The following is a 55,638-nucleotide window of genomic DNA, read 5'->3' on the forward strand; positions in this document are numbered from 1 at the left end:
ACCGCGCGCAGGCAGACATCGTCCATGTATTCGATGGCGACCGGCAGCACGCCCGAGCGGATGATCCGCGCCACGCATTCCCCCGCCACCTCGGCGCCGTCGAAGCCGATCAGCACCGGGCGCGCGCCCTCGGGCCGCGGCAGGATACGCAAGGTGGCCTCGGTCACGATGCCGAGCTGGCCTTCCGAACCACACAGAAGCCCCATCAGGTCCAGGCCCGTCGGCCCCATTTCCGGCCCGCCCAGCTCGACCACCTCGCCGGTCGGCAGCACCACCGTGGCGCCCATCAGGTTGTTGGTGGTGACGCCGTATTTCAGGCAATGCGCCCCGCCCGAGTTCATCGCGATATTGCCCGCAATGGTGCAGGCCAGCTGCGAGGACGGGTCGGGCGCATAGAAGAAGCCCTGCGGCTCCAGCTCGGCGCTGACCGACAGGTTGGTCACGCCGGTCTGCACGCGGATGAAGCGGTTCGCGGTGTCGATCTCCAGCACCTCGCGCAGGCGCAGAGTGGCGATGATGACCGAATCCGCCGTGGGCAGCGCCCCCCCGGCCAGCGAGGTTCCCGCGCCGCGCGGCACCACCGGCACGCGCATTTCGTGGCAGATGCGCATGGCGGCAGCGACCTCTTCGGTCGTGCGCGGCAGCACCACCGCCAAAGGCGGACAGCGATAGGCGGTCAGCGCGTCGCATTCATAGGCGCGCGTCTCCTCGGGGTCCCAGATCACGGCATCCGCGGGCAGCACCTCGCGCAGGGCCGCGACGATCTGCGGCGCGCGCGCAATGATGCCCGCATCGGGCTGGGGCATGGCGATACCGGACAAGCTCTCCTCCCTTGGTCAGGCGGCAGGCGCGGGGCCTGCCTCTTCTTCTTGGTATAATTTTCAGACCATATTCGTCAATCGGTATTTTTCTGGACCGACAGCCTGCCCTATGCTTACATGGCGCAAGTCCGACAACCGCATGAGCGCCCATGACCGACGCTTCCGTGAAATCCCAACGCGCCGCCGAGGCCGTGGCCCAGCATATCGAATCGCTGATCCTCGAAGGGTCGCTGCGTCCCGAGGAGCGGCTCTTGCCCGAGCGCGAGCTGGCCGAGCGGCTGAACGTCTCGCGCTCGACCCTGCGCGACGGGCTGAAGATCCTGGAGGAACGCGGGCTTCTGACCAGCGCCGGCGGGCGTGGCACCAAGGTGGCACAGCTTGGCGCGGTGGCGATCGCCGATCCGCTGATCGCCATGCTGGCCCGCCATGCCGAGACCGCCGACGATTACCTTGAGTTCCGCGGCATCGTCGAAAGCGCCGCCGCGGCACTGGCGGCAGGGCGCGCCACCGAGGTGGAGCTGGCGCGCATCCGCGACTGCCTCGACCGCATGGACCACGCCCATGCCCGCGCCGATGCCGAGGAAGAGGCCGAGGCGGATGCCGAGCTGCATCTGCTGATCTACGAGGCCAGCCACAACCTGACGCTGCTCCAGATCATGCAGGCGCTGGCGGGGGTGCTGCGTTCGGACGTGATGCAGAACCGCAGCCGGCTGTTCGCGGTGCCGGCCATCCGCGAGCTGCTGCGCCGGCAGCACCGCGCCATTGCCGAAGCCATCATCGCCCGGGATGCCGGCGCGGCGCGGCGGGCAGCCGAGGAGCATATCGGCTATCTGCGCCAGGCCAGCCGCGAGATCCGCGAGGCCGAGGCGCGGCTGGACCTGTCGCTGCGCCGGCTGAACGGCGGCGGCGCCGGCACGCGGGCGGCCGGCGCGGCGGGCGTACGGAAATCCGCACCCGCAGCGGGCAGCTAGGCCGCGCGAAAAAGGCCGGGTCGCGGCCCGGCCTTTTGATCCCCTTTTCGATGGTCCGTCAGTCCAGGGTTACATTGGCATCGCGCACCACCGGCTCCCATTTCGCCATCTCGGCCGTGACGTGCTCGGCCAGTTCCTCGGGCGTCGAGGCGACGATGGTGGCGGAAAACTCCTTCATCCGCTCGGCCACGGCCGGGTCGGCCATGGCGGCCAGCGCGGCCTTGTTCAGCGCCTCGATGGCCTCGGGCGGCGTGCCGGCAGGGGCGAAAAGCGCGTTCCAGGTATAGGTCTCGTATCCCGGCAGGGTCTCGGCAATGGCCGGGATGTCGGGGAAGCTGGGCGCGCGTTCCGCCGTGGTCACGCCAAGCGCCCGCAGCTTGCCGCTGGCGATATGGCCGGAGGCCGAGGGCAGGTTGTCGAAGATGATCGGCACCTGGTTGCCCAGCACGTCGGTCAGCGCCGGACCCGAGCCCTTGTAGGGGATATGCGTCAGCTCGATCCCGGCCATGGCCTTGAACAGTTCGCCCGACAGGTGCAGCGGCGTGCCGTTGCCGGACGAGGCATAGGCCAGCGGCTCGGTCTTGGACAGGTCGATCAGCTCCTGCACGGTATTGACCGGCAGTTCGGGGTTCACCGCCAGCACGTTCGGCACCAGCACCAGCAGCGAGACCGGCGCGAAGTCCGCGACCGGGTCATAGGGTTTCTGCTTCAGGATCAGCGGGTTCAGCGCATGGGTGGCGACCGTCGCCATCAGGATCGTATAGCCGTCCGGGTCGGCCTTGGCGACCTGGGCGGCGCCCAGGCTGCCGCCGGCGCCGCCGACGTTCTGCACGATGACCTGCTGGCCCAGTTCCTGGCTCATGCGGTCGGCGACGATGCGGCCGACCACGTCGGTCGAGCCGCCGGCGGCGAAGGGGATCACCAGGGTGATCGGCCGCTCGGGGTATTCGGCGGCGGCGGCACCTGCGAGGCCAAGCGCCATGGCGGCGCCCAGCAGCAGGCGGCGGGTGATGGATGCGGTCATGGTTTCCTCTCTGTTGAATGTCTTACGCATCGCTTTCGGTAAAGACCTCGTCCCGGCGCTTGCGGATCTGCGGCAGGAAGACCAGCACCAGCACGACCAGCGACAGGCCAAGCAGGGTGGCGCTGATCGGACGGGTCAGGAAGGTCATGGGATCGCCCCGCGACAGGATCATCGCCCGGCGCAGGTTCTCTTCCAGCAGCGGACCCAGGACGAAGCCCAGCAGCAGGGGCGCCGGCTCGCAGCGCAGCTTGGACATGACATAGCCCAGAAGCCCGAAGAAGGCGACGGCATAGAGGTCATAGGTGTTCGAGGCCACCGAATAGACCCCGATCGAGCACATTGCCATGATGATCGGGAACAGCACATAGTAAGGCACGGTCAGCAGCCTGACCCACAGCCCGATCAGCGGCAGGTTCAGGATCACCAGCATCAGGTTGCCGATCCACATGCTGGCGATGATGCCCCAGAACAGCGCCGGCTGTTCGCTGACCACGTTCGGCCCCGGCACGATGCCCTGGATGATCATCGCGCCGATCATCAGCGCCATGACCGGGTTCGCCGGAATGCCCAGCGTCAGCAGCGGGATGAACGAGGTCTGCGCCCCGGCATTGTTGGCGCTTTCCGGGCCGGCGACGCCGGCCAGCGCGCCCTTGCCGAACTCCTGCGGGCGGGCCGAGACCTTCTTCTCGATCGTGTATGAGGCGAAGCTGGCCAGGATCGCGCCGCCGCCCGGCAGGATGCCCAGGACCGAGCCGACGCCGGTGCCGCGCAGGACCGGGCCGATCATCTGCCTGAACTCCTCGCGGGTGGGAAACAGGCGGCTGATGTTTTTGGTCATCACCTCTCGGTCATGCTCGTCCTCGAGGTTGCGCAGGATCTCGGCGATGCCGAAGACGCCCACCGCGACGGCGACGAAGTTCAGCCCGTCGGCATATTGCGTGATGCCCAGGGTGAAGCGCGGCGCGCCGGTATAGATGTCGGTGCCGACGATGCCCAGAAGCAGACCCAGCACCACCATGGCCAGCGCCTTCAGGACCGAGCCATGCGCCAGCGCCACCGACATGACCAGGCCCATGACCATCAGGCTGAAATACTCGGCCGCGCCGAATTTCAGCGCCACCGCGGTCAGCGGCGGGGCGAAGATCGCGACCAGGAAGGTCGCGACGGTCCCGGCAAAGAACGACCCCAGCGCCGCCGTGGCCAGCGCCGTGCCGGCGCGGCCCTTGCGCGCCATCTGGTAGCCGTCGATGGCGGTCACGGCGGACGAGCTTTCGCCCGGCATGTTGATCAGGATCGCCGTGGTCGAGCCGCCGTATTGCGCGCCGTAATAGATCCCCGCCAGCATGATGAGCGAGCTGACCGGCTCAAGCTGGAAGGTGATCGGCAAAAGCATGGCGATGGTCGCCGTGGCGCCGATGCCCGGCAGCACGCCGATCAGCGTGCCCAGCAGCACGCCGATCAGGCAGAAGGCCAGGTTCGCCAGCGACGAGGCGACCGAGAAGCCGAGCGCGAGATTGCTGAGAAGATCCATGCCGCCCCCTTTCTAGAACTGGACCCAGGGGCCGAAGCGCCGGAACGGCAGGCCGAGCCCGTAGCTGAAGATGAGCGTGGACAGGAGCGTCACCGCCACCGCCAGGATCAGCGCCGCCAGCGGCCGCATCCGCACCGAGGCCTGCGAGGCGATCAGCGTGGTCAGGAACAGCGCCGGCACGAAGCCCAGGCCGCGCACGGTCAGGCCGAAGAAGATCGGCGCCGGCAGGATGAACAGGATGCCGCGCCAGGCGACCTTGCCGAAGGGCTCGTCATCCTCGCGGCCGAAGGCGCGCAGAAAGACGATCAGCCCCAAGAGGAACAGGATCCCCGACAGCACCATCGGGAAATAGCCGGGTCCCATGCGCAGCGATGTGCCGATCTCCAGCCCCGTCGTCTGCCAGCCGAAGAACCCCGCCGCCGCCATCAAGAGCAGCCCGGCGGCGATGTCGGTCCCGTCCTTGGGTTTCGTGGACATGTGTTTCCCCCCTGCTTGCAGCAGGCCCCGCCGCGCATCGCGGGCGGCGGGGCGCGCGCCGGTTCAGTCGGCGTAGACGCCCGCGGCCTCGATCACCGGCTTCCAGCGGGCGATCTCGGCCTCGAGCTTGGCCTGAAGCGCCGCGGGCGTCGCATCCTCGGCCGGCGAAGGCGACGTGCCCAGGTCGGCCATGGCCTTCACGACCCCCTCGTCGGCCAGCGCCGATTGCAGCGATTGCGACAGCCGCTCGTTCACCTCGGCCGGCGTCCCCTTTGGGGTATAGATGCCGTGCCAGATCGAGACGTCGAAGCCTTCGAGCCCGCTTTCCATCGCCGTGGGCAGGTCCGGGAACAGCTCCAGCCGCTCGGGCGTGGTCACGGCATAGGCCTTGATCGTGCCGCCCTTGATCTGCTGCGTGGTGTTGGTGGTCTGGTCGCACATGATGTCGGTCTGCCCGCCCAGCAGGTCGGTCATCGCCGGGCCGGTGCCCTTGTAGGGGACCGTCACCAGCGGCGCCTCCAGCGCCGACATCAGCATCATGCCGCACAGATGCGAGGCCGAGCCGATGCCGGCATTGGCCAGCGTCAGGTTGTCGGCATTGTCCTTGACGTAAGAGATGAAGGCGGTGAAGTCGTCCGGCTCGAAATCCTTGCGGGCGACGACGACCATCGGCACCTCGGTGACAAGGCCGACATAGTCGAAGGCGTTCAGCGTGTCATAGGCCAGGTTGCGGTAAAGCGTGGCCGAGGTCGCCATGCCGATATGGTGCAGCAGCACCGTATAGCCGTCCGGATCGGCCTTGGCGACGTTGCCGGCGCCCAGCGTGCCGCCGGCGCCGCCGATATTCTCGACGATGATCTGCTGGCCCAGGTCGGCCGACATGCGCTCGGCCACCATGCGCGCCACCGTATCGGTCGGCCCGCCGGCGGCGAAAGGCACCACCATGGTGATCTGGCGCTGCGGCCAGTCCTGCGCAAAGGCCGGCGCGATCAGCATCGTCGTGGCGCAAAGCGCGCCGAGAAGCTTTGGATAAGCCATATCCCCTCCCAAGAATTCTGACTTCGGCCGACGTCCTCCTCGACGCGGCCACTGGACAAAAGGTGCGATCGCTTGCGCCTCTGGCACAAATCAAAAACGAACCGCACCCCGCGATAATCGCACGGATGGGTCAAAAATGGGTGGAAAAGGTAACATGGCGCGCGAATGATGGGTGGATTTCCACCCATACGCCTGTTCAACCGGCATCGTCCTCGGCGGCGTCCAGGATCAGGCGGCGGTCCAGCCCGTATTTCTGCATCTTCTCGTAGAGCGTCTTGCGCGAGATGCCCAGCGTCTCGTAGACCGGGCGCAGCTTGCCGCCATGGGCGGCGATGGTGCCGGCGATCAGGCTGCGCTCGAACTCGGCCACCCGGTCGGACAGGCGCGCGCCCTGCGCGGGACCGATCTCGGCCCCTTCCAGCCCCAGCACGAAACGCTCGGCCAGGTTGCGCAGCTCGCGCACATTGCCCGGCCATTCCTTGGCGGCAAGGCCCGACAGGAAGGCGGCGGGCGCCTCGCGCTCGGGGATGTTGTGGCGCGCGGCCGCCTCGCGCAGCAATTGCAGGAACAGCAGCGGAATGTCCTCGCGCCGGGCCGAAAGCGGCGGGACATGCAGCACCGCGACGTTCAGCCGCCAGAACAGGTCCTCGCGGAAACGGCCCTGCGCGACCAGCTCCTCCAGATCCACCTTGCTGACGGCGACGAAGCGCACGTCAAGGGCCACCGGGTCGTTCGAGCCGAGCCGGGTGATCGTCCGCTCCTGCAGCACGCGCAGCAGCTTGGCCTGCAGATCCGGCGGCATCGAGCCGATCTCGTCCAGCAGCACGGTGCCGCCGCGCGCATGTTCGAACTTGCCGTATCGCGGCCGCAGCGCGCCGGGAAAGGCGCCCGGCTCATGGCCGAACAGCTCGGATTCGATCAGCGCCTCGGGCAGGGCGGCGCAGTTGATGGCGATGAAGGGCCGGCCGGCGCGGGCCGAAATGTCGTGCAGCGTGCGCGCCACCACCTCTTTCCCGGCGCCGGTCGGACCGATGATCAGCGTATCGGCATCCGAGGCGCCGATAGCACGCAGCCGATAGCGCAGGTCGACCATGACCTGGGTGCGGCCCGGCAGCCGCGCCTCGACATCGTCGCGCTTGCCGGCGACGGCGCGCAGCCGGCGGTTCTCCAGCACCAGCCCGCGGTGGTCGATGGCGCGGCGGATCACCGTGGCCAGTTCCTGCACGACGAAGGGCTTTTCGATGAAGTCATAGGCACCGCCGCGGATCGCCTCGACCGCCAGCGGCACCTCGGCATGGCCGGTGACCAGGATCACCGGGATCTCGGGATCGACCTCGTGCAGCCGGCCCAGAAGCGTCATCCCGTCCATGCCCGGCATGCGGATGTCGCTGACCACCGCGCCGGCAAAGCCCGAACCGGCCAGCGCCAGCGCCTCCTCGCCCGAGGCCAGCGCCTCGACGGTGAAACCCGCCAGTTCCAGCGCCTGCGCGGTCGAGCTGCGCATCTGCTCGTCATCCTCGACCAGAAGCACGCGCGGGGTCATGCGGCGGCCTCGGCGGCGCCGGCGGCGGGCAGGATCACGCGGAACTCGGCGCCGGGGTCCATGTTGCGGCAGGCGATCTCGCCGCCGAAATCGCGCACGATATTGGCGGTGATCGACAGGCCGAGCCCCAGCCCCGCCCCCATGCCCTTGGTGGTATAGAACGGGTCGAAGATGCGCGCGGCGATGGCATCGGGCACGCCCGGCCCGCGGTCGCGCACCCGGATGGCGATGCGCCCGCCCTCGGCCCGCGCCGAAAGCGTGATGCGGCGATCCGCGCCGCCCTCGACCGCGTCGGCGGCATTGGTGATCAGGTTCACCAGCACCTGCTGCAAGCGCGTCGGCCCCGCCCGCAGCGGCGGCAGGTCGGCGGGCACGTCCAGTTCGAGCGTCGCGCCGCTGCTGGCCAGCCGGGCGGCGACGATGGTGCGCGTCTCCTCCAGCAGCCCGGCCAGCGCCACCGCGCCCAGCACATCGTCGGGCTTTCTTGCCGCGTGCCGCAGATGCTTGCCGATGGCGGCCATCCGGTCCACCAGCAGCAGGATCTGGGCGATGTTCTCGCGCGCGCGGGCGTGTTCTCCGCGCTCGATCAGGATCGCCGCGCTGTCGGCATAGTTGCGCGCCGCCGCCAGCGGCTGGTTGATCTCATGCGAGAGCGAGGCGGACATCTGCCCCAGCGCCGCCAGCTTGCCGACCTGCACCAGGCTGGCCTGCGCGGCCCGCAGCTCGGCCTCGGTGGCGCGGCGCTCGGCGATTTCCTGTTCCAGCTGATCGTTCACCCGCGCCAGATCGGCGGTGCGCTCGACCACGCGGCGCTCCAGCTCGGCGGTGGCGAATTGCTGCATGGCCAGCCGCTCGGCCGCCTGCGCGCGACGCTGGCGCCACATCATCAGCCCGAAGCCCGCGACCGACAAGAGCAGCGCGAGGCTCAGCACCGCCAGCCGCGCCTCGGCCCGCAGCTCGGCGCTGTCCAGCAGCACATGCACGGTCCAGCCCGCGCCCGGCATCTCTTCCGAGGCGACGATATAATCGTGGCCGCCCCCGGCCTCGTCGCCAAGCGCCGGCGGCAGGCGAAAGACCGGCACGCCGTGCAGCTCCAGCCGCTGCATCGGAAACTCGGCCAGCGGCGTGCCGGCATAGCGGCGCGAGGATTCGGTCCGCGCCAGCCGTTCCGGCGTCAGCGGCCGGATGCTGTGGTAAAGCCAGCTCGGTTCCGAGGACAGGAAAGCCGCGCCCTCGGGGTCGGTCACCAGCACGCGATACTGGTTGCCGCGCCAGGAGGCCTCGATCCGGTCCACGCCGATCTTGACCGCGACGACGGCGGTGATGCGGCCCGCATCGTCCTGCACCGGGGCCGAGAAGAAATAACCCCGCACTCCCGAAGTGGTGCCGATGCCGTAGAACCGCCCCTGCCGGCCCGCCATGGCGTCGATGACATAGGGCCGATAGCTGAAATTCTGCCCGACAAAGCTGGAGGGACCAAGATAGCCGGAATGGGCGATGGTCTCGCCGTCCGGCAGGATCAGGTAGATGTCCGAGGCCTGCACCGCCTCGTTCTGCTCGGCCAGCCACTGGTTGGTTTCCTGCCGCAGGGCGGCGTTGCCGGGATCGGCGGCAAGCTGGTGGATCAGGTCCAGATCGCCGACCAGCTGCGGCACCACCTCGTAGCGCGCCAGATCGGCGTTGAGCGCGTTCACCGTCAGCCGCAGCGCGGTGGCAGCGCGGGCATGGCCCTCGCGGAAATAATGCTGATAGGCGAGTTGCGCGCCCAGCCACAGGACGGCCGCCACGCAGGCCAGACCGGCAGCCAGCCGCCAGCGATCCATCCCCGGCCGGTGCGCCGCCGGCTCTATCCGCATCTGGCCCCCCGCATCCCGCTGCCCCTTGCGCCATCCTCTGGTGCGGAATCTGACAGCAAGGCCGGCTGCGCGCAACCGGCCCGTGCCCCCGTCAGGACAGCGCCCGGCGCGCCGCCACCCGGCCGGCCAGCGCGCCATAGGCGGCGCCCGCGACCAGGAAGGTCGCCGGTGCGGAAAGCGAGGCCGCGGTGCCGCCGGCGAAATGCAGCGCCAGCCCCGCGCCCGAGGCCAGCAGCCAGGCCCCCAGCCCCGCCGGATTGACCGCCCGCGCCTGCGCCGGATCGGCGTCGCCCGCGCCGCGATCCGTCGCGATATGGACCAGCGCGATGCCGACCCAGGCCACGACGAAGATGCCCTGATAGGCCAGCGCCTGCAGGATATAGGCAAAGACATCGGCCAGCATCAGCGCATAGGCGATGGCGCCGACCACGCAGGCCCAGACCCATTTCGGCAGGTGCAGGCGGAAGGCGGTCTCGGCAAAGCTCTCCATGTTCACCGCGGCGAGGTAATAGTTCGCGGTGTTGATCCGGGTCTGCGAGATCCAGACGAAGGCGAGGCCCGCCACGCCCATCAGCTGCACCAGCGCGAAGACGACCGAGACCTCGGAGACCCCGCCCTCGGTCGGCAAGCTGGCAGCCAGAAAGATGCCGACAAGGCCGTTGAGCAGGAAGGCCACGGCATAGAAGGGCGCGCCGAAGTTGATAATGGCGTGGAAGCGCGCATCCTCGGGCCGGCCGAAGCGGGCATAGTCATAGGTGAACATCATCAGGATCCAGACGCCCATATAGGCGGTGAAGCAGTCCCACCAGCCGCCGGCGGGCGTGCCGCCCTCGGGGCCAAGGTTCAGCCAGGCGTCCGAATAGCCGTATTCCGCCACCGCCAGCACCACCGCGGCAACCAGCCCCAGCAGGTAGAAGGGCAGCAGCACGCCGTTGAACTTATCCAGCCAGTTCTGGATCGAGCCGAAGATCAGCGCCACCGAATAGACCGCCACCACCAGCGCCGCCAGCGGATAGGAGATGCCGGCATATTCCCGCAGGGCGACGGCGATGACCGAGCCCTCGAACACCGCGTAATAGATGGCGGTGGCAAAGAAGATCAGCGTCGCCACCGCCGCCCCGCTGCGGCCCAGAAGGAGGCGCGAGAACAGCGAGACGCTGAGCCCGGTGCGGATCGCGTGCCGCACCAGCACCGCGTTCACCGCCGCATAGGCAAGGACCGACAGCACCAGCCCGATGATGGCGTTCCTTGCGCCATAGGCCAGCGCCAGCGAGGCGGCGATGACCAGGTAGAACATGGCCGAGCAGACCGACCACCAGGCCATGGTCAGCGGCAGCCGGCCCATGCGCCGGTCGCGCGGCACCGGCCGGTCCGAGAATTCCAGGTCTTCCGAATTGTCCAAAGATCCAGCCATGGCTGAAGCTCCCTGTTTGGTTCTTGTGATTGGTTGGGATGGGCGGGGCCTCGCGCGGCCCCGCCGCGGCCTTAGTCAGGCCTTGGTCAGGCCTCGGTCAATGCCGCGGCCCTTTCGGGCGCAGCGCCGGCGGCGCTGGCCACGGTCACGACATAGACGCCGTTGCCGTCCAGTTCTGCGACCCAGCCCGGCTCGATGACGATGGTGGTCGTCACCTCCTGGATGACCGCCGGGCCGGTGACGACGTCGCCCGCGCCCAGCTTCGCGCCGTCATAGACCGGGGTCTCATGCTTGCGGCCCGAGGCGTCGAAGATCATCTCGCGCGTGCCGGACAGCGCCGCATGGGCGCCTGCGCCCTGCGCGATGCGCATCCGCGCCGGCCGCTCGACCGCGCCCGAAATGGCGCTTTCCACGTTCACCACCTCGACCGGGCTGTGCGGCTCGGCATAGGTGTAAAGCTCCTCGTGGCGGGCGTGGAAGGCGGCCTTGAGGCGTTCCAGCGCCGCCTCGTCGATCGGGAAGGGATCGACGCTGACCGTGCATTCATGCACCTGCCCGACATAGCGCATGTCCAGGCTGCGGCGGATGCCGATCCGGTCGGGCGCGAAATCGTCGGCCAGCAGGTCGGCGCGGCCCTTCTCCTCCAGCCGGGCGAAGGTCTCGTCCAGCCGCCTGGCCGCCTCGGCCCCTTCCAGCCGCGCGGCGATGGGGGCCATGTAGTTGTATTTCACGTCCGAGATGATCTGCCCGAAGGCGCAAAGCCCCGAGGCGAGCTTGGAGACCAGCACCTTGCCGATGCCCATCTCGCGCGCCAGCGCCGTGATATGCGCGCCCGTGGCGCCGCCGGCGCAGTTCAGCACGAAGTCGCGCGGATCGTAGCCCCGCTCGACTGAAACCCTGCGGATCGCATTCACCATGTTGTTGTTGACGATGGTGAACATGCCGTAGGCCGCGGTCTCGACGCTGATGCCCAGGGGCTCGGCCAGGTGCTTGCGGATCGCCTCGCGCGCCTTCTCGACGCTGAGCGGCAGGCGGCCGCCGACCAGGCCCTCGGGATTCAGGTAGCCCAGCACCAGGTTCGCGTCGGTCGTGGTCGGCCTTTCGCCGCCCTTGCCATAGCAGGCCGGACCGGGTTCCGAGCCCGCCGATTGCGGCCCCATCTGCATCAGCCCCATCGAGTCGATCCAGCCGATCGATCCGCCGCCCGCGCCCAGGGTTTCCACCTGAATCATCGGGATACCAATGCGATAGCGCAGAAAGTCGATGTTCTTTGACACATTGGCCTGCCCGTCGCGGGTCAGGGTGATGTCGAAGCTGGTCCCGCCCATGTCCACGGTGATGATGTCCGAAAGCCCGTAGGGTTCGCCCAGATAGAGCGCCGCGCGCGGCGCCGAGGCGGGGCCGGAATTGATCGCATAGACCGACTGGTCCGAGACCACCGACCCCAGCGCCAGCCCGCCGTTCGACTGGAAATAGCGCACCGGCTGACGCGCGCCGAGGCCTTGGAAATAGCCGTCCACCGCCTGCACGTAGCGCGACAGGATCGGCGCCAGATAGGCGTTCACGATGGCGGTCGAGGTGCGGGTATATTCGCGCACCTGCGGATAGAGCTGGCTGCCGACGGTCAGGCGCGCCTCGGGCATCATCTCGCGCACGATCTCGGCGGCGCGGAGTTCGTGATCGGGGTGCAGCACCGACCAGACGAAGCTGATGGCCACCGATTCGACGCCCTCGCGCAGGAAATGCCGGCAGGCCTCGCGCACTTCGTCCTCGTTCAGCGGCGTGTGGACGGCGCCGGTCGAGATCACCCGTTCGCTGATCCCGCGCCGCAGGTAGCGCGGCACCAGCATGGTCGCGGGCGGATAGTCCGGGTCGTAGCGATAGCCGTCCTCCTTGTGGCCGAGGCGGATCTCGATGCTGTCCTCGTGGCCCTTGGTGGCGATCAGCCCGGTCCTGGCGCCGCTATGGGTAATCAGCGCATTGAGCCCGACCGTGGTGCCGTTGATGCACAGGTCGGCGTTCGAGACGAGGTCGCGCGGGCCGATGCCCGTCTCCTCCTCGATCACGGCCAGGCCGTTCCTGATGGCCAGGGTCGGGTCCTGCGGGGTGGAAAGCGCCTTGAAGATGCGCAAGCCCCCCTCGCGGTCGGCGAGGATGAAATCGGTGAAGGTGCCGCCGGCGTCGATGCCAAGGCGATATTGGTGTTTCATGGCGGGTTCCATCTTTGGCTGCGGTTCGCGGGTCCGGCGCCGGGGGCTTCGCGCCCCCGGACCCCCGCGGGGTATTTGGAAAACAGAGAAGGGCTTATGCAGCGCGCAGGGCGGCGGTGGCGGCGTGATCGACGGCGAGGGTCGCGGCATCGGCGATGACGACGCCATAGTCGAGCCGCGCGCCCTCGAGGCTGACAAGGCCGTTTCGGACATCCTCGACCACCTTTTCGACCGGGCGGGCATAGGGGTCGCCGTAGCCGCCGCCGCCGGGATTGCGGTTCGCGGCGCGCTCGCCGGGCTGGATGGTCTCAATGACGTTTTCGGTGATGACCTGCGTCTCGCCGCCCCGCGTCACTTCCAGCCGGCCGACCTTGGGCGGGATCAGGGTCGAGCGGGCGCCGGCCGCGCCCATGGCCGGGATGCGGCGGCCCTCGCCGAAGGTGACGAGCGTCATCGGGCTGTCCAGCGGCTCGACCTCCCAGCAGGTGCCCGAGCCGCCGCGGAACTGGCCGGCGCCGCCCGAATCCTGCATCAGGGAATAGCGGTGGATGATGATCGGATAGCTGTGCTCCAGCATCTCGATATCGCCCGAGGTCAGCGCGCCGAAGCAGCATTCCGGCCCGCAGGCATGCCAGCCGTCCTGGCTGGCCGTGGCCCCCGCCCCCGAGATGATCGAGGCCAGCACCATGGTCACATATTCCTCGTCATGGCGCTTGTCCCAGCCGGCGATGTTGCAGCCATTGGCATGGCCCCAGCTGGCCGAGACCTTGGCCGGCGCCGCCTGTTCGAAGGCCAGCCGTACCGCGTCGGTCAGCGTCTCCATCGGCGTGGTGGTGCAGTTCATGTGCGGCGCGGGCGATTTCGCGTTGCAGAGCGTGCCCTTGGGGCCCATGTCGGTGGTCACGCAGCGATAGAGCCCCTCGTTATAGGGCGGCGGCAATTGCGCGAACATCATCAGGCCCAGATAGACGCCGGAATGGCTGTTGCCTTCGTAGCTGTTGATGAAATAGGGCACCTGCGGCGGCGAGCTGATGGCGATGTGGCAGCCGTCGCCCCGGATCGTCACCGTGGCGGTGATGTCCATGTCGCCGAAGCCGTGGCCGGCATCCTCGAGCACCGCCGTGCCGGTATAGGTGCCGTCCGGGACCTGGGCGATGAGCTTGCGCATATGCGCCTCGGCCATGTCCAGCAGTTCGGCGATGCAGTCCTGCACCACCTGCTTGCCGTATTTGTCCATCAGCCGGACCAGGTTGCGGGCGCCAACCTGGCAGGCGCCGATCAGGGCGTTGAAATCGCCCTCCTGGTCGCGGCGCGCGCGCATGTTGGTCAGCAGCAGGTTCATCACGTCGTGGCGCGGCTTGCCGCGGTCCCAGAGCTTGACCGGCGGGATGCGCAGCCCCTCGGCATAGATCTCGGTCGCGTTGGGGTTGTAGCCGGCGGGGACCGGGCCGCCGACATCGGTCAGGTGGCCCTTGCAGACGGTCCAGAACACCAGCTCGCCCTGGTAGAAGACCGGGTAATACATGCAGGTATCGATGATATGGCTGCCGCCATAGGCCGGGTCGTTGTGCAGGATCAGGTCGCCCTCGTGGATGTCACCCTGAAAGAAGCCCGCGACCGATTTCATCGCCGGGATCAGGCTGCCGAGGTGGATGGGGATGTCCTGGCCCTGCAGGATCATCTCGGGCGTGTGGTTGAAGAGCGCGGTCGAATAATCATGCGCGAGGTTGAAGACCGAGCTGCGGGCGGTCTGTTCCAGCGTCAGCGTCATCTCGCGCTGCGTGGTCTCGAGCACGCCGCGCACCACCGAAAGCGTGATGGGGTCGGGTTTGGGTCTGGTCATGGCGTTTCCCTGTCTGGGCCGCATGGGCGCGCGCAGCAGGGCAGCCGGGAAACGGCTGGTCATGGTCTTCTCCCTGCGGCGTGCCGCCTGGCGCGGCATCTTTTCGGTCGGAGCATGGTGCGGCGGCGGCGGCGCCCGGTCTTGGCGCTGGGTGCGGAGAAACTTGTCGTTCCGTGCAGGCTTGCCGATCCGCGCGGCAGGATTGGCGCCCGCCGGCCTTCGCGCCAGTTTTCTTTTGCCCGATTGCTCGCGGCAGGCTACGAATCGCCCAAGCGATGCGGGGAGGCGCATCATGACCCTGGAAAGCTACAGCACCGCCGCGACCGCGCCGCCCGAACGCGCGGCGCATTGGTCGGCCATCATCGCGGATACCTATTTCCCGCTGCAGCTGAGCTATCGCGATCCCGCCACCTTTCAGGGCCGGCTGGAGCGGCGCAGCGCCGGGCCGGTGTCGCTGTCGCGGCTGCGCACCGAACCGGCGCGCTATGAGCGGGTGCCCGGGCTGATCCGGCAGGGCGAGGCCGAGGAATACCTGGTCACCATTCCCAGCCTCGCGCCGGTGCTGTTCCGCCAGCTGGGCCGCGACATCACCTGCGCCCCCGGCGGCTTCCTCATCGAGCGCGGCGACGAGCCCTATCGCTTCGCCTATCAGGCGCGCAACGACCTGCTGGTGATGAAGATCGCCCGCAGCGCGCTGGCCGAAAGGCTGCGCCAGCCGGACCGGCTTTGCGCCACGGTCTTCGACGGGCGCGAGGGCTTGGGCGGTCTGTTCGCCGAGACGGTGCGCCGCGCCCATGCCATGCCCGCCGATTCCGCGGCGGCAGACGTGCTGGGCCGGCACCTGATCGAGTTGCTGGCGCTGGCGCTGGACCGGCAGGCGGAAACCGACGGCGGCGCCGCCACGGCGGTCCGCGCCGCGCATCTGAAGCGCGCGCAGGACGCGATCCTGCGCAGCCTGACCGATCCGGCCCTGTCGCCCGAGACGGTGGCGGCGGCCTGCGGCATCTCGAAACGCTATCTGCACGACCTGTTCGGCGATACCGGGACCACGGTGGCGCAATTCATCCGCGAGGCGCGGCTGAAGGCGGCGCGGGACATGCTGCAGATGCCGGGCGACCTGTCGCTGGCCGCCGTCGCCTATCGCTTCGGCTTCAGCGACCAGGCGCAATTCTCGCGGCTGTTCCGGGCCATGTTCGGCCAGACCCCCAGCGGCTATCGCGCCGCCTGCCGCGCGGGGCGGCAGGGCTAGGGTTCAGCCCTGAAAGCGCCAGTCGCCCTCGCCAAGCGCCGGGGCGGCGCGTTCAGTCACCAGCGGGCTGCGCGAGAAGCGCAGCGGGCTGCGCAGCCCGGCGATGCCCTCGGGCGCGATGCGCAGGCCGCGCGCCTGCACCTGCGGTTCGGCCAGGGCCTCGGCCACGTCATTGACCGGGCCCGCGGGCACCCCCGCCCCTTCCAGCGCAGCGATCAGCGCGGCGCGGGTAAAGCGGCGCGTGGCCTGCGCCAGCAGCGGCACCAGCCGCGCGCGGTTCGCCACCCGGCCGGGGTTGGTGGCAAAATCCGGCTCTGCCGCCAGCTCGGGCATTTCCAGCACCCGGCACAGCGCCGCGAATTGCCGGTCATTGCCGCAGGCGACGATCAGGTGCCCGTCCGAGGCCGGGAAAAGCTGATAGGGCACGATATTCGGATGCGCATTGCCCAGCCGATGCGGCACCGCGCCGCCAAGCAGGTAATTCGTTGCCTGGTTGGCCAGCACCGCCACCCCGCAATCCAGAAGCGACAGGTCCAGATGCTGGCCCAGACCCGACCGCGCCCGCTCGGCCAGTGCGGCCTGCACGGCGATCACCCCGTAAAGCCCGGTGAAGATGTCGATCCAGGCCACGCCGACCTTTTGCGGCTCGCCCTGCGGATCGCCGGTCAGGTCCATGATGCCCGACATGCCCTGAATCAGGAAATCATAGCCCGGCTGCGCCGCGCGCGGCCCGTCCTGCCCGAAGCCGGTGATCGAGGCATAGACCAGCCGCGGATTGCGCGCCGAAAGCGTCTGGTAGTCCAGCCCGAACTTGCGCAGCCCCCCCAGCTTGAAATTCTCGATCACCACGTCTGCCTGGTCGATCAGCGCCCGCAGCCGCTCCAGGTCGGCGGGGTCGTTGAAGTCGCAAGTCACCGAACGCTTGCCGCGATTGGCGGCATGGAAATAGGCCGCGACCCGTTCGGTGGTGCCGTCTGCACGCGGCCGCTCGATGAAGGGCGGGCCCCAGCGGCGGGTGTCGTCGCCCTCGGGCGCCTCGACCTTGATCACCTCGGCGCCCAGATCGGCCAGCGTCTGGCCGATCCACGGCCCGGCAAGGATGCGCGCCAGTTCGACGACGCGCAGCCCCTTCAGCGCCGGCTGATCCATCACGCGAACGCCTGGATGCCGGTCTGCGCCCGGCCCAGGATCAGCGCATGCACGTCATGCGTGCCCTCATAGGTGTTCACCGTCTCCAGGTTCTGCGCGTGCCGCATGACGTGATAGCCGATCTGGATGCCGTTGCCGCCATGCATGTCGCGGGCCTGGCGGGCGATCTCCAGCGCCTTGCCGCAATTGTTGCGCTTGACGATGGAGATCATCTCGGGCGCGAACTTGCCCTCGTCGAAAAGCCGCCCGACGCGCAGGCTGGCTTGCAGGCCCAGGGCGATCTCGGTCTGCATGTCGGCGAGCTTCTTCTGGTAAAGCTGCGTCGCGGCCAGCGGTCGGTTGAACTGGTGGCGATCCAGCCCGTATTGCCGGGCGCGGAACCAGCAATCCTCGGCCGCGCCCATGGCGCCCCAGCTGATGCCGTAGCGCGCGCGGTTCAGGCAGCCGAAGGGACCGCCCATGCCCTCGATGTTCGGAAGCAGCGCCTCCTCGCCGACCTCGACATTCTCCATCACGATCTCGCCGGTGATCGAGGCGCGCAGGCTCAGCTTGCCCTCGATCTTGGGCGCCGAAAGGCCGGGCGTGCCCTTGTCCAGCACGAAGCCGCGCACCTTGCCGCCATGCGCCTCGGACTTGGCCCAGACCACGAAGACATCGGCGATGGGCGCGTTCGAGATCCACATCTTGGACCCGTTCAGCACATAGCCGCCCCCGGTCTTGCGGGCCACGGTGCGCATGCCGCCGGGGTCGGAGCCCGCGTCGGGCTCGGTCAGGCCGAAGCAGCCGATGAACTCGCCCGAGGCCAGTTTCGGCAGGTATTTCTGCTTCTGCTCTTCGCTGCCATAAGCCTCGATCGGGAACATCACCAGCGAGCTTTGCACCGAGGCCATCGAGCGATAGCCCGAATCGATGCGCTCGATCTCGCGCGCGACCAGGCCATAGGCGACGTAAGAGGCACCGACGCCGCCATAGGCCTCGTCCACGGTGACGCCCAGCAGGCCCGAGGCGCCCATTTCGCGGAATATCTCGGGATCGGTTTCCTCGTTCAGATAGGCGGCCTCGACGCGCGGCGCCAGCCGGTCGGCGGCGAAGGCCGCGGCGGTGTCGCGGATCATCCGCTCTTCCTCGGTCAGCTGATCCTCAAGCAGGAACGGGTCGGACCACGAGAAAGGGCTGCCCTTGTGCGATTTCGTCGTCACGTCATGCCTCATGCGCTGATGCTGTCGGATCATTCATTACCGCTTTCAAACCAGGCCGGAAAATGGATAATCCTCATTACTTCATGCACGGGGTGAATGTTCTTGCGGCACAGGCGCTTTCTTCCGAACCTCAGCCTGCTGCTGGCCTTCGACGCGATGCGCACCGGCTCGGTCACCGGCGCGGCGCAGGACCTGGGGCTGACGCAAAGCACGGTCAGCCGGCTGCTGCAAAGCCTGGAGGCGCAGCTGGGGCAGGAACTGTTCATCCGCCACAAGAAGCGCCTGACCCCGACCGAGGCGGCCGAGCGGTATTTCCGCGACATTTCCGCCGCGCTCGACCTGATCCAGCGCGGCAGCATGTCGCTGATCGCCAATCCCGACGGCGGCAGCCTGGACCTGGCCGTGCTGCCGACCTTTGCCACGCGCTGGCTGGCGCCGCGGCTGCCGGATTTCCTGTCGGCCCATCCGGGGGTGTCGATCAACCTGACCACCCGCTTCCGCCGCTTCAGCTTCGACGAGGAACCCTTTGACGCGATGATCTTTTACGGCCGGGACGACTGGCCGGGGGCCGAGCACCTGAAGCTGTTCGATGAACGCCTCACCGCCTGCGCTTCGCCCGATCTTCTGGCCCGGCGGCCTGTAACGGCGCCCGCCGATCTGGCGGGAATGGTGCTGCTTCAATTGCCGACCCGCCCGGACGCCTGGCAGGCATGGTTCCGGGGACAAGGGGCCGAGCCGCCGGCGCCGCTGGACGGGATGATGATGGACCAGTTCTCGATGATGATCCAGGCGGCGATCTCGGGGCTGGGGATCGCGCTTCTGCCCGATTACCTGGCCCGGGTCGAGATCGCCGAGGGCCGGCTGGCGCCGGTGCTGCGGCAGGGCGTGCCGGGCAGCGGCGCCTATTGGCTGGCCTGGCCGGCGCGCAAGGCCGGGCTGAAGCCGCTGGCCGCCTTTTGCGACTGGCTCGCCGCCCGCATGGCGCAGGACGGCATGGGATAGGGGCCGTCCCGCCTTCAGGCCGGGACCAGCGCCGCCTCGATGGCCGCTTCCAGAATCTCCAGCGCCTCGGACAGCTGCGCGTCGGGAATGGTCAGCGGCGGCAGCAGGCGGATGACGTTGTAGCGCGTGCCGCAGGACAGCAGGATCAGCCCGCGCGCCTCGGCCTCGGCCACGATGGCGGCGGTCAGTTGCGCGTCGGGCTGGCTGCGGTCGCCGGCCTGCACCAGCTCGAAGGCATTCATCGCGCCAAGGCCGCGCACATCGCCGATGGCCGGGAAGCTCCCCGCCAGCTTTTGCAGGCGCGCGCGGATGGCCGAGCCGATTTCCTCGGCGCGGGCGCAAAGGTCTTCGTCCTCGATCACCTCCAGCACCGCCAGCGCGGCGGCGATGGCCAGCGGGTTGCCGGCATAGGTGCCGCCCAGCCCGCCCGGCGCGGGCGCGTCCACGATCTCGGCCCGGCCGGTGACGGCGGACAGCGGAAAGCCCCCGGCCAGCCCCTTGGCCATGGTCACCAGGTCGGGCGCGACGCCGGAATGCTGGAACCCGAACATGCGGCCGGTGCGGGCCATGCCGGCCTGGATCTCGTCGCCGATCAGCACGATGCCGTGGCTGTCGCAGATGCGGCGCAGCGCGGCCAGGAATTCGGGCGGGGCGAAGTTGAAGCCGCCCTCGCCCTGCACCGGCTCGACGACGATCGCCGCCACCCGCCGGGGGTCGATGGACGAGGCCAGCAGCGTCTCCAGATGCGCAATCGCCTGCGCGACCGACACGCCGGCCATGGCGTTGGGGAAGATCGCGTGGTGGATCTCGGGCGGCATGGCGCCGAAACCGGCCTTGTAGGGCGCCACCTTGCCGGTCAGCGCCATGCCCAGAAGCGTGCGGCCATGGAAAGCGCCGTTGAAGGCGATCACGCCCGAGCGCCCGGTAAAGGCCCGCGCCATCTTCACCGCATTTTCCACCGCCTCGGCGCCGGTGGTGGCGAACATGGTCTTTTTCGCGAAATCGCCCGGGGTCAGCGCGTTCAGCCGCTCGGCCAGGGCGACATAGGATTCATAGGGCGCGACATGGAAGCAGGTATGGGTGAAGTCCTGCATCTGGCGCTGCACCGCCTCGATCACCCGGGGATGGCGATGGCCGGTATTGTTCACCGCGATGCCGGCGGCGAAATCCAGCATCCGCCGGCCCTCGGCGGTCCAGAGCTCGGCATTCTCGGCCCGGACGGCATAGATGTCCCGCGTGCCGACACCCCGCGCCACCGCCGCCTTGCGCCGCTCGATCAACTGCTTCGATTCCATGTGCAGACCTCCATGCTGATGGAATCGGCTTACACGATGCTCAATATATTGAGCAATGACTTTCTTCGATCTGCGGCAGGATGCGGAACTGGTGCGCAACCCCCGGCCCTGATAACCTGCCGCAAAACGGCATCGGGGCAAGGATGAGCGATTTCGACGTGGGCGCGCGGCTGAAAGAGCTGCGCAGCGCGGCAAACATGTCGCAGCGGCAGCTGGCCGAGGCTTCGGGCGTGCCGCATGGCCAGATCTCGATGATCGAGACCGGGCGCTCCAGCCCCTCGGTCGCCTCGCTGCGCAAGATCCTTGGCGGGCTGGGCGTCACCATGTCCGAGTTCTTCGAGCCGGACCTGCCGCAAAGCCCGCAACCCTTTTTCACCCCGGCCGAGCTGCGCGACCTGACCTCGCGGCTTTATTCCGCCGCGCAGGGGCCGGTCGGGCGCATGACCCTGCGCCAGGTCGGCGACGCGCGGCTGCACAACCTGCAGATCCTGCACGAACGCTATGAGCCGGGCGCCGATACCGGCGAGACCATGCTGGCCCATCACGGCAGCGAGGGCGGCATCGTCATCGCCGGCGAGATCGAGCTGACCGTGGCCGACCAGAGCCGGGTGCTGAAGGCCGGCGACAGCTATCTTTTCGCCTCGACCCAGCCGCATCGCTTCCGCAACATCTCGGACCGCGAGGCGGTGGTGGTCTCGGCCTGCACGCCGCCCTATCTCTAGCCCCTGATTTCTAACCCCTGCGGGTGACGAAGCGGGTCTGCAGATAGGCGCCGATCGCCTCGGAGCCGCCCTCGGTCCCCATGCCGGAATCGCCGATGCCGCCGAAGGGCAATTCCGGCAGCGACAGGCCGATATGGTTGATGGTCAGCATCCCGGCCTGGATCTCGTCCTGCAACCGCTGCACCCGGGCCGAGCTGCCGGTCCAGGCATAGGCGGCCAGGCCATAGGGCAGCCGGTTCGCCTCGGCAAAGGCTTCGTCGTCGCTGCGGAACCGGTTGACCACGGCGATGGGGCCGAAGGGTTCCTCGTTCATCACCGCCGCATCCGCCGACACATCGGTCAGCACGGTCGGGGCAAAGAACCAGCCCTCGTTGCCGATCCGCGCCCCGCCGGTCGCCAGTCGCGCGCCGCGGTCCAGCGCGTCGCGGATCAGCCGCTCGATGGCGGGGATTCGGCGCTCGTTGGCCAGCGGCCCCATGGCGCTGTCCGAGTCCATGCCCGGCCCTACCTTGGCGGCTGCCAGTGCGGCGGTGAAACCTTCGGTGAAGCGGTCCGCCACCGCCTCTTGCACCAGGAAGCGGGTGGGCGAGATGCAGACCTGCCCGGCATTGCGCAGTTTCGCGGCCGCCATGGCCGCCACCGCCGCATCGACATCGGCATCGTCGAAGACCAGCACCGGCGCGTGGCCGCCCAGCTCCATGGTCGCCGGCTTCATGTGCAGCCCCGCCAGCGCCGCCAGCTGCTTGCCCACCGCCGTCGAGCCGGTGAAGGACACCTTGCGGATCACCGGATGCGGAATCAGGTAGCCCGAGATTTCGGCCGGATCGCCATAGACCAGGTTCACCACCCCCGCCGGCAGGCCGGCATCGGCAAAGCAGCGGATCAGTTCGGCCGGCGAGGCCGGGGTTTCCTCGGGCGCCTTGACGATGATGGTGCAGCCTGCCGCCAGCGCGGCGGAAACCTTGCGAACCGCCTGATTGATCGGGAAATTCCACGGGGTGAAGGCGGCGACCGGGCCCAGCGGTTCCTTGACGGTCAGCTGGGTGACGCCCGGCACGCGGGGCGGGATGACCTGGCCATAGGTGCGGCGCGCCTCTTCGGCGAACCACTCGATGATCTCGGCCCCGGCCAGGGTCTCGATCCGCGCCTGCGCCAGCGGCTTGCCCTGTTCGGCCACCATCAGCGCGGCGATGGGCTCGGCCCGCTCGCGCAGCAGCGCCGCGGCCTTGCGCATCAGGTCCGAGCGATGCAGCGGAGAGCTGCGCTTCCAATCCGCGAAGGCGCGGCCGGCGGCGGCCAGCGCCTCGTCCAGATCGGCGATACCGGCATGGGCGACACGGCCGATCTCGGCCCCGGTGGCCGGGTTCAGCACCGGCAGGCTGCGCCCGTCCCGCGCCGGGCGCCAGATTCCGTCGATCAAAAGCTGCGTATCCGGATAGCTCATCTTGTCCCACCTGCTGGAGTTGCGCCGGTGCTGCGCCGCTGTTGCGGCCGGCCCGGAAAGCCATAGGGCAAGGCAGCGGGGTTTTCAATCGGCCTTGCTCAATATCCTGAACAAGACCTTTTGCGATTTGGCGGTCAGCGGCCCGCCGGGGCAGCGCCGTCGTATTGCAGGCCGGTTTCGGTGACGATGGCCGCCAGCGGGATGTCATGGGGCTGCGGATAGATCGTCGCCAGGCGGGCGGATTGCAGGCCGGTGCCGACCGCCAGCGGCCGCCGCGACGCCAGCGTCCGGTCGAAATAGCCGCCGCCATAGCCCAGCCGATAGCCCCGGCCGTCCCAGCCCACCAGCGGGGCCAGCACCACGTCCGGCTCCACCGTCTCGGCCGAGGCGGGGACCGGAATGTTCCAATGGCCGCGGCGCATCGGCGCCCCGGGGCTCCAGCGGTGAAAGGCCAGCGGGCTGGCAGGGCGCTCGACCACCGGCAGGGCCAGCACGGCGCCGCGGTCGTGCAGGCGGGCCAGCCAGGGGCGCAGATCCGGCTCGGACCGGATCGGCCAATAGCCGGCGACCACCCGGCCGCGCAGCTCCGGCAGCCGCGCGGCCAGCAGCGCGTCCAGCGCGCCGCCGATGGCCTCGGCCACTGCCTGCCGCTGGGCGACGCTCAGCGCCGCGCGGCGGCCCAGCAACTCCTCGCGCCGCGCCTTGCGCCAGCGCGCCACGTCGCGGGCCTGCTGCGGCTCGACGGCGAGCGGGTCGAAATAATCCGGCGCGATCTCGGCCGCCAGGCAGGGCGGAGAGGCCGGGCTGTCCTTGCCGCTCATACGCCGCACCCCCCGCCCTGCGCCGGGGAAGCGCCGGGCCGGACCGCAATCCGAGCCGCCGTCATGATCTGCGCGAAGGCGCCCGCGACATCGCCGCCGATGCGCCGAAGGCATCGCGCCGGGGACGCCATGGCGATCCGCCGCGCGGCCCCGACGTCCCGCAACCGTCCGGGCGCCCAGGCCCGGCACCGTCCGATCCGCGCCGAGGGCGCCCCGGCAAGCTGCGTTTCGCTCATCTTTCCGGCCTTTCCTTGCCTCGTCCCGCCCCCGCCGCAGGTCCGAACGGCGCCGGCGTCGGGCCTGCCTGACAGCCTAGACCGCCCGGCGAGCCATGCCAATCCGCGGCAAGCCGTTCGCCGATTGCGGCGCGCAAACGTCCATGCCTCCGGCGTCGAACAGCCGGACGCACCGCGCAAGCCCGTTCGCCGGCGCTTACGGAGGCGCAGGGCAAGGACGGCAACGGCGGCAAGTCCGCAGCACTCTGGCCAATCGCGCACCCATTCGCCGCCGGCGCAAGAATCCGGGTGACAAGCGCCGCCGCAGCCGCTATGCAGGGCGCATGTCGCAACAGATGTTCTACACTGCCTCGTTTTATTGGTTCCGCTGCATCCAGCGGGACCGGGTTGCCGTGTAGCGCATAGGCGCGATAGCGATCCCCGAAGCCGCTGGCCAGACCGGCGGCTTTTTTCTTGCGATGCGCGTCCGGTCCGGCCTCTTCCAGAAAGCAAGAGCCATGCTGACCCAGACCGAGAACCTGCATATCGACACGCTCCGCCCCCTGCCCGCCCCCGCCGCGCTGGCCGCCAGCCTGCCGCGCGACGAGGCCATCTCGCGCATCGTGGCGGACAGCCGCACCGCCATCCGCGCCATCCTTGCCGGCCGCGACGACCGGCTGCTGGTGATCGCCGGCCCCTGCTCGATCCACGACGCGCAGGCGGCGCTGGATTACGCCGCGCGGCTGGCCGAGCTGCGCCGGAGCCTTGCCGACCGGCTGGAGATCGTTATGCGGGTCTATTTCGAAAAGCCCCGCACCACCGTGGGCTGGAAGGGGCTGATCAACGACCCGCATCTGGACGGCTCGGACCGCATCGAGGACGGGCTGCCGCTGGCCCGCCGCCTGCTTCTGGAAATCAACCGCATGGGCCTGCCGGCGGCGACCGAGTTCCTGGACCCGATCCTGCCGCAATATTTCGCCGACCTGATCGCCTGGGGCGCCATCGGGGCGCGCACCACGGAAAGCCAGATCCACCGGCAGCTGGCCTCGGGCCTGTCCTGCCCGGTCGGGTTCAAGAACGGCACCGATGGCGGGGTGCAGGTGGCGCTGGACGCCATCCGCTCGGCCGCCGGGTCGCACAGCTTCCCGGCGATCACCGCCGACGGGCGTGCGGCCATCGCCACCACGACCGGCAACGACGCCTGCCACGTGGTGCTGCGCGGCGGCCATGGCGGGCCGAACTACGGCGCCCGCCATGTCGATGCGCTGGCCGAAGCGGCGGCGCGGGCCGGCATCGATCCCGGCATCGTCATCGACGCGAGCCATGCCAATTGCGGCAAGGACCCGGCCCGCCAGCCGGCGGTCATCGCCGATATCGCGGCGCGCATCCGCGCGGGCGAGGCGCGCATCCGCGGCGTCATGCTGGAAAGCAACCTGGTCGCCGGCCGGCAGGATCTGGTTCCCGGTCGGCTGCCGACCTATGGCCAGAGCATCACCGACGGCTGCCTCGGCTGGGAGAACACCCGCGTCTTGCTGCTGGACCTGGCCGAGACCGCCGCGAGCCGGCAGCGCCTCGCCGCCTGAACGCGCGCCGGGCCGGGATAGGGCAACCGTCCCTGGCCCGGGGTTCGGCGGCTTTTGGGCGGGGCCCGCGATTCCGCAGCCGCCGGACCCCTGCGCAAGGCGCATGGGCCGGTGGTGCCGGGCATCGCCCCGGCCGCCCCAAGCGGCCCCGCCCCTGTGCGCTGCGAGAGCTTGGGGCCGGCGGGGGCGCCCGCCGCCGCCATGTCGGGCCGTCTTTCGTCCCGGTCACGCAGCCCCTCCGCCGGTCCTTTCCGCCGTCGCCCTCAGGCCGGCGGCGGCGGTCGCCGGCCCGGCCAATCCGTCGCCTCGTGCCATGCCTGCCCCAGCCGCAGGATCGCCGCATCGCCGCCGACCGGACCGGCCAGCTGCAGGCCCATCGGCAAGCCCTGCGCGCCGAAGCCGATGGGGACCGACAGGCAGGGCAGCCCGGCCAGGCTGACCGGCACCACGATCTCCATCCAGCGGTGATAGCTGTCCGCCTCGCGCCCGCCGACCTGCCGGGGCCAGCGCCATTCCGCCGGAAAGGGCCAGACCTGCGCCGAGGGCAGCGCGATGGCATCGAGCTGCCGGAACAGCCGCGCCAGCCGGCGATACCATTCGCTGCGGATCACGCTGGCCTCGTAGACCTCCTGCGCCGGCAGGCCCAGGCCCTGCTCGATCTCCCAGACCGCCTCGGGCTTCAGCTGCGCGCGGGCGGCGGGGTCGTCGTAAAGCCCGCGCCGCGCGCCCGCGTTCAGAAAGGCCCGCAGCACCGTCCAGGCCCGCCAGAGCCGCCCGGCCGGGAAGGGCGGCGGCAGGGGCACGATCTCGCAGCCCAGATCGGCCAGCTGCGCCAGCGCCGCCTCGGCCAGCGGCAGGATGCCCGGCTCGCAGGGATAGGCGCCGCCCCAATCGCCCAGCCAGCCGATGCGCGTGCCCGCCACCGGACCGGCAAGGCCGGCGGCGAAATCCTCGGCAGGGCGGCCGAAGGGCACGGCCGGGTCCGGACCGGCCATGACGGCCAGCAGATGCGCCAGATCCTCGGGGCAGCGCGCCATCGGTCCCAGCGTGGACAGGGTCGCCATGAAGCCGTCGCCGACCGGATCGCCCGGCACCAGCCCCCAGCTGGGGCGAAAGCCGTAGACATTGCAGAAGGCCGCCGGGTTGCGCAGGCTGCCCATCATGTCCGAGCCGTCCGCGACCGGCACCAGCCGCGCCGCCAGGGCCGCCGCCGCCCCGCCCGACGAGCCGCCGGCGCTGCGGCTGCGGTCATAGGGATTGCGGGTGACGCCGAAAACCTCGTTGAAGCTGTGCGAGCCCAGGCCCCATTCCGGCGTGTTGGTCTTGCCGATGAAGATCGCGCCCGCCGCGCGCATCCGCGCCACCACGAGGTCGTCGGCCGGGGGCACATGGTCGCGAAACAGGGGCGAGCCCCAGGTGGTGCGCAGCCCGCGCACCGCCGCCAGATCCTTGACCGCCACCGGCAGGCCGTGCAGCCAGCCCTTGCGCGGGGCGCGGTCGGCGGCGCGCGCCTCGGCCAGCAGGGCGTCGCGCGGGCGCAGGCTGACGATGGCGTTGATCGCCGGGTTCAGCGCCTCGATCCGGTCGAGATGCGCGGCCATCACCGCCTCGGCGCTGAGCCGTCCTGCGGCCATGGCCTGCGCCAGCCCCTGCGCCGTCATCGCGGTCGGATCGTTCATGCGGCCCCCTTCCCTTGTCGTCCCTGCGGTCCTCGTCCGGGGCAGAGTGCCGCATCCTCGGGCAAAGTCCAGAGCCGCCGGCGGGGGACGGCGCGGCGGACGCTCAGCCCCGCAGCATCAGGAACAGCCCGCTGGCGATCGAGAAGCCCAGCACCGCCAGGCGCAGCGCCGGCCCGTTGACATGGGCATGGGCAAGGCGCGACAGGCCCGTGCCGATCACCACCGCCGGCGCCAGATACAGCGCCGCCAGCATATGGTCGACATGCAGCCGCCCCGCCACCGCCAGCAGGATCAGCGAGATCACCTCTCCGACCAGGAAGCAGGTGGCGACGGTCGCGCGCAGCACCGGGCCCGGCGCATGCTGGTAAAGCAGCGCCAGCGGCGGGCCGCCGATTCCGGTCGCCGTCTCGGTGACGCCGGTGAACAGCCCCACCCCCAGCGAGGCCGAGCGGCCCGGCGAAAAGGGCGGCGCCAGCAGCGCGATCCCCGCCGCCAGCACCGTGAACAGGCCGACTGCGATCTCAAGCTGGCGGACGGACAGCGCGATCAGCACCGCCATGCCCAGGAAGGTGCCGAAGAACCGCCCCAGGATGATCCAGCTGGCGCCGCGGCGGTCGATGGTCTGGCGCTCGCGCCAGGCGACGTGGAAGTTCAGCGGCAGCATCAGGATCAGCAGGGTCACCGGCAGATAGGCCGCGTCCACCAGCCCGAAGATCGGCGCCATGATCAGTGCAAAGCCGATGCCGACCGCACCCTGCACGAAGGCCGAGCCCAGCACCGCCAGCGACAGCAGAAGAAAGGCGGCGAGACTCACGCCGGCCTCATGGCAAGGGCGCTGTCCGCGGTGGCATGGATGCGCTGGATCGGCGCCGCGGCGATGGCCGGGGCGGTCAGCTCGCGGATCTCGGCCAGCAGGGCGCGGGCGTCCCAGTCGACCGGCCAGCCCTGCACCAGCCGCAGCCGGCCGCCGGTGAAGACCGCGTCGATCTGGTCGCGGTTGCCATAGCGCACCAACTCCCAGCTGAGATCGTGCGAGGGGGTGAATTCGGGCCGGTCCAGATCGACCAGCAGGAAGTCGGCGGCCAGCCCGGGCGCGATCCGCCCGGTCAGCCGGCCCAGCCCGCTGGCCTCGGCCGCCATGCCGGTCGCCGCCTCCAGCCACAGCCAGCCGCCGCCGCAGGAACTGTCACCCGAGGCCAGCCCGTAGCCGGCGCGCTGCAGCGATTCCGCCGCGTCCATCAGGCGGAACCCGTCCGAGCGGGTGCCGTCGGTGCCAAGGCCGAAGCGGATGCCCAGGGCCTGCATCTGCAGGGCCGGCACGATGGCGTTCCCCTTCCAGACCGAGGCGACGGGATTATAGGCCACCGCCGTGCCGGTATCGCGCAGGATCATCAGCTCTTCGGGGGTGATCAGCGTGGAATGGGCGATCAGCGCCTGCGGCCCCAGCGCCCCGATATGGGCCAGGTGCTGCAGCGGGCGCCGGCCATGCGCGACCAGCGAACGCTCGACCGCGACCAGATGCTCGTTGACATGGGTCTGGAACACCGCCCCCGCCTCGGCCGCCAGGGCCGAGATGCGCTGCAGCATCCCGTCCGTCGCCGCCTCGGGGATCGAGATGGCAAGCGAGGGATGGATCAGCGCGTCGCCCTGATAGGCCGCGAGATGCGCGGCGGCGCGGCGCAGGATCTCGTCGGCCTCGGGGACCTGGGCCGCGCCGCCCAGATCGTTGCAGATCTGCGCCACCACCAGCCGCAGTCCGGTTTCGCGGGCCGCATCGACCAGCCGGCCGATATGCCCGGCCGAGCGCGTGCCGGCATCCACCGCCGCGGTGAAGCCGCCGCGCAGGCATTCCAGCGCCGCCAGCTTCGAGGACAGATAGACCATATGCTCGTCCAGGCTGCCCTCGAGCGGCACCCAGATGCGCCGGAAGATCTCGGAGGGTTCGCCAAAGACCAGCGACTTGCCCAGCGACTGGGTCAGATGCGTATGGGTGTCGATGAAGCCGGGCATCATCAGGTGATGCGGCAGGTCGACCCGCCGCAGGCCGGGATGGCGGGCGCATAGCGCGCCCACCTCGTCGATCTCGGCAAAGCGGCCGCCCTGCAGCAGCACGGCCTTGCCCGGTTGCGGGCCGTTGCCCAGCAGCAGGCGCCCGGGGGCGACGATCAGCCGCTCGGCATCGGCGAAGGTCTGGCGCAGGTCGGTCATCAGGCATGTTCCTCTTGCGGGGTGGGTTTGGCGGCGGGGTCGGCGGGCGCGGCGCGGACCTGGAACAGGGCGTTGACCAGCGCGGCGGTGATCGTGCCCATGGCCAGCCCGTTGCCCAGGATCATCTGCGACCATTGCGGGAACTGGCTGTAGACCCCCGGCACCAGGATCGGCATCAGCCCCATCGCCAGCCCCGAGGCCAGGGTGAACATGGCGCTGTGCTGGCGCAGATCGACGCGGGAAAGCACATGGATGCCGATGACGCCGATGATGGAAAAGACGATGACCGCGGTGCCGCCCACGACCGGGCCGGGCAGGACGCTGGCCAGCCGCGACACCGGGGCGATCAGCGCGATCAGCACCAGGATCACCCCGGCCATGGCGGTGACATGGCGCGAGCGGACGCCGGTGGCGCGCACGATGCCGACATTCTCGCCCGAGGTGATGATCAGCGAGGTGCCCAGCATGCCGCCAAGCAGCGAGGCCACCGCGTCGCCGCGGATGGTGCGCGGCACGATGGGATGGGCATCGCCCTTGCGGCCGACGATCTCGGCGGTGGCGATGGTCTGGCCGGTGGCCTCGGCCATCGAGATCACCGAGAAGACGATCAGCGGCAGCGAGGCGATGAGGTCGAATTTCGGCATGCCGAAGGGAAAGGGCTGCGGCACCGCGATCAGCGGCCCGGTCATCACCCCGGTCAGGTCAAGCCGCCCCAGCGCCGCCGCCAGCGCCGTGCCAGCGATCAGACCCAGCATCACCGAGATGCGCTGCAAGGTGCCGGTGAAGATGCGCGAGAACAGCACCGTCAGCGCGATGGTCGCCAGCGCCAGCCCGACATTGACCGGATCGGCGAAATGCTCGGACCCCGGCTTGCCGGTGATGGTGCCGCCATAGATCTTGACCAGGTTGACCGCGACCAGAAGCAGCATGGTGCCGACGACGATGGGCGGGAAAAAGCGCAGCAGCCGGCTGAACACCGGCAGCGCCAGGAAATAGAACACCGAGGTCAGCAGCACGGCGCCGACCGCGGTCTGCACATCGGTCTGGACGGCGATGGCCAGGAAGATGGCGATGGGCGCACCGCCCGGGACCATGATGAAGGGCAGCCGCGCCCCGAATCCGCCCGGCCCGAAGCTTTGCAGGATCGAGCCGAGCCCGCAGACCAGAAAGGTCGCGCTGATGATCGCCACGGTCAGCGCCATGTCGAAGCCCAGCGTCTGGGCGACCAGAAACACCGCGGTGATCGGCGAGGCCGCCATCACCAGCACGTGCTGCATCCCGTAAAGCACCAGGCTTTTCAGCGGCAGCACCTCGTCGACCGGATCTATCCTTGATTCTTGATGGTTCATCCTCGTGTTCCCTGTTGGTGAAAGGGGTGTTTGCTTTTATGCAAATCGTTTTGCCAGCTTCCTGAATAGCACCGATTCCGATTCTTGCAAATCGTTTTGCAACGGTGGTCGGAACGCGCTAAGCTGCCGGGGCATCCTGCATGGACGAGCAAGACCTTGGGCAGACCGACGATTTCAGACCTGGCCAAAGCCGCCGGGGTTTCCCCGACGACGGTGTCGCATGCCTTCAGCGGCCGGCGGCACGTGGACCCCGAAACGCGCGAGCGCATCCACCGGCTGGCGCGCGAGATCGGCTATCACCCCAGCAGCCTGGCCCAGGGGCTGCGCAGCGGCCGGACCGGGATCATCGCGCTGGCCTCCTCGATGCCCTTCGCGGTCGCGGCCGGTCCCTCGCGGCTGGGCTTCCTGATGGAAATCGCCGCCTCGGCCGCCATGTCGGCGCTGACCCGCGACATCGCGCTGTGCCTGATTCCGCCGCATCCCTCGGGACAGGGCCATGGCCGGGCGGGATTCGACGGCGTGATCCTGGTCGAGCCGACGCGCGACGATCCGCTGGTCGCGCATTTCGAATCGCGCAAGACGCCCATCGTCTCGATCGGGACCGTCCCGGGCCGCCCGGACATCGCCGCGGTCGACCTGCGCTCGCGCGAGACGGCCTTTCTGCTGCTGGACCATCTGGCCGCGCAGGGCAGCCGGCATATCGCGGTGCTGACCGGCGCCAGCCCGCGCACCAGCCATGCCGAGACCGGACAGGCCTATCTGGATTTCGCGGCGCGGCACGGCATGGCGCCGGTGCTGCTGCATCTGGACGAGGCCGGGGGGGAAGAGCTGGGCTATCAGGAGGCCCTGCGCCTGCTGGCGGAAAACCCCTCGATCGACGGGCTCTATGCCTCGGTCGACGCCTTCGCCAGCGGTGCGGTCCGGGCGGCGCGCGCGCTTGGCCGCGCCGTTCCCGACCGGCTGCGCATCGCCACCCGCTACGACGGCTTGCGGGCGAAGCTGTCCCAGCCGCCGATGACGGCGGTGGACCTGCACCTGCCCCAGATCGCCGAGACGGCGGTCGATCTGCTGCTGGCGCTGATCGAGGGCAGGTCGGGAAGCGCGGTCGCCGCCCTGCCCGATCTGATCGCCCGGCGGTCCTCGCTGTCCGGGGCCTGAGCCGCCCGGCCCGCCGCAGGGGCCGTGCCGGAAAGGCCGCCCCTCCCGGCCGCGGACGGGCGGGGGTCAGGGACGCTGGAACCGGCAGCTGGGGATGAACCGCTTGAGCTTGCGGCCGGGCAGCAGCAGGCTGTCGGGCGGATCCGCCTCGATGATGTCGCAGCGATGCGCGCCGTGGTTCCTGCCCCGGGCGTCCGCATGGGCGGACATGTCGGCCGCCTGCAGGGCGATCTGCACCCGGGTCATCGGGCCGTCGCAGGTCACCACCACCGCATTGCCGTCCAGCGCGACATCGGTGATGCGGGCGCCTGCCGCCTCGACGCCGTGATCGGCCAGCCCGCCATAGGCCGGATATTCGCTGTCGGGATCGAAGATCAGCGGCTTGCCGTCCTCGGTCGAGAAGGGAATGCGCAGGGTGTTGCCCTGCCAGACCGGCCTGCCGGGCAGCAGGTTGACGTTCCGGCCCTGCTCGCGCCGGGCAAAGACATAGGCGGCGATCTCGCAATGGATCAGCTGCGACGGCAGATCGGGATGCACCGCGTTGTCGAAGGTCAGCACCGGGTAAAGCGGCCCGGCAAAGATAGCGTCGAAATCCCGCACCAGATCCAGCTGCGCCAGCACCGGCCCATAGGGCCGCGCCGCGGCGGCGTTCACATAGCCGCCGGTCTGCCACAGCATCAGCGGCGGGCGGATGCCGGTCAGCGCCTCGATATCGTCCAGCGCGTCGCCATAGGCCCGGGCGGCCGCGGCGCGATAGGCCGGCGCGGACATGGCGATATTCGCCTCGCCCTGGATCATGCCATAGACCAGGGGCCGGGCGCCGGGCGCGACGCGCAGCGCCTCTTGCAGCCAGCGGGCATGGTTGTCGCGGATCGTCGTGCCCAGCCGGCCATGGGCCGGGTCGCGGTCGAATTCGTGGATCGAGGTGCCGGCGATGCTGTGGCAGCCGACGAACATGCGGTGCCGCGCGATTCCCAGCCGCCTGCGCCACAGATCCAGCGCCTGGCTGAAGCTGAAGGCGGCCGGAACGTTCGCCAGCGGAACGGCGGCGGAATGGCCGGTCGCATGGCGCGCGTCATAGCCCAGCGAGCCGGGGCCGTGCAGCCGCACCGCCACCCCGTCCGGGCGGCAAAGCCCGTCCAGCTGCCGAACCGCCGCCCGGGCGTGATGGGAATGCGCGCGGCGTTCCTCGGGCGAGGCGTTGCAACCCAGCGCCAGCGACTGCCCGTCGATGATGACGATCTGCGCTCCGGCCGCAAGCCGGGCGGGGGCAAGGCCGCTCATCTGGCTCCAGAGCGATTGCAGGCGCATCCGCTACTCCACGATGACGGCGGCAGCATGCAGCACGCCAAGGCAGGCCCGGCCGATCTCGACGCGCTCCACCGCGAAGGCCGGGACCTGCAGCGGCGATTGCCGGGTTTCGCCATCCGCCTCGACGACGCTCAGCCGGCCCTCGGCCAGGTCCAGCTCGCAGCCGACGGTCTGGCGGTCGCCGAAGCCGCCGATCGGCGCCAGCAGCATCTGCAGCCCGCCCGGTCCGATCACCCGCAAGCCTCTGCGGTCATATTGCAAGAGCAGCGCACAGGCCGGCAGGTGCGGGTTGATCGCAAGCAGCGTCGCCCGCCCGGTCCCCAGAACGCCGTGGCGCGTCGCGTCGGCTAGCAGGGTGACGCGGGCCGCGGGGCCGCGGCGGCCGGTCCAGCGCAGGATATTGCCGCGCATCTCCAGCCCCTCGGCGGTCATCCGCCCCGGCGCGCCGCCGGCAAGGGCGCATTCGGCAAGCGCCGCCCGCCAGGCCCCGCGCGCCGTCAGCCCGGACAGTGGCCCGGGCGGCGCAACGCAAGGATCCAGATGGATCGAGGCCAGATCGGCCAGCGCCCCCGCTGCGGCACCGGGCTTTCCCGGTTGCGAATCCCTGTCCTGCATCATCCCCTACCCGCCTTCCCCGCCGGGTCCTGCCGCCCAGGCGCGCAGCGGCAACCGCCAGCGCCGCTGGTATAGGACGGCGGCGCGGTGCCGTCGATGCGCCTGTCCCGGCCTCATCCCGGCCCGGCCCCAAGGACCGGTCCCGCCAGTGCGGCCAGCTGCACCCCCTCGGGATCGGCCAGATCGTCCAGCACCCGGAAATGGTCGCAGCCAGGGACGTGCAGCAGCGCCGCGGGCTCGCCCGCCCGCCGGCAGGCCGCGGCATAGTCGTCCGATTGCCGGACAAGCTCGGGCAGCTCCTCCGCCCCGACCGAGACGAGCATGGGCGCGCCCGGGGCGATGTTGCGCATCGGGCTCAGGGCGGCGATCTCGGCCGCGGTCAGCTGCAGCTTGTCGTTCAGCTGCCCGAGGCTGATCGGCAGCAGGTCGAACAGCCCGCTGATCGCCAGCACCGAGGCCACGGCCGGGTGGCCGCGATGCATGGCCGCCAGATGCCCGCCGGCGGAATGCCCGGCCAGGCACAGCCGCCGCCCCGCCAGCTTTGCCGCCAGATGGTCGAGCAGGCGCCCGATCTCGGCCACGATCTGCGTCATCGAGGCCTCGGGCGCCAGGGTGTATTCGGCCAGGATCACGTCATGGCCGCGCGCCATGGGACCCTGGGCGCAGAAGGCGAAATCCTCCTTGACGCAGCTTTGCCAATAGCCGCCGTGGATGAAGACGAAGACCGGAGCATCCGACCGGCCGCAAACGAACCAGTCATAGGTCTGGCGCGCGCCGGGGCCGTATCGCAGGTCGCGCCGGACCTGCCGCGCGGCGTAGAAGGCTTCGCTGCGGGCACGGAAATCCCGCATCAGCCCCGGGAAATCCGCAAGCCTGCCGGTGTTGCTGTAGGCCGTGTCCAGTTCCTGCCGGGTCATGCCGCGATAGATCGCCGTCGCCATTCACACCCCCAGATAGCGGTCGGTCAGGTCGGCGGTCAGTCCGGCGATGCCGCCCTGCCAGACCGTCGCGCCGCGTTCGACGATCACCGCGCGGTCGGCGACCAAGGCGATCTCGCGCAGCGACTTGTCCACCAGCAGGATCGACAGCCCCTCGGATTTCAGCCGCCGCACGCCGGCCCAGATCTCCTGCCGCACCACCGGGGCCAGCCCCTCGGTCGCCTCGTCCAGCACCAGCAGGCGCGGATTGGTCATCAGCGCCCGGCCGATGGCCAGCATCTGCTGCTCGCCCCCCGACAGGGTGCGCGCGACCTGGCCCATGCGTTCCTGCAGGCGGGGAAACAGCGCGCAGACGCGGGCCATGTCCCAGGGACCGGGGCGGGCGGCGACGGTCAGGTTCTCGGCCACGGTCAGCGGCGCGAAGCAGCGCCGCCCCTCGGGCACCAGTCCGACGCCCAGCCGCGCCACCTTGGGCGCCGAAAGCCCGGCGACATCGCGGCCGGCAAGGCGCAGGCTGCCGCCGGAATGCGGCATCAGGCGGCTGATGCAGCGGATCGTCGTGGTCTTGCCCATGCCGTTGCGGCCCATCAGCGCCACCACCTCGCCCTCATCGAGGTCGAGGGTGATGCCGAACAGCGCCTGCACCGGGCCGTAAGAGGCGGTCACGTCGCGCAGTTCCAGCAGCCGGGTCATGCCTCCTCTCCCAGATAGGAGCGCCGCACCTCGGGATTGGCGCGGATCTCGGCCACGCTGCCGGTGGCGATGATCCGGCCATAGACCAGCACCGAGATGCGGTCGGCCAGCGCAAAGACCGCGTCCATGTCGTGTTCGACCAGCAGGATCGGCGCCTCGGCGCGCAGCTCCGAAAGGATCGCGGTCAGCTGCCGCCCGCCCTCCAGCCCCATGCCGGCCATCGGCTCGTCCAGCAGGAAGGCGCGCGGGCGCAGCGCCAGCGCCATGGCGATTTCCAGCTTGCGGCGCTCGCCATGCGAAAGCCTCGCGGCCGGGACCAGATGCCGCCCGGCCAGGCCGGCCTGCTCGATATGGAACAGGGCGGGTTCGGTCAGCTTGCGGTCGGCCAGCGCCGGCAGGTGAAAGCGGAACACCGCGCCGCTGGCCCCGGCCACCGCCAGCATGACGTTCTGCAGCACCGTGAAATCCGGGATCACCGAGGACACCTGGAAGCTGCGCGCCAGCCCCAGCCGCGCCCGCGCCGCCGCGTCCAGCCCGTCGATCACCTGCCCCTCGAAGCGGATGGAACCGGCGTCGGGTCGGATCTCGCCGACGATCTGCTTGATCAGCGTGGACTTGCCGGCGCCGTTCGGGCCGATCAGGGCGTGGATCTCGCCCGGGCGCAGGTCCAGGCTGACATCGTCGGTTGCCAGCAAGGCGCCGAAGGACTTGCGCAGGCCGCGGATCTCCAGGATGGGTTCGTTGAGCTTCGGCTCAGGCATGGCGGCCCCTTCGCGTGACAATGCCGATCAGACCGCCCGGCGCGAACAGAACGATGGCCAGCAGCAGAAGGCCCAGCAGCGCCTGCCAGTAATCGCTGATGCCGCCCAGCACATGTTCCAGCAGGATGAAGATCGCCGCACCCGCGACCGGGCCGCAAAGCCGCCCCACGCCGCCCAGGATGACGAAGACCATGATCTCGCCCGACATGTGCCAGGACAGCATGGCCGGGCTGACGAAACGGTTCAGATCGGCGTAGAGCGACCCCGCCAGCCCGACGATCATCCCCGACAGCACGAAAGCCGTCAGCCGGATGGCATAGGGGCGGATGCCGACGGCGACAGTGCGCTGGCTGTTCTGCCGCGCCGCCTGCAAGGCCAGGCCGAAGCGCGACTGCGTGACCACGGCGGTAAAGGCCAGCGCCACGGCCAGCAGCACGGCGCAGACGGCGAAATACTGGATCGGGGCAAAGGTGTTCAAGCCGGGAAAGCTGTTGCGGACATAGAAGCTCAGCCCGTCCTCGCCGCCATAGCGCGGCCAGCTGATGGCGAAGTAATAAAGCATCTGCGCAAAGGCCAGCGTCACCATGATGAAATAGACGCCCGAGGTGCGCAAGGACAGCGCCCCGATGGCCAGCGCCGCCAGCCCCGCCGCCAGCATCGCCATGGGCCAGATGCCCAGCATCTCGTTGCTGCCCATGACGGTGAAGGGCAGCGTGGCGACCGGCGTGCCCGCTGCGGCATGGCTGGCCAGGATCGCGGTCACGTAGCCGCCGATGCCGAAGAAGGCGGCATGGCCGAACGAGATCAGCCCGCCATAGCCAAGCGCCAGGTTCAGCCCCACCCCGGCCAGGCCGAAGATCGCCGCCTTGGTCGCCAGCGTGACGGCAAAGCCCTCGCCCAGCAGATGCGCGGCGACGGCGGCAGCGACCAGCAGGGCCAGGATCGCCAGGTTGATCGCGGTGTCGCGGTTCAGCATCTCGCGCATCGCTCAGCCCCTCGCCCCGAACAGCCCCTGCGGCCGCAGGATCAGCACCACGGCCATCAGCACATAGATCAGCACCGAGGCCAGCGAGGCGCCGACAGTATTGGCGCTGGAGGCGTCCCATACCCGCGCGAACAGCCCCGGCAGCAGCGCCTTGCCCAGCGTGTCGGTCATGCCGACCAGCAGCGCGCCGATGAAGGCGCCCTTGATCGAGCCGATGCCGCCGATCACCACCACGACGAAGGCCAGGATCAGCACCGGCTCGCCCATGCCGACCTGCACCGACTGGATGGTGCCGACCAGCGCGCCCGCCAGTCCCGCCAGCGCCGCGCCAAGCGCAAAGACGATGGTGTAGAGCCGGGCGATGTCCACCCCCAGCGCGCCGATCATCTCGCGATCCGCCTCGCCGGCGCGGATGCGGATGCCCAGCCGGGTGCGGGTGATCAGCCACCACAGGCCCAAGGCCACCGCCGCGCCGAAGCCGATGATCACCAGCCGGAACAGCGGATAATGCAGCCCGCCCGGCAGCACCACCGCACCGGAAAGCGAGGGCGGCAGCTTGAGGTAAAGCGGGAAGGAGCCGAAGAGCCAGCGCGTGCCCTCGGAGAACACCAGGATCAGCGCGAAGGTCGCCAGCACCTGGTCCAGGTGATCGCGGGCGTAAAGCCGGCGGATCACCGCGATCTCGACCAGCGCGCCGGCCGCGGCGGCGGCCGCGAGGCTGGCCGCCAGCCCCAGCCAGAACGAGCCGGTGGCCGCCGCCACCGCCGCGCAGGCGAAGGCCCCGGTCATGTAGAGCGAGCCATGCGCAAGGTTGATCAGCCCCATGACGCCGAAGACCAGGGTCAGCCCGGCCGCCATCAGGAACAGCATCATCCCGTATTGCAGGCCGTTCAGCGCCTGCTCGGCCAGAAGCATCACCGCTCTCTCTCCCGGTTTGCCCCGCTGCGGGCCGGCCGCGGCCGGCCCGCATCAGCGCGGCTTACATGCCGCACTGCTCGGCATAGGCGTCGCCATGGTCGGCCAGGGCCGGGCCGACGATCCTGTTGGTCAGCACGTCGCCTTCCTTGACCACCTCGCGCACGTAATAGTCCTGGATCGGGTGCTGGTTCGGACCAAAGCGGAACTTGCCGCGCACGCTGGGGAAATCCGCCTCGGCCAGCGCCGCGCGAAAGGCGTCGGCATCGCCCACCTCGGCCTTGGCGATGGCCGAGAGGAGCAGGTTCGCCGTGTCATAGGCCTGCGCCGCGTAAAGCGAGGGCAGCCGACCGTATTCGGCCTGAAAGGTTTCGACGAAGGCGGCGTTCGCATCGTTCTCAAGATGCTTGGACCATTGCGCGGTGTTCCTGACCCCCAGCGCGGCATCGCCCACGGCAGGCAGGATGTCCTGGCTGAAGCTGAAGGCCGGGCCGATCACCGGCTTGCCGACGCCGGATTCGGCATATTGCTTCATGAAGGCGATGCCCATGCCGCCCGGCAGGAAGAAGAACACCGCATCCGCATCGCTGGCGCGGATCTGGGCGATCTCGCCGGCGTAATCGGTCTGGCCGACCTGGGTATAGATCTCGCCGACCACCTCGCCCTTGTAGTAACGCTTGAAGCCCGCCAGCGAATCCTGCCCGGCAGGATAGTTCGGCGCCATGATGAAGACCTTGCCGATGCCGGCCTCGGTGGCATGGGCGCCCGCCGCCTCGTGCAGGTTGTCGTTCTGGTAGGAGACCGAGAAATATTTCGGATTGCAGCCCGCCCCGGCCAGCTGCGAGGGCGCGGCATTGGTGGACAGGTAGAACTTGTCCTGCGCCACCGCCGCCGGCACCACCGCCATGGCGAGGTTCGACCAGACGATGCCGGTCAGCACGTCGACCTTGTCGGACTGGATCATCTTGTCGGCGATCTGCACCGCCACGTCCGGTTTCTGCTGGTCGTCCTCGATCACCAGCTCGACCGCCTGGCCCGCCTCGCCCGCGTTCTTCAGCGCCAGCAGGAAGCCGTCGCGGGTATCGACGCCCAGCCCGGCCCCGCCGCCGGACAGCGTGGTGATCATCCCGACCTTGACGCCTTCGGCCTGCGCGGCCGCGGCAAGGGCAAGGCTGGCGGTGCCGGCAATCAGCAGGCTTTTCGGGTTCATGGCAAACTCCCTGTTTGAGGCGCAATCGTTCCTGCGCATGTTTTGATGATGCGCCGCCGGGCCGCAACGGCTTTCGCACATCGGGCGGCGATCCGGCTGCTGTTTTGCGCGGCAAGGACTGCGGAAAGGGGGCGGAGGGGAGGCTTTGCCCCTCCTGCCGGGAAGCGGCGGGTCAGCCGGCCCGGCAGGGCCGGACTCGATGGGCAGACCCCGCCCCCAGGCGTCCGGGGCCGGTCTGCGCCTGGCTTGCCGGCCGGCAGGAGGCGGTGACGGGAAATGCCTGTTCCGCGCCCGAGGCGTCAGCTCCGGGCGATTGTCGGCGGGCGCCGCCCATCGCCCTCGGGACAAGCCCGCATGTGCCCCGCCGGCATCGGCAGGTCGCGGCGCATGGTTTTGTGCCGGACCGAGCGACCTTCCGGCAGCCCGGCGCGGTCACCGCCCGGGGCTGAAGGCCGCTCAGCCCGGCTTGCCCCATGGCCCGTGATGGCGGTCCTGTCCGTCCAGGCGGTCGAAACCATGCGCGCCGAAGAAGTCGCGCTGTGCCTGGATCATGTTGGCGGTGCCGCGGCCGGTGCGCATCATGTCGAACCAGCTCAGCCCCGAGGCCAGCGCCGGCAGCGCATGGCCGGCCATGATCCCCTGCGCCACCACCGCCCGCAGCGCCGGCATCGCGGCCTCGAGCCTTTCGGCGAAGAAGGGCGCCAGCGCCAGGTTGCGCGACGGATCCTCGGCCAGCGCCGTGGCCATGTCGTTCAGCATGGCCGAGCGGATGATGCAGCCCGCCCGCCAGACCCGCGCGATCCCCGGCAGGTCGAGCTGCCAGCCGAAGGCGCGGCCGGCAGCCTCGATCATCGCGAAACCCTGCGCATAGCACAGGATCTTGCCGGCGATCAGCGCCTGCTCCAGCTGGCCGAGCGCCAGGTCCAGCGCCTGCGGAGCGGCGCCGAAGCGCGCCTCGCCCGCCTTGCGCTCGGCAAGCCGGGCCGAGACGTTGCGCGCCGCCACCGCCGCCTCGATCACCGGAATCGGCGCGGCGAGGTGCTGCGCCTCGATCGCTGTCCAGCGCCCGGTGCCCTTCTGCCCGGCGGCGTCCAGGATCACGTCCAGCATCGGCTGGCCGGTCAGCGGATCGGCGGCCCCGGCGACGGCGGCCGAGATCTCGACCAGATAGGATTTCAGCGCCCCCCCGTTCCAGCCGGCGAAGGTCTCGCCGATGGCGGCGGCGGGCAGGCCGAGCCCGTCGCGCATCAGCCCGTAGACCTCGGCGATCATCTGCATGTCGGCATATTCGATGCCGTTATGCACGGTCTTGACGAAATGGCCGGCGCCGGCCTCGCCCATCCAGGTGGCGCAGGGGGTGCCGTCCTCGGCCCGGGCGGCGATGGCCTGCATGACCGGGGCGACGCGGTCCCAGTCGGCGCGGGCGCCGCCGCCCATGATGGCGGGGCCGTGGCGCGCGCCCTCTTCGCCGCCCGAGACGCCCATGCCCAGGAAGCGCATCGGCAGGCCGGCATTCGCGCGGCGGTTGGTGTCGTGGAAATTGGCGTTGCCGGCGTCGATCACCAGATCCTCGGGGCCGAGCAGCGGCGCCAGCGCGGCGATCTGGTCGTCGACGGCCTGACCGGCGGGGACCATCAGGATGATGGCGCGAGGGGGCGCGATGGCGGCGACCAGTTCGGCCAGGCTTTCGGTCGGGACCACGCGCTCCGCCAGCGCCCCGGCCTCGGCATGGAAGCGGCGGGTGACTTCGGCCGTGCGGTTCCAGACCGCGATGGGAAAGCCCTTCTCGGCGATGTTCAGCGCCAGCGCCGCACCCATCGTCCCCAGGCCGATCAGGCCGATCCTAGTGTCAGTGTTCATTATTCTTCTTTGCTCTGGACAACGCGTCCCCGCGAGGGACGCCGAATGATGATCGAAATGCAGCTGCGCGACGGACCCGTGGCACGGAGGCATCTGATAACGCTAACGGGACAGGCAGTCAAACCTGTCCCGCAAGGCGCCCCGGCGTGAAGGGACCGGGACGCCGCCTGCGGGCGGGATCAGCCCAGCAGCAGATCGGGCAGAAAGGTGACGATCCCCGGGAACAGCGCCAGCATGATCGCAAAGCCGATCATGATCATCAGGAAGGGGAAGGTGACCCTTGCGATATAGGCCGTGCTTCGGGCGGTGATGTTCTGGATCACGGCGAAGTTGAAGGCCACCGGCGGCGTGATCTGCGCCATCTCGACCACCAGGACCATGAAGATGCCGAACCAGATCTTGTCGAAACCCGCGGCCTCGACCAGCGGCAGCACCACCGGCAGGGTGGTCGCGATCATCGAAAAGCCCTCGAGCGCGGTCCCGAGCACGAGATAGAGCACGATCAGCGCCACGATCAGCAGCATCGGCGACAGGTTCCAGTCCGTCACGACATTTGCAACCGCGGCAGGGATGCCAAGGGTCGAGGTGATGTTGCCCAGCACCGATGCGCCAAGGATGATGATGCCCATGACCGAGCAGGTCTGCACCGTCCCCAGGATGATGTCGCGCAGCGCCCGCAGGTTCAGCGCGCCCTGCGACAGCGACACGAGGAAGGCGCCGACCACACCCAGCGCCGCGGCCTCGGAAGGGGTCGCCAACCCGCCATACATCGAGCCCAGGACGCAGAGGATCAGGAACATGACCGGGCCGAGATCCCGCAGGGCGGCAAGACGCTGGCGGAAGGGCATGTGGCGCAAGGCGCGTTCATTTTCGGGCACCAGGTCAGGCTTGGCGCTGGCGCGGATCATGATGTAGACGGCAAAGACCAGGGCAAGCAGGACGCCCGGAATGAAGCCGGCGGTGAAAAGCCGCAGGATCGATTCATTGGCCAGCACGCCGTACATGATCATCACCGTCGAGGGCGGGATCAGGAATCCCAGCGTGCCGGCGCCCGCAAGGCTCCCGATGGCCAGATCGGGCGAATAGCCCCGGGCCAGCAGTTCCTTCAGGGTCATGCGGCCGACGACCTGCGTCGTCGCGGCCGAGGATCCCGAGATCGCCGCAAAGATCGAGCAGCCCACGACATTGACATGCAGCAGCCGGCCCGGAAGCAGGCCCGCCCATGGAGCCAGGCCGCTGAACAGGGTCTCCGACAGGCGCGTGCGGAACAGGAACTCGCCCATCAGGATGAAAAGCGGCAACGCGACCAGGTCGGGCGTGGTCAGGATGTTGAACAGGTATTGCGGAAACAGCCTGTCGACGGGCAGGCTGGTGAACATCATTGCCAGGCCGATGGCCGTGGCCAGCAAGGCGATTCCGATCCAGGCCCCGATGGCCAATGTGCCGAAAAGAAGCCCGAACAGGCTTGCGACGATAGCGCCCATGTTTCTCCCCGATATTCCTGGTTTCGCGCGCAGGGGCGCTGTGGCTTACTCGATGGCGCTCGCGGCACCGAGGCTGGGTTTGTCGACAATGTTGCCGCTGATGGCGGTGACGAGTCGGGCAACCATCTGGAAGGCCAGCACGGCCGCGCCGATGGTCAGCACCAGCTGCGGGATCCACAGGGGCGTGAAACTGTCCTGGGAAACCTCGCCATAGCTCCAGGTGCGATGCGTGAACTGCGCAAGCCAGACCGCCAGAGGAAGCGTGACACCGGAGCCCAGGATGGCGGCGAATATCTCGAACATCCGGGCGTAGCGGCCCTTGCCCATCGAGAGCAGCAGCTCCACCCGCAGTTGCAGGCCCGCGCGCAACGTCATGCCCGAGCCGAGCAGGAAGGCCGCGCCCATTAGATAGGCACTGTATTCCCAGCCGATTCCGGTACCCGTCGGAAAGGACGGGACATAACGGCTGATCAAGGCCATCGTGGTGTCGATCAGCACGAGCAGGGTCAGGCCGAGGACGCAGAGACCGGCAAGCCAGGCCGCGACCAGCGAGGCGAAGTCCGCCGCCCTTTGCAGGGCAGCGGCAGCACCGCGTTCAGCGACGGCCTTGGAGGCGACATGCTGCTCTCCGGCCATCTCAGTTGCCGCCTTTCGACGCGAGATAGGCATCGGCAATCGGCTTGGCCGCAGGAACGCGGTCGAAGAATTCCGCCTGAACCTGCTTGGCCTTCTCGGCGATCTGGGCCTTCAGCTCGTCCGACAGCTCGACCAGCTGCATGCCGTGGCCGGTCATGATCTCAAGGCTTTTCCCGTCGCTCTCGCGCGAGCTTTCCCAGAATTGCGGCTCAAGCTCGGCGGCGACCTTCTCGATGGCGGCCTGCTGCTCCGGCGTGAGCCTGTTCCAGGAATCGAGGTTGATCGTCACCGCGTTCGACCCCCAGGTATGGTTGGTCGGATAGATATGGCTGAGGAATTCCCAGAACTTGCCGTCCACGCCCGAGGTGGCGGAAGTCGCAACGCCGCTGACCCGGCCCGAGGCCAGCGCCGGCAGCAGCTCGCCCCAGGGCATGGCGATGCCGTCCATGCCAAGGCTGCTGACGATATCGACGGTGTTCTTGTCGGCACCGCGCACCGTGATGCCGCGAAAATCGCCGATATCGTCGACCTGGGTCTTCAGATAGACATACTGGGCCGGCGACGGCACCATGTAGAGGATCTTCTGGTTGTATTGCTCGGCCAGCTTCTCGAACTCGGGGCGCAGGAAGGTGTGATATTCCTTCAGCTCCTCCATCGATTCGACAAGGAAGGGCACGCCTTCGGCGCCGAACAGCGGGTTCATCCCGACCTGCTGGCTGATGTTGATATCGGCCATGTCGGCAAGCCCGTCGCGCACCGCGCCCAACTGGTCGGGCCCCTTGAAGCCCAACGACCCGGAGGTGGCGACATTGATGACGACCTCGCCATCGGTCGCCTCCTTGACGGCCTCGGCGAAGCTCTTGGCGTTTTCCGCCATGAAATTACCGTCCGGCAGCACTTCGGACAAGCTGAGCCGGGTTTGCGCCACAGCGGCGCTTGCCAGGGCAAGCGCAGCCGCAGCCCCCAACGCGATCGGCTTGAGGAACATCAATCTCTCCCTATCTTGGCACTTACCGCAAGCGAGCCGGACCAACGGCATATCGCTGCGGAGCGGCTGTTTTGCAGTTTTGTGACCGTTGCACCTGCTACCCTAGCCGACAGGCCGGTCGTCGCGAAAAGAACAGTTCGGTCTGACATGATCGCGAATGCTTATACATCGGTGCGCAAAGGGCATGGACCAAATAGAATGACCGGCGGGAACCGGCAGAATCGTGCTTTAAGGACGTGCTATCATGGACATACGCAGGCTTTACGCCTTCATGAAGATCGTGGACATCGGTAGCATCACCCGCGCCTCGGCGATCCTGCACATCGCCCAGCCGGCGCTGAGCCAGCAGATCGCCGCGCTGGAAACCCATTTCGGCAAGCCGCTGCTGCTGCGCTCGAAGCGCGGCGTCATCCCGACCGAGGCGGGCAAGGTCCTGTATCGCCATTGCCAGATGATCATCCGGCAGATGAACCAGGCCGAGCAGGACATCGCCACCTCCTCCGAGGAGATTACCGGCGCGGTCAGCGTCGTGTTCGCGCCGCTGGGCCTCGGCTCGCTGGTGGCGACGCAGCTGATGCGGACCATCCGCGAAAAGCATCCGGGCATCCTGCTTTATGCCAATGAGGCAGTCGGCGGCGGCGTGATCAGCGAACAGATCATGACCGGTAAGACGGACATCGCGCTGATCTTCGATCCCGGCAAGATCCCCAGCCTCAGCTTCGAGCCGATCTCGACGGAAGAGCTGTATTTCGTCGGAACGCAGATCGCCGAGCCGGAGGATGGCGAGATCTCGTTCGCAGAAGCCGTGTCCCAGCCGCTGATCCTGCCGAGCCCGATCCATACCGTCCGCCAGGTGATCGAAACGACGCTGTCGCGCGTCGGGAGCAGCGCCCAAGTGGTCGCCGAGACAGAGTCGATTTCCTATCTGTCGAACGCGCTGGCCGAGGGGCTGGGCTGCACCATCCTGCCCGCATCGGCGGCGCAGGCCGTGCTGCGCCGCGTCCCCGATGCCCGAAGCTACCGCATCCGGCGCCCCAACATGAAAGTCGCGATGGCGATCTGCGTCTCGGCCCAGCTGCCGCTTTCGGAAGCGGCCGCCGTGGTGCGCGATCATCTGGTGCGGCTGGCAACAGAGGCAGCGCGTTCCTCGGCGGCCTCCGGTTCAGGCCAAGGCTGACGTCTCGGCTCAGGCGAAGAGGATCTGCGCCTTGATCGCCGCCGAACGGTCCGAGGCCAGCCGGAACGCCGTTTCGGCCTCGTCCAGGGCGATTTCGTGGGTGATCAGCGGCTTGACGTCGATCCGGCCCGCCAGCATGGCCTGGACGCCGGTCGCGAATTCCGGGTGGAACCGGAAGGAACCGCGCAGGTCCAGCTCCTTGGCGGTGATCGCCGTCATCGGCAGCGGCATGTCACCGCCCAGCCCAAGCTGGACGACCACGCCGCGCGGCCGCATGGCCGCGATGGCCGGCGCGATGGCCGCGGCAACACCCGTGCATTCGAACAGCACGTCGAAACTGCCCTTGCCGGCGGCAAAGGGCGACAGACCGTCGGGCGCCGCGCCGGTGTTGACGACCGCGTCCGCACCGCATTCCCGCGCCATCGCCAGCGTGAAATCCGACAGGTCCGTGGCGACGATCTCGCCCGCGCCCGCCAGCCGCGCCGACAGGATCGACAACAGGCCGATGGGCCCGCAGCCGGTGACCAGCACGCGCTTGCCCAGCAACTCGCCCGCCCGGCGCGCGGCGTGCAGCGTGACCGCCAGAGGCTCGGCCATCGCCGCCTCGCCCGGCGTCAGGCCGTTGGCCAGCACGCATTGCGCGGCATCCGCCACCAGTTCCTGCCGGAACGCGCCCTGGATATGCGGGAACGGCATGGCCGAGCCATAGAAGCGCATGTTCTCGCAATGGTTGGGCAGCCCCTCGCGGCAATAGCCGCAATCACCGCAGGGGCGCGAGGGCGAGACGGCGACCAGATCGCCGGGAACGAGCCCCGCCACGTCCGGCGCGCATTCGACCACATGGCCGGAGACCTCATGGCCCAGGATCATCGGCTCGCGCAGCCGCACCGCCCCGAAGCCGCCGTGGTTGTAGTAATGCAGGTCCGATCCGCAGACCCCGCCGGCCGCAAGGCGGATGCGCACCTGTCCCGGGCCAAGCGCCTCGGGCTCGCGTTCCTCGATGCGCAGATCCTTGGCGGCGTGGATGACAATCGCTTTCATGACGGCCTCAGACAACCGGGGTAAGCAGGGGCTGGCCGGCGAAATGCGCCGCCAGGTTGTTGCGGACCAGTTCGCCCATCGCCTTGCGCGTCTCGACGGTGCCCGAGGCCTGATGCGGCTGCAGGAGCACGTTCGGCAGCTCCAGGAAGCGCGGGTCGATCTGGGGTTCGTTATCGAAAACATCCAGCGCCGCCGCGCCCAGCCGGCCGTCTTGCAACGCGGCGATCAGCGCCGCCTCGTCTATGTTGGACGCACGCGAGACATTGACCAGCACGCCCTCGGGACCAAGTGCCTCGATCACCTCGCTATTGACGATGTGCCGGGTCTGGCCCGAGGCCGCCAGGGCGACGAACAGGAACTCCGAATGCCGCGCCAGCGCAACCGGATCGGCGATGAAGGTCAGATCGGCGGCATAGTCCTTGGCCGCGACGTCGGAATAGGCGATATCCATGCCAAAGCCGCGCAAACGCTGCGCGATCTCGAAGCCGATCCGGCCCAGCCCCAGGATACCGGCCTTCCTGCCCCAGATGCGGCGCTGCAGCGGATAATTGCCCTTGGCCGCCCAGTTGCCGCTGCGCACCCAGGCTTCGGCGCCGACGATGCCGCGCGCGACGGCCAGCATCATCGCGACACCCAGATCGGCCACGTCCCCGGTCAGCACGTCGGGCGTGTTCGTCACCCGGATCCCCCGCTCGCGGCAGGCTTCCAGATCGACCGCGTCGAAGCCCACGCCATAGACCGAGATCAGTTCGAGATTCGGGCAGGCCTCGATGATCTTGCGACTGGCGCCCAGTTCGCCGCGGGTGGCGATGGCCCGCACCTCGGCACCGCATTCGGCCAGGAAGGCCTCCTTGTCCGCGGCCTCGAAATAGCGACGCAGGTCGTAATCCGCCTTCAGCGGAACTTCGTCCCATTCGGGATAGGCCCCCATCTGCAGGACCACCGGCTTGCTCATCGTGTTCTCCATTATGGTGCGGGATTTTCCGGTCGCCCTTTCAGCGGGCCCTTGACTCGGATAGTTATCGATAACAAAACACGAGTCGAACGGATTTGTCGAGACCCAAACGGAGGAACGGGATGGCCAGGACGAATGGATTTGTTGAAAGCCTGTTCGGGCTGGCGGGCCGCCGCGCGCTGGTGACGGGGTCGTCGCAGGGCATCGGCCATGCGCTGGCACGGGGACTGGCGAAAAGCGGCGCCGCAGTGGTGCTGAACGGCCGGGATCCAAAACGGCTGGAGGAGGCGCGCGCCGCATTGCAGGCGGAACTGCCCGGGGCCGAGATCCGGGCCCTGCCCTTCGACGTGACCCGCCATGACGAGGTCCGCGCCGCCATCGACGGTTTCGAAGCTTCGGCCGGTCCCATCGACATCCTGGTCAACAATGCCGGCATGCAATATCGCACGCCGCTCGAGGATTTCCCGGCCGACCGGTTCGAGGCCCTGCTGCAGACCAATATCGCCTCGGTCTTTCACGTCGGGCAGGCGGTGGCGCGGCACATGATCCGGCGCGGGCGCGGCAAGATCGTCAACATCTGCTCGGTCCAGACCGCATTGGCGCGGCCGGGCATCGCCCCCTATACCGCCACCAAGGGCGCCGTCGGCAACCTGACCAAGGGCATGGCGACGGACTGGGCCCGCCACGGGCTGCAATGCAACGCCATCGCGCCGGGATATTTCGACACGCCGCTGAACGCCGCGCTGGTCGCGGACCCCGATTTCTCGGCCTGGCTGGAAAAGCGCACCCCTGCCGGGCGCTGGGGCCTGGTCGAGGAACTGGTGGGGGCCTGCGTCTTTCTGTCCTCGGACGCATCGAGCTTCGTGAACGGGCACACGCTCTATGTGGACGGGGCGATCAGTGTCTCGCTCTAGGCTTGCGTCATCCCGCCATGCCGGGCGGGCGGCGGACGGCCTGCCGCGGCATCCTGTCCCATGCCGCCGGGGTGTTGTGGCCGCATCCCGCAGCGTCTAGCCTGCCTTTCGGCAGGGGCATGTGGCGGCATGAGCAGGGACGGATTTCACAGCGGAACCGTGAAGATGGCGGATATCGCCAAGGCAGTCGGCGTTTCCGCGATGACCGTCTCGCGCGCGTTTCGCGGCGACGAGGGCGTCAACCCGCAGACACGCGCCCGGATTCTGGCCAAGGCCGAGGAACTGGGCTATGTCTTCGACGCGACCGCCGCCAGCCTCCGGCAGAACCGCTCCGGCTTCGTGGCGGTCACCGTGCCCTCGATCAACAACGCGAATTTCGCGGAAACCGTGCGGCAGCTCTCGCGCGGGCTGTCGCGGAACGGCTTGCAGATCCTGCTGGCCAATACCGAATACGACCCCGAGGAAGAGGAAAGGCTGATCGGCCAGCTGCTGCGCCGCAAGCCCGAGGCGCTCGTCCTGACCGTGGGCGACTACACGCGCAGGACGCGGCAGATGCTGCGCGCGACACGGATCCCGGTGATCGAAATCTGGGACCTGCCCGCCCAGCCGATCCGGCATGTCGTGGGCTTTTCCAACACCGCCTGCATCGGCCGGCTGGTGGATCACCTGGTCGCCTCGGGCTATCGCAACATCGCCTTCATCGGTGGTGAATCGCCGCGCGATCCGCGCGGCGGCCAGCGCCGCAGCGGCTTTGTCGAGGCGATGCGCCGCCACGGGCTGGACGACACGCGGCTGGTTCCCGCCGGCACCGCCCCGGTCGGCATGGCCGAAGGGGCGCAGGCGCTCGGGGCCTTGCTGGACAGCCAGCCAGGGACCCGGGCAGTCGTCTGCGTCTCGGATCTGGTGGCTTTCGGGGTGATCTCGGAATGCCAGAGGCGGGGCATCGGCATCCCCGGCGACCTGGCGGTGGCCGGCTTCGGCAATTACGAGATCGGCAGGATCAGCGTGCCCCGCCTGACCACGATCGATGTCCATGCCGGCAGCATCGGCAGCAAGGCCGCGGATCTGATCGTCGCCCTGCTGCGGCAGGATTCCGACGCGGCGCCGGCCCGGATCGAAATCCAGACCGACCTGATCGTGCGGGAATCATCGGCCTGACGGCCCCCGCGTCCCGGGGACGCGGGACGGCCTCGTCAAAGATCGGTGGTCGGGCCCTTGGCCTTCAGCACCGCCTCAAGATTGCAGACGTCGATCACCGTCCGGCCCGATTTGTAGGCCTCGATATAGCCGGCCTCGTCGGCTTCGCGCGCGGCGGATTTGCGCGCCACCTCGGCGGCATCCTCGCGGCGCACGACGACCAGACCGTCGGCATCGCCGCGGATCACGTCGCCCGGCCGCACCACCTGCCCGCCGATGACGATGTCGCCGTTGATCTGGCCCAGGGTTTCCTTGACCGTGCCCTTGATGCAGACGCTCAGCGAGAACACCGGCAGGCCCAGCCGGATCAGCTCCTGCGTGTCGCGCACCCCGGTATCGGTGACCACGCCGGCGATGCCCTTGGCCAGGCAGGCATTGGCCAGAACGTCGCCGAAGCAGCCCGCCTCCTCGTATTCCCCGGCCGAGACGATGACGACATCGCCGGGCTGGGCGTAATGGATCGCCAGCTGCAGCATGATGTTGTCGCGCGGCGCGCTTTGCACGGTGAAGGCGGGGCCGCAGACCGACATGGCGCGGTCCACGGGCTTCAGGCGCGAGCTCAGCGCGCCAAGCCGGCCCTGCGCCTCGTGAATCGTGGCGCTGCCGAATTTCGACAGGGCGGCCACATCCGCCGGCGCGGCACGTTCGATCCTGGTGATGATATGGGGCACGTCGTGCTTCTCCTTGCTGGAATGCCGCGGCCGGGGCCGGCGGTGATCGGCCGGCAGCATAGGAAGGACGCAGTCCCAGGCATAAGAGCGTCTGCATCTGATGTGATCGGGTTTCGCGATGCCCCTGCCCGGGTCATGCGAAACCGCTCTGACATCATTGCGAAGCGGCGGTGCTACCAATCGCAAGAGAACGCAACTTCGCACAGGGACGACGCCCTTCGCATGCCGATCACCATCGACTCCATCATCTCGGGGATGGAATGGGCCGCCGAAACCCATCTGGCCGAGTTCGCCTTTTCGGCCGAGGGGCACCGGATCACCATCCGCCGCGGCGCGGGCGACGCCCCTCTGCCCGCGCAACCCGCCATCGAGGCGGCGCAGGCCGCCCCGGCGGCGCCCGAGGCAGATGCCGTCACCGCCCCGCTGGCGGGCCTGTGCCACCTGCGCCCCGAATCCGGCGGGACGGCCTTTGTCGAGGTCGGCGCCCGCGTCGAGGCCGGCCAGACGATCTGCGTCATCGAGGCGATGAAGATGATGACCGCCATCCCCGCGCCCCAAGCAGGCACCGTCGAGGCCATCATGGTCGGAGACGGCGTGACGGTCGAGGCGGGCGCGCCGCTGATGAGGATCCGCTGATGGCCGCGATCGACATGGACTGCCTGCTGGTGGCCAACCGGGGCGAGATCGCCCTGCGCATCATCCGCGCCTGCCGCCGGCTTGGCCTGCGCGTCGTCTGCGCGCATTCCGAGGCGGATCGCGACGCCGCCTGGCTGCACCTGGCCGATCAGGCGATCTGCATCGGGCCCGCACCGGCCGCCAAGAGCTATCTGAACATCCCCGCGCTTCTGGCAGCCGCCGAGGCCAGCGGCGCGGGCCTGATCCATCCCGGCTATGGCTTCCTCTCCGAGCGCCCGGAATTCGCCGAGGCCGTCGAGGCCGCGGGCCGGCGGCTGGTCGGACCCGGCGCCCCGGTCATGCGGATGATGGGCGACAAGGTCGAGGCCAAGCGCGCCATGATCGCCGCCGGCGTGCCCTGCGTGCCCGGCCCGGACAGCGTGCTGCCAGACGATCCCGACGCCATCCGCCCGATCGCCGCCGGGATCGGCTATCCCGTCATCCTGAAGGCGGCCGGCGGCGGCGGCGGGCGCGGCATGCGCGTCGTGCGGACCGAATCCGAGCTGGCCGATGCCTTCATGGTCACCCGGCAAGAGGCCGGCCGCTTCTTCGGCAATGCCGACATCTATATCGAGAAATTCCTCGAAAGGCCGCGCCATGTGGAAATCCAGGTGCTTGCCGATGCACATGGACATGCGCTGTGGCTGGGCGACCGCGACTGCTCGATGCAGCGCCGCCACCAGAAGCTGATCGAAGAGGCCCCGGCGCCGGGCATCGACCGGGCACTGATCGCGGAAATCGGCGAACGCTGCGCCGCCTCCTGCCGCCGGATCGGCTATGTCGGCGCCGGCACCTTCGAATTCCTCTACGAGGACGGGCAGTTCTATTTCATCGAGATGAACACCCGCATCCAGGTCGAGCACCCGGTGACGGAAATGGTCACCGGGCTGGACATCCTGGCCATGCAGATCGACGTGGCGCGCGGCAAGCCGCTGCCGATCACCCAGGACCAGGTGCGCGCCCACGGCCATGCCATCGAATGCCGGATCAATGCCGAGGACCCGGACAGCTTCGCCCCCAGCCCCGGCCGGATCACGGCGATGCATATGCCCGGCGGGCCGGGCATCCGCGTGGATACCCATGTGGGCGCCGGTTCGGAGATCCCGGCGAGCTACGATTCGATGATCGGCAAGATCATCGCCCATGGCGCCGACCGCGACGAGGCGCTGGCCCGCGCCCGCACCGCGCTGGCCGAGGCGCGGGTGGAAGGCGTCTCGACCAATATCCCGCTGCACCGGCAGATGCTGGCAGAGCCCGGCTTCTCGGCCGGGGGGGTCAGCATCCACCATCTCGAACACTGGCTCGAAACCCGGAAATCCCGCCATGCCTGACGCGAAGCTTTCCATGATCGGCAGCCGGGCGGTGCTGTTCCAGCCCTCCTGCCCCTTCGACCTTGCCAACCAGCAGCGTATCTGGGCCGTCGCCGACGAGGCCGCCACCTGGAAGGGCGTGCGCGAAGCCGTGCCCGGCATGACCAATGTCACCCTGCTTCTGGACCATGTCCCGACCGAACTCGACCGGATCGAGAAGGACCTGACCGCGCTGTGGGAAAGCGGCATCCGCAAGCAGGTCGAGGGCCGGCTTCTGGCCATCGACATGGCCTATGACGGCCCGCATCTGGCCGAGGTGGCCGAGATGACCGGCCTGCCGGTGGACAAGGTGGTGCGCCTGCATGCCGCACCGGAATACACGGTCTATGCGGTCGGCAGCCATGCCGGCTATTGCTATCTGGGCGGCCTGGATCCCCGGCTGGAAACGCCGCGCCGCAAGGTGCCGCTGCCCCGGCTGCCGGGCGGGTCGCTGTCGCTGGCGGGGCTGCAGACCGGGGTCTCGGCCTCGGCGGGCCCCAGCGGCTGGAACACCATCGGCAGCACCGGCCTGTCCTTCTTCGACCCCGGCCGCAGCCCCGCCGCGCTGCTGCGGCCCGGCGACCGGATCCGCTTCAACCCCGTCGAGGTCAAGGCATGATCGAGGTTCTTTTCATTCCGCCGGGCGCGACGGTGCAGGACCTGGGACGCGACGGCTATTGGTCGCAGGGCCTTGGCCGCGCCGGGGTCATGGACGCCCTGTCGCATGGCATCGCCAACATGCTGCTGGGCAATGACGAGGATGCCGCGACGCTGGAAATCCCGCTGACGCCGGCACGGTTCCGGTTCCGGCAGGCCGGCGCCTTTGCGCTGGCGGGCGCGGCCTGCGGCGCGACGCTGGCCGGCCGCCCCCTGCCCCGGGTCTGGGCGGGCATGGCGGACGAGGGCGAGGTGCTGGAGCTTGGCCCGATGACATCGGGCGCCCGCACCTATCTGGCCCTGCCCGGCGGGATCGACGTGCCGGCGGTGCTGGGCTCGCGCAGCACGCAGCTGCGCGAAGGCTTCGGCGGGCTGGAAGGCCGCGTCCTTGCCACCGGCGACCTGCTGCGCGCCGCGGCGGATGCCGCGCCGCTGCCGCTTGCGGGGTTCAGCCTGACCATGCCCGCGCTGCGTGCCCCGGGGGTCGCAGAGATCGAATTGCGCGCCCTGCCCTCGGCCGAGCACGGGGATTTCGCCCCGGCCTCGCGCGAGGCGTTCTGGACCACGCCCTATGCGGTCAGCCAGCAAAGCAACCGCCAGGGCTATCGGCTGGAGGGCGAGCCGCTGGCCTATGCCGCGTCGGGCGAATTGCGCTCGCACGGGATCGCGCCGGGGATCGTGCAGGTGCCGGGCGGCGGGCAGCCGATCATCCAGCTGGCCGATTCCGCGACCATGGGCGGCTATCCCAAGATCGCGGCGGTCATCGAGCCTGACCTGTGGCGCATCGCGCAGGCGCGGCCGGGCGACCGCCTGCGCTTTCGCCGGGTGACACTGGCCGAGGCGGCCGAGGCCGCAAGGGCGCAGCAGGAAAGCCTGGCCGGACTCCGCGCCGAGCTGGAAGCGTTCCGCGTCCGGCAGGGGGGATGGCAGTGATGTTCGACAAGCAAGACCTTACCCGGCTTCTGGACGCGATGCGCGCGCATGGCGTCGGCACGCTGGAGATCGAGGGCGGGGACATGTTCCTGCGCCTGGTCCTGCCGGCCGGACCCGCACCGGCCGCCGCGGCCCGGACGCAGCCGGCGACGGCGACCGCCGCCGCGCGCAGCCCCGACATCGGCCGCTTCCTGCCGCGCGGCAGCGACGACGGCCTGCCCGCCCTTGCGCCCGGCGACGCGGTCCGCACCGGCGAGCTTCTGGGCTATGTCGCGCGAGGCGCCGTCCGCGCCGCCCTCACCGCCCCGGCGGATGGCACCATCGCGTCGCAGATCCCGGAACCCGGCACCCTGTTCGGCCACGGCGACACCGTCCTGACATTGGAGACCAAGCCATGATCATCGACATCAACTCGGACATGGGAGAGGGCTTCGGCCCCTATCGCATCGCCGATGACGAGGCGCTGATGGCGCAGATCAGCTCGGCCAACGTGGCCTGCGGCTACCATGCCGGCGATCCGGTCATCATGGACCGCACCATCCGGCTGGCCAAAGAGCATGGCGTCGATCTGGGCGCGCATGTCAGCTTTCCCGACCGCATGGGTTTCGGACGCCGCCGGATGGACATGGACCTGCCGGAACTGGAATGCCATGTGCTTTATCAGCTGGGCGCGCTGGCCGGGCTGGCGGGGCGCGCCGGGCATCGCATCACCCACATGAATCCGCATGGCGCGCTTGGCAATCTCGCCAGCTCCGATCCCGCCATCGCGGCGGCGGTGGCGCGCGCGACCATGGCCTTCGACCCCGAGATCGCCTTCCTGGTCCTGCCGGGCAGCGCCCTGGAAAAGGCCGCGCTGGAGATGGGCGGCAATGTGGTCCGCCTGTTCCTGGCCGACCGCGGCTATCTGGCCAGCGGCCAGCTTGCCCCCCGCAGCCAGCCGGGGGCGGTCATCCACGATGCCGAGCAGGTCGTGGCCCGCGTCATGCGGGTCATCCGCGACCGGCAGGTCGACACGGTGGACGGCCAGGTCATCCCGATGCCGGTGCAGTCCATCCTGGTCCATTCCGACACGGCAGGCGCGGTCGAACTGGCGCGGCGGCTGCGCGAAGGCATCACGGCGGGCGGCGCGACCATCGCCCCGCTGACCCGCCACATCTGACCCCCGGGCATTCATTAAGAAGAAAGACAGAACCATGGCATTTTCGGATTACAAGACGGCATTGGTGACGGGCGCCTCGGGCGGAATGGGCTGGGCGATCGCCGAGCGGCTGCGCGCCAAGGGGCTGACCGTCCACGCCTTGGCCCGCAACGCCGAAAAGCTGCAGGAACTGGCGGATCGATGCGGCGTCATCCCGCATGCGGTGGACGTTTCCGACACCGAGGCCGTGACCGCGCTGGTCAAGGATCTGGAAGTCGACGTGCTGGTGAACAATGCCGGCGTGTCGCGGCCGGGCAGCATCCTTACCTCCAGCGCCTTCGACATCGACGAGCAGATCGACGTCAACCTGCGCGCCGCCCTGCATCTGGCCCGGCTGCTGCTGCCCGGCATGATGGAACGCGACCGCGGCCATATCGTCAACATCACCTCGATGGCCGGGCATTACGAGTTCGGCGGCCATATCGCCTATCACGCCACCAAGGCGGCGATGCATACCGTCTCGCGCCAGTTGCGGGTCGATGCCTTCGGCCGCCGCGTCCGGGTGACCGAGATCAGCCCCGGCCGGGTCGAGACCGACATCTTCGCCAAGGTCGAGAAGATCGACCCCGCCGAGGCGAAACGCAAATATTACGAAGGCTTCGAGATGCCGCAGGTCTCGGACATCGCCGATGCCGTGGAATATGCGGTCGGGACGCCGCAATACGTCAACATCA

The 55,638-nt window shown here is 69.2% G+C and carries 50 protein-coding genes (2 of these 50 cut by a window edge); 16 read left to right on the forward strand and 34 right to left on the reverse strand.

Annotation, left to right across the window (positions count from 1 at the left end; genetic code table 11):
- Positions 1–806: the 5' portion of an FAD-linked oxidase C-terminal domain-containing protein gene (locus PARJ55_RS0110535; RefSeq protein ID WP_371255970.1), read on the reverse strand. Its footprint begins 634 nt before the window's first position; only the first 806 of its 1,440 coding nucleotides appear in the window; it begins with the start codon at positions 804–806; the stop codon falls past the left edge of the window.
- Positions 807–970: 164 nt separating this feature from the next.
- Between PARJ55_RS0110535 and PARJ55_RS0110540 the strand changes: the two genes are divergently transcribed.
- The gene (locus PARJ55_RS0110540) at positions 971–1,792 is read left to right on the forward strand and encodes a FadR/GntR family transcriptional regulator (protein ID WP_028713007.1); all 822 of its coding nucleotides are present in this window, start codon (positions 971–973) and stop codon (positions 1,790–1,792) included.
- Between the two features lie 58 nt (positions 1,793–1,850).
- Here the strand turns inward: PARJ55_RS0110540 and PARJ55_RS0110545 are convergent, their stop codons facing one another.
- The 9 genes from PARJ55_RS0110545 to PARJ55_RS0110585 all read right to left on the reverse strand — a co-directional run bounded on the left by PARJ55_RS0110545 (position 1,851) and on the right by PARJ55_RS0110585 (position 14,728).
- Complete coding sequence (locus PARJ55_RS0110545) at positions 1,851–2,816, reverse strand: tripartite tricarboxylate transporter substrate binding protein (protein WP_028713008.1); 966 nt, start codon at positions 2,814–2,816, stop codon at positions 1,851–1,853.
- A 22-nt stretch (positions 2,817–2,838) separates the two neighbouring features.
- A complete protein-coding gene (locus PARJ55_RS0110550; RefSeq protein WP_028713009.1) occupies positions 2,839–4,347 on the reverse strand; it encodes a tripartite tricarboxylate transporter permease in 1,509 nt (502 codons plus the stop codon).
- Between the two features lie 12 nt (positions 4,348–4,359).
- Positions 4,360–4,824 (reverse strand): tripartite tricarboxylate transporter TctB family protein, encoded by a 465-nt coding sequence (locus PARJ55_RS0110555; protein ID WP_028713010.1) that lies wholly within the window; start codon positions 4,822–4,824, stop codon positions 4,360–4,362.
- A gap of 63 nt (positions 4,825–4,887) precedes the next feature.
- A complete protein-coding gene (locus tag PARJ55_RS0110560) occupies positions 4,888–5,862 on the reverse strand; it encodes a tripartite tricarboxylate transporter substrate-binding protein (protein ID WP_028713011.1) in 975 nt (324 codons plus the stop codon).
- 196 nt (positions 5,863–6,058) lie between these two features.
- The gene (locus tag PARJ55_RS0110565) at positions 6,059–7,405 is read right to left on the reverse strand and encodes a sigma-54 dependent transcriptional regulator (RefSeq protein WP_028713012.1); all 1,347 of its coding nucleotides are present in this window, start codon (positions 7,403–7,405) and stop codon (positions 6,059–6,061) included.
- Positions 7,402–9,261, reverse strand: a complete 1,860-nt coding sequence (locus PARJ55_RS0110570) for an ATP-binding protein (protein WP_198019346.1) — start codon at positions 9,259–9,261, stop codon at positions 7,402–7,404. Before PARJ55_RS0110570 ends, PARJ55_RS0110565 begins: the two co-directional genes overlap by 4 nt.
- A gap of 91 nt (positions 9,262–9,352) precedes the next feature.
- Entirely contained in the window at positions 9,353–10,675 is a 1,323-nt protein-coding gene (locus tag PARJ55_RS0110575) for a cytosine permease (protein ID WP_028713014.1), read from the reverse strand.
- Between the two features lie 86 nt (positions 10,676–10,761).
- Complete coding sequence (locus tag PARJ55_RS0110580) at positions 10,762–12,885, reverse strand: hydantoinase/oxoprolinase family protein (RefSeq protein WP_028713015.1); 2,124 nt, start codon at positions 12,883–12,885, stop codon at positions 10,762–10,764.
- 94 nt (positions 12,886–12,979) lie between these two features.
- The gene (locus tag PARJ55_RS0110585) at positions 12,980–14,728 is read right to left on the reverse strand and encodes a hydantoinase B/oxoprolinase family protein (protein ID WP_028713016.1); all 1,749 of its coding nucleotides are present in this window, start codon (positions 14,726–14,728) and stop codon (positions 12,980–12,982) included.
- Positions 14,729–15,020: 292 nt separating this feature from the next.
- Between PARJ55_RS0110585 and PARJ55_RS0110590 the strand changes: the two genes are divergently transcribed.
- Positions 15,021–15,977 (forward strand): helix-turn-helix domain-containing protein, encoded by a 957-nt coding sequence (locus PARJ55_RS0110590; RefSeq protein WP_028713017.1) that lies wholly within the window; start codon positions 15,021–15,023, stop codon positions 15,975–15,977.
- A gap of 3 nt (positions 15,978–15,980) precedes the next feature.
- On the opposite strand, the gene PARJ55_RS0110595 is transcribed toward PARJ55_RS0110590, so the two are convergent.
- Together PARJ55_RS0110595 and PARJ55_RS0110600 are read right to left on the reverse strand one after the other, a co-directional pair.
- On the reverse strand, positions 15,981–17,126 hold the full coding sequence (locus PARJ55_RS0110595; RefSeq protein WP_028713018.1) for a CaiB/BaiF CoA-transferase family protein: 1,146 nt from the start codon (positions 17,124–17,126) through the stop codon (positions 15,981–15,983).
- Positions 17,126–18,337, reverse strand: a complete 1,212-nt coding sequence (locus PARJ55_RS0110600) for an acyl-CoA dehydrogenase (RefSeq protein ID WP_028713019.1) — start codon at positions 18,335–18,337, stop codon at positions 17,126–17,128. The genes PARJ55_RS0110595 and PARJ55_RS0110600 overlap by 1 nt, the downstream gene beginning before the upstream one ends.
- An 84-nt stretch (positions 18,338–18,421) precedes the next feature.
- Between PARJ55_RS0110600 and PARJ55_RS0110605 the strand changes: the two genes are divergently transcribed.
- Positions 18,422–19,327: a LysR family transcriptional regulator gene (locus PARJ55_RS0110605; protein WP_198019347.1), complete on the forward strand. Its 906-nt coding sequence runs from the start codon at positions 18,422–18,424 to the stop codon at positions 19,325–19,327.
- A 14-nt stretch (positions 19,328–19,341) separates the two neighbouring features.
- Here the strand turns inward: PARJ55_RS0110605 and gabT are convergent, their stop codons facing one another.
- Positions 19,342–20,622 (reverse strand): 4-aminobutyrate--2-oxoglutarate transaminase, encoded by a 1,281-nt coding sequence (gene gabT, locus PARJ55_RS0110610; RefSeq protein WP_028713021.1) that lies wholly within the window; start codon positions 20,620–20,622, stop codon positions 19,342–19,344.
- Between the two features lie 143 nt (positions 20,623–20,765).
- Between gabT and PARJ55_RS0110615 the strand changes: the two genes are divergently transcribed.
- Complete coding sequence (locus tag PARJ55_RS0110615) at positions 20,766–21,344, forward strand: cupin domain-containing protein (protein ID WP_028713022.1); 579 nt, start codon at positions 20,766–20,768, stop codon at positions 21,342–21,344.
- 10 nt (positions 21,345–21,354) lie between these two features.
- Here the strand turns inward: PARJ55_RS0110615 and PARJ55_RS0110620 are convergent, their stop codons facing one another.
- Together PARJ55_RS0110620 and PARJ55_RS21885 are read right to left on the reverse strand one after the other, a co-directional pair.
- On the reverse strand, positions 21,355–22,788 hold the full coding sequence (locus PARJ55_RS0110620; protein ID WP_028713023.1) for an NAD-dependent succinate-semialdehyde dehydrogenase: 1,434 nt from the start codon (positions 22,786–22,788) through the stop codon (positions 21,355–21,357).
- Between the two features lie 134 nt (positions 22,789–22,922).
- Positions 22,923–23,609 carry a 5-formyltetrahydrofolate cyclo-ligase gene (locus tag PARJ55_RS21885; protein WP_036714027.1) on the reverse strand — a complete coding sequence of 229 codons (687 nt, stop codon included), beginning with the start codon at positions 23,607–23,609 and terminating at the stop codon, positions 22,923–22,925.
- Between the two features lie 733 nt (positions 23,610–24,342).
- Here PARJ55_RS21885 and PARJ55_RS0110635 point away from each other — a divergent pair.
- Positions 24,343–25,407, forward strand: coding sequence for a 3-deoxy-7-phosphoheptulonate synthase (locus PARJ55_RS0110635; RefSeq protein WP_028713025.1), 1,065 nt, complete (start codon positions 24,343–24,345; stop codon positions 25,405–25,407).
- Between the two features lie 263 nt (positions 25,408–25,670).
- On the opposite strand, the gene PARJ55_RS0110640 is transcribed toward PARJ55_RS0110635, so the two are convergent.
- The 4 genes from PARJ55_RS0110640 to PARJ55_RS0110655 all read right to left on the reverse strand — a co-directional run bounded on the left by PARJ55_RS0110640 (position 25,671) and on the right by PARJ55_RS0110655 (position 30,643).
- On the reverse strand, positions 25,671–27,086 hold the full coding sequence (locus PARJ55_RS0110640) for an amidase (protein WP_028713026.1): 1,416 nt from the start codon (positions 27,084–27,086) through the stop codon (positions 25,671–25,673).
- 103 nt (positions 27,087–27,189) lie between these two features.
- Entirely contained in the window at positions 27,190–27,900 is a 711-nt protein-coding gene (locus PARJ55_RS0110645; protein WP_028713027.1) for a sulfite exporter TauE/SafE family protein, read from the reverse strand.
- Complete coding sequence (locus tag PARJ55_RS0110650) at positions 27,897–29,294, reverse strand: amidohydrolase family protein (protein ID WP_028713028.1); 1,398 nt, start codon at positions 29,292–29,294, stop codon at positions 27,897–27,899. The genes PARJ55_RS0110645 and PARJ55_RS0110650 overlap by 4 nt, the downstream gene beginning before the upstream one ends.
- A complete protein-coding gene (locus PARJ55_RS0110655) occupies positions 29,294–30,643 on the reverse strand; it encodes a uracil-xanthine permease family protein (RefSeq protein ID WP_028713029.1) in 1,350 nt (449 codons plus the stop codon). The genes PARJ55_RS0110650 and PARJ55_RS0110655 overlap by 1 nt, the downstream gene beginning before the upstream one ends.
- A 156-nt stretch (positions 30,644–30,799) precedes the next feature.
- On the opposite strand from PARJ55_RS0110655, the gene PARJ55_RS0110660 reads away from it, so the two are divergent.
- Positions 30,800–31,801: a substrate-binding domain-containing protein gene (locus tag PARJ55_RS0110660; RefSeq protein WP_028713030.1), complete on the forward strand. Its 1,002-nt coding sequence runs from the start codon at positions 30,800–30,802 to the stop codon at positions 31,799–31,801.
- A 66-nt stretch (positions 31,802–31,867) separates the two neighbouring features.
- On the opposite strand, the gene PARJ55_RS0110665 is transcribed toward PARJ55_RS0110660, so the two are convergent.
- The 12 genes from PARJ55_RS0110665 to PARJ55_RS0110720 all read right to left on the reverse strand — a co-directional run bounded on the left by PARJ55_RS0110665 (position 31,868) and on the right by PARJ55_RS0110720 (position 44,197).
- On the reverse strand, positions 31,868–33,112 hold the full coding sequence (locus tag PARJ55_RS0110665) for a hypothetical protein (protein WP_028713031.1): 1,245 nt from the start codon (positions 33,110–33,112) through the stop codon (positions 31,868–31,870).
- A gap of 3 nt (positions 33,113–33,115) precedes the next feature.
- On the reverse strand, positions 33,116–33,730 hold the full coding sequence (locus PARJ55_RS0110670; protein ID WP_028713032.1) for a hypothetical protein: 615 nt from the start codon (positions 33,728–33,730) through the stop codon (positions 33,116–33,118).
- Between the two features lie 110 nt (positions 33,731–33,840).
- On the reverse strand, positions 33,841–34,668 hold the full coding sequence (locus tag PARJ55_RS0110675; RefSeq protein ID WP_028713033.1) for an alpha/beta hydrolase: 828 nt from the start codon (positions 34,666–34,668) through the stop codon (positions 33,841–33,843).
- Complete coding sequence (locus PARJ55_RS0110680) at positions 34,669–35,358, reverse strand: ABC transporter ATP-binding protein (protein WP_028713034.1); 690 nt, start codon at positions 35,356–35,358, stop codon at positions 34,669–34,671.
- Entirely contained in the window at positions 35,355–36,119 is a 765-nt protein-coding gene (locus PARJ55_RS0110685) for an ABC transporter ATP-binding protein (RefSeq protein ID WP_028713035.1), read from the reverse strand. The genes PARJ55_RS0110680 and PARJ55_RS0110685 overlap by 4 nt, the downstream gene beginning before the upstream one ends.
- Entirely contained in the window at positions 36,112–37,104 is a 993-nt protein-coding gene (locus tag PARJ55_RS0110690; protein WP_084637827.1) for a branched-chain amino acid ABC transporter permease, read from the reverse strand. Before PARJ55_RS0110690 ends, PARJ55_RS0110685 begins: the two co-directional genes overlap by 8 nt.
- A 3-nt stretch (positions 37,105–37,107) precedes the next feature.
- Positions 37,108–38,019 (reverse strand): branched-chain amino acid ABC transporter permease, encoded by a 912-nt coding sequence (locus PARJ55_RS0110695; RefSeq protein ID WP_028713037.1) that lies wholly within the window; start codon positions 38,017–38,019, stop codon positions 37,108–37,110.
- A gap of 64 nt (positions 38,020–38,083) precedes the next feature.
- Positions 38,084–39,229 carry an ABC transporter substrate-binding protein gene (locus tag PARJ55_RS0110700; protein ID WP_028713038.1) on the reverse strand — a complete coding sequence of 382 codons (1,146 nt, stop codon included), beginning with the start codon at positions 39,227–39,229 and terminating at the stop codon, positions 38,084–38,086.
- 456 nt (positions 39,230–39,685) lie between these two features.
- The gene (gndA, locus tag PARJ55_RS0110705; RefSeq protein ID WP_028713039.1) at positions 39,686–41,089 is read right to left on the reverse strand and encodes an NADP-dependent phosphogluconate dehydrogenase; all 1,404 of its coding nucleotides are present in this window, start codon (positions 41,087–41,089) and stop codon (positions 39,686–39,688) included.
- A 179-nt stretch (positions 41,090–41,268) separates the two neighbouring features.
- The gene (locus PARJ55_RS0110710) at positions 41,269–42,573 is read right to left on the reverse strand and encodes a TRAP transporter large permease (RefSeq protein WP_028713040.1); all 1,305 of its coding nucleotides are present in this window, start codon (positions 42,571–42,573) and stop codon (positions 41,269–41,271) included.
- A gap of 45 nt (positions 42,574–42,618) precedes the next feature.
- On the reverse strand, positions 42,619–43,209 hold the full coding sequence (locus PARJ55_RS0110715) for a TRAP transporter small permease subunit (RefSeq protein ID WP_028713041.1): 591 nt from the start codon (positions 43,207–43,209) through the stop codon (positions 42,619–42,621).
- A 1-nt stretch (position 43,210) separates the two neighbouring features.
- Positions 43,211–44,197: a TRAP transporter substrate-binding protein gene (locus tag PARJ55_RS0110720; RefSeq protein ID WP_036697604.1), complete on the reverse strand. Its 987-nt coding sequence runs from the start codon at positions 44,195–44,197 to the stop codon at positions 43,211–43,213.
- 244 nt (positions 44,198–44,441) lie between these two features.
- On the opposite strand from PARJ55_RS0110720, the gene PARJ55_RS21890 reads away from it, so the two are divergent.
- Entirely contained in the window at positions 44,442–45,374 is a 933-nt protein-coding gene (locus tag PARJ55_RS21890) for a LysR substrate-binding domain-containing protein (RefSeq protein ID WP_028716573.1), read from the forward strand.
- Positions 45,375–45,383: 9 nt separating this feature from the next.
- On the opposite strand, the gene PARJ55_RS0110730 is transcribed toward PARJ55_RS21890, so the two are convergent.
- Positions 45,384–46,415, reverse strand: coding sequence for an L-idonate 5-dehydrogenase (locus PARJ55_RS0110730; protein ID WP_028713043.1), 1,032 nt, complete (start codon positions 46,413–46,415; stop codon positions 45,384–45,386).
- A 7-nt stretch (positions 46,416–46,422) separates the two neighbouring features.
- Positions 46,423–47,370 (reverse strand): 2-hydroxyacid dehydrogenase, encoded by a 948-nt coding sequence (locus PARJ55_RS0110735; protein WP_028713044.1) that lies wholly within the window; start codon positions 47,368–47,370, stop codon positions 46,423–46,425.
- A gap of 122 nt (positions 47,371–47,492) precedes the next feature.
- Here PARJ55_RS0110735 and PARJ55_RS0110740 point away from each other — a divergent pair, with 122 nt between their 5' ends.
- Both PARJ55_RS0110740 and PARJ55_RS0110745 read left to right on the forward strand, forming a co-directional pair.
- Positions 47,493–48,284, forward strand: a complete 792-nt coding sequence (locus PARJ55_RS0110740; protein ID WP_028713045.1) for an SDR family oxidoreductase — start codon at positions 47,493–47,495, stop codon at positions 48,282–48,284.
- Between the two features lie 129 nt (positions 48,285–48,413).
- Complete coding sequence (locus tag PARJ55_RS0110745; protein WP_232215693.1) at positions 48,414–49,442, forward strand: LacI family DNA-binding transcriptional regulator; 1,029 nt, start codon at positions 48,414–48,416, stop codon at positions 49,440–49,442.
- A 35-nt stretch (positions 49,443–49,477) separates the two neighbouring features.
- Here PARJ55_RS0110745 and PARJ55_RS0110750 read toward each other — a convergent pair whose 3' ends face one another.
- Positions 49,478–50,152, reverse strand: a complete 675-nt coding sequence (locus tag PARJ55_RS0110750; protein WP_028713047.1) for a 4-carboxy-4-hydroxy-2-oxoadipate aldolase/oxaloacetate decarboxylase — start codon at positions 50,150–50,152, stop codon at positions 49,478–49,480.
- 222 nt (positions 50,153–50,374) lie between these two features.
- Between PARJ55_RS0110750 and PARJ55_RS0110755 the strand changes: the two genes are divergently transcribed.
- The 7 genes in view from PARJ55_RS0110755 to PARJ55_RS0110785 are tightly spaced (at most 34 nt apart) and all read left to right on the forward strand, a layout consistent with a single transcriptional unit that may run on beyond the window.
- A complete protein-coding gene (locus PARJ55_RS0110755; RefSeq protein ID WP_028713048.1) occupies positions 50,375–50,788 on the forward strand; it encodes an acetyl-CoA carboxylase biotin carboxyl carrier protein subunit in 414 nt (137 codons plus the stop codon).
- Complete coding sequence (gene accC / locus PARJ55_RS0110760; protein ID WP_028713049.1) at positions 50,788–52,158, forward strand: acetyl-CoA carboxylase biotin carboxylase subunit; 1,371 nt, start codon at positions 50,788–50,790, stop codon at positions 52,156–52,158. The genes PARJ55_RS0110755 and accC overlap by 1 nt, the downstream gene beginning before the upstream one ends.
- Entirely contained in the window at positions 52,151–52,795 is a 645-nt protein-coding gene (gene pxpB, locus PARJ55_RS0110765) for a 5-oxoprolinase subunit PxpB (RefSeq protein ID WP_028713050.1), read from the forward strand. The genes accC and pxpB overlap by 8 nt, the downstream gene beginning before the upstream one ends.
- Positions 52,792–53,766 (forward strand): biotin-dependent carboxyltransferase family protein, encoded by a 975-nt coding sequence (locus PARJ55_RS0110770; protein WP_028713051.1) that lies wholly within the window; start codon positions 52,792–52,794, stop codon positions 53,764–53,766. Before pxpB ends, PARJ55_RS0110770 begins: the two co-directional genes overlap by 4 nt.
- Entirely contained in the window at positions 53,766–54,164 is a 399-nt protein-coding gene (locus PARJ55_RS0110775; RefSeq protein ID WP_028713052.1) for a hypothetical protein, read from the forward strand. Before PARJ55_RS0110770 ends, PARJ55_RS0110775 begins: the two co-directional genes overlap by 1 nt.
- On the forward strand, positions 54,161–54,925 hold the full coding sequence (locus PARJ55_RS0110780) for a LamB/YcsF family protein (RefSeq protein WP_028713053.1): 765 nt from the start codon (positions 54,161–54,163) through the stop codon (positions 54,923–54,925). Before PARJ55_RS0110775 ends, PARJ55_RS0110780 begins: the two co-directional genes overlap by 4 nt.
- 34 nt (positions 54,926–54,959) lie before the next feature.
- Positions 54,960–55,638 carry the 5' portion of an SDR family oxidoreductase gene (locus PARJ55_RS0110785; RefSeq protein ID WP_028713054.1) on the forward strand. Its footprint extends 95 nt past the window's final position, so only the first 679 of its 774 coding nucleotides appear in the window; it begins with the start codon at positions 54,960–54,962; its stop codon lies beyond the right edge, outside the window.

The sequence above is a fragment of the Paracoccus sp. J55 genome, from assembly GCF_000513975.1.
In the GTDB taxonomy this organism is placed as follows: domain Bacteria; phylum Pseudomonadota; class Alphaproteobacteria; order Rhodobacterales; family Rhodobacteraceae; genus Paracoccus.

Coding starts and splice junctions, on each gene's coding strand:
- PARJ55_RS0110540 (WP_028713007.1), top strand. CDS start 971: ATGACCGACGCTTCCGTGAAATCCCAACGCGCCGCCGAGGCCGTGGCC.
- PARJ55_RS0110545 (WP_028713008.1), bottom strand. CDS start 2,816: ATGACCGCATCCATCACCCGCCGCCTGCTGCTGGGCGCCGCCATGGCG.
- PARJ55_RS0110550 (WP_028713009.1), bottom strand. CDS start 4,347: ATGGATCTTCTCAGCAATCTCGCGCTCGGCTTCTCGGTCGCCTCGTCG.
- PARJ55_RS0110555 (WP_028713010.1), bottom strand. CDS start 4,824: ATGTCCACGAAACCCAAGGACGGGACCGACATCGCCGCCGGGCTGCTC.
- PARJ55_RS0110560 (WP_028713011.1), bottom strand. CDS start 5,862: ATGGCTTATCCAAAGCTTCTCGGCGCGCTTTGCGCCACGACGATGCTG.
- PARJ55_RS0110565 (WP_028713012.1), bottom strand. CDS start 7,405: ATGACCCCGCGCGTGCTTCTGGTCGAGGATGACGAGCAGATGCGCAGC.
- PARJ55_RS0110570 (WP_198019346.1), bottom strand. CDS start 9,261: ATGCGGATAGAGCCGGCGGCGCACCGGCCGGGGATGGATCGCTGGCGG.
- PARJ55_RS0110575 (WP_028713014.1), bottom strand. CDS start 10,675: ATGGCTGGATCTTTGGACAATTCGGAAGACCTGGAATTCTCGGACCGG.
- PARJ55_RS0110580 (WP_028713015.1), bottom strand. CDS start 12,885: ATGAAACACCAATATCGCCTTGGCATCGACGCCGGCGGCACCTTCACC.
- PARJ55_RS0110585 (WP_028713016.1), bottom strand. CDS start 14,728: ATGACCAGACCCAAACCCGACCCCATCACGCTTTCGGTGGTGCGCGGC.
- PARJ55_RS0110590 (WP_028713017.1), top strand. CDS start 15,021: ATGACCCTGGAAAGCTACAGCACCGCCGCGACCGCGCCGCCCGAACGC.
- PARJ55_RS0110595 (WP_028713018.1), bottom strand. CDS start 17,126: ATGGATCAGCCGGCGCTGAAGGGGCTGCGCGTCGTCGAACTGGCGCGC.
- PARJ55_RS0110600 (WP_028713019.1), bottom strand. CDS start 18,337: ATGAGGCATGACGTGACGACGAAATCGCACAAGGGCAGCCCTTTCTCG.
- PARJ55_RS0110605 (WP_198019347.1), top strand. CDS start 18,422: ATGTTCTTGCGGCACAGGCGCTTTCTTCCGAACCTCAGCCTGCTGCTG.
- gabT (WP_028713021.1), bottom strand. CDS start 20,622: ATGGAATCGAAGCAGTTGATCGAGCGGCGCAAGGCGGCGGTGGCGCGG.
- PARJ55_RS0110615 (WP_028713022.1), top strand. CDS start 20,766: ATGAGCGATTTCGACGTGGGCGCGCGGCTGAAAGAGCTGCGCAGCGCG.
- PARJ55_RS0110620 (WP_028713023.1), bottom strand. CDS start 22,788: ATGAGCTATCCGGATACGCAGCTTTTGATCGACGGAATCTGGCGCCCG.
- PARJ55_RS21885 (WP_036714027.1), bottom strand. CDS start 23,609: ATGAGCGGCAAGGACAGCCCGGCCTCTCCGCCCTGCCTGGCGGCCGAG.
- PARJ55_RS0110635 (WP_028713025.1), top strand. CDS start 24,343: ATGCTGACCCAGACCGAGAACCTGCATATCGACACGCTCCGCCCCCTG.
- PARJ55_RS0110640 (WP_028713026.1), bottom strand. CDS start 27,086: ATGAACGATCCGACCGCGATGACGGCGCAGGGGCTGGCGCAGGCCATG.
- PARJ55_RS0110650 (WP_028713028.1), bottom strand. CDS start 29,294: ATGACCGACCTGCGCCAGACCTTCGCCGATGCCGAGCGGCTGATCGTC.
- PARJ55_RS0110655 (WP_028713029.1), bottom strand. CDS start 30,643: ATGAACCATCAAGAATCAAGGATAGATCCGGTCGACGAGGTGCTGCCG.
- PARJ55_RS0110665 (WP_028713031.1), bottom strand. CDS start 33,112: ATGCGCCTGCAATCGCTCTGGAGCCAGATGAGCGGCCTTGCCCCCGCC.
- PARJ55_RS0110670 (WP_028713032.1), bottom strand. CDS start 33,730: ATGATGCAGGACAGGGATTCGCAACCGGGAAAGCCCGGTGCCGCAGCG.
- PARJ55_RS0110675 (WP_028713033.1), bottom strand. CDS start 34,668: ATGGCGACGGCGATCTATCGCGGCATGACCCGGCAGGAACTGGACACG.
- PARJ55_RS0110680 (WP_028713034.1), bottom strand. CDS start 35,358: ATGACCCGGCTGCTGGAACTGCGCGACGTGACCGCCTCTTACGGCCCG.
- PARJ55_RS0110685 (WP_028713035.1), bottom strand. CDS start 36,119: ATGCCTGAGCCGAAGCTCAACGAACCCATCCTGGAGATCCGCGGCCTG.
- PARJ55_RS0110690 (WP_084637827.1), bottom strand. CDS start 37,104: ATGCGCGAGATGCTGAACCGCGACACCGCGATCAACCTGGCGATCCTG.
- PARJ55_RS0110695 (WP_028713037.1), bottom strand. CDS start 38,019: ATGCTTCTGGCCGAGCAGGCGCTGAACGGCCTGCAATACGGGATGATG.
- PARJ55_RS0110700 (WP_028713038.1), bottom strand. CDS start 39,229: ATGAACCCGAAAAGCCTGCTGATTGCCGGCACCGCCAGCCTTGCCCTT.
- gndA (WP_028713039.1), bottom strand. CDS start 41,089: ATGAACACTGACACTAGGATCGGCCTGATCGGCCTGGGGACGATGGGT.
- PARJ55_RS0110710 (WP_028713040.1), bottom strand. CDS start 42,573: ATGGGCGCTATCGTCGCAAGCCTGTTCGGGCTTCTTTTCGGCACATTG.
- PARJ55_RS0110715 (WP_028713041.1), bottom strand. CDS start 43,209: ATGGCCGGAGAGCAGCATGTCGCCTCCAAGGCCGTCGCTGAACGCGGT.
- PARJ55_RS0110720 (WP_036697604.1), bottom strand. CDS start 44,197: ATGTTCCTCAAGCCGATCGCGTTGGGGGCTGCGGCTGCGCTTGCCCTG.
- PARJ55_RS21890 (WP_028716573.1), top strand. CDS start 44,442: ATGGACATACGCAGGCTTTACGCCTTCATGAAGATCGTGGACATCGGT.
- PARJ55_RS0110730 (WP_028713043.1), bottom strand. CDS start 46,415: ATGAAAGCGATTGTCATCCACGCCGCCAAGGATCTGCGCATCGAGGAA.
- PARJ55_RS0110735 (WP_028713044.1), bottom strand. CDS start 47,370: ATGAGCAAGCCGGTGGTCCTGCAGATGGGGGCCTATCCCGAATGGGAC.
- PARJ55_RS0110740 (WP_028713045.1), top strand. CDS start 47,493: ATGGCCAGGACGAATGGATTTGTTGAAAGCCTGTTCGGGCTGGCGGGC.
- PARJ55_RS0110745 (WP_232215693.1), top strand. CDS start 48,414: ATGAGCAGGGACGGATTTCACAGCGGAACCGTGAAGATGGCGGATATC.
- PARJ55_RS0110755 (WP_028713048.1), top strand. CDS start 50,375: ATGCCGATCACCATCGACTCCATCATCTCGGGGATGGAATGGGCCGCC.
- accC (WP_028713049.1), top strand. CDS start 50,788: ATGGCCGCGATCGACATGGACTGCCTGCTGGTGGCCAACCGGGGCGAG.
- pxpB (WP_028713050.1), top strand. CDS start 52,151: ATGCCTGACGCGAAGCTTTCCATGATCGGCAGCCGGGCGGTGCTGTTC.
- PARJ55_RS0110770 (WP_028713051.1), top strand. CDS start 52,792: ATGATCGAGGTTCTTTTCATTCCGCCGGGCGCGACGGTGCAGGACCTG.
- PARJ55_RS0110775 (WP_028713052.1), top strand. CDS start 53,766: ATGTTCGACAAGCAAGACCTTACCCGGCTTCTGGACGCGATGCGCGCG.
- PARJ55_RS0110780 (WP_028713053.1), top strand. CDS start 54,161: ATGATCATCGACATCAACTCGGACATGGGAGAGGGCTTCGGCCCCTAT.